The sequence below is a fragment of the Pseudarthrobacter kochi genome, assembly GCF_055412805.1.
In genome coordinates, this window is sequence record NZ_JBVAYV010000008.1 from 1 (window position 1) to 57671 (window position 57671).

Below are 57671 nucleotides of genomic sequence, written 5' to 3' on the forward strand. Positions count from 1 at the left end.
GCCCAACCAGCGACAACAGGCCCCGCCCGCACGCCCAAAACCAGCAAAATCAGCCGGAACGGGAATTAGCCCCTGACCGACCCCCAACCCGGCCATCATGAAAAATCCGGGCTAGTCGACCCGTTGCCCACCGTGCCCGCGTTGCCCGCGTTGCCCACCGTGCCCGCCTTGCCCGCTTTGCCCCGAAGGACCTGCCGCCCCGAAACCACGATGCCCCCGCCGCTGGGCATGTCCAGTGGCGGAGCGGCTGCGTTCGTCCTCGCTCCCCGGGGGATGGCGTTCCAGCCCAGTTACTCCGTTCCGGAACCCGTCTCGGCCCCCGGGAACTGCGGAATTCCGCAGAATTCCGCAGGATCCCGCGGGTGCCGGCCGGCGCGCGTGGAAGTAACTGGGCAGGAGCGTCGTGCCGGCACCCCGGGACGCCCCACAGCGGCCATCTTTGGCGAACCGCTGGGGTCCCCACCTAACGTGACGCCGGTGAAAGCAGGAAGATCCATGGTTGTGGAGGTATTCCGCGTGGAAGCGAACGGCGGGCATGTCCGGCCAGCGGATCCCCTGCGGCGGGTTAGCTGTGGAGTACCTCGCGGAATGCCTCCCGGCGTCGGGCCTGCTCATCCGGGTCGGGAACCGGCAGGGACGCAATGAGCTTCTTTGTGTAGGCGTGCTGCGGATTGCCCATCACCTGGCTACCCAGGCCCTGCTCCACCAGCTTGCCCCTGTAGAGCACCCCGACCCAGTGGGACAGGATATCCACGACGGCGAGGTCGTGGCTGATGAACAGGGCGGCAAAGCCGAATTCGGCCTGGATGTCCTTGAACAGTTCCAGCACCACGGCCTGGACCGACACGTCCAGGGCGGACGTCGGCTCGTCGGCGATGAGCAGCTTCGGGTTCAGGATGAGCGCCCGCGCGAGGGAGGCACGCTGCCGCTGTCCGCCGGAGAGCTCATGCGGGAACCGGTCGGCGTAGGCGGCCGGCAGCTGCACGGCTTCGAGCAGCTCCCGGGTCCGTTGCCGGGCCTGGGCCGGGGTCGGTTTGGTGTGGATGATCAGGGGCTCGGCAATGCAGTCCCCGATCGTCAGCTGGGGGTTGAAGGACGCCGCCGGGTCCTGGAACACAAACCCGATCTCCTTGCGCAGCGGCTTGAACGTGCGCTCCTTCAGGTTGAGCATTTCGTAGCCCAGCACCTTCAGGCTGCCGCCGGTGGTCCGGTTCAGGCCGGCGATGGCCCGCCCGATCGTCGTTTTGCCGGAGCCGGACTCCCCCACGAGGCCGAAGACCTCGCCCTCGGACAGGGTGAAGTTGACCCCGTCCACGGCTTTGAAAGCGGGGGTTCCCAGCCGTCCGGGGTACTCGATGGTCAGGTTCTTGGCCTCGACGAGCACCTTGCCGCCCTGGTGCGCCCGTTGGGTCATGCCTTCTGAGGCGGAGTTCCTGCCCAGGTGCGGGACGGCGGCCAGGAGCTTTTTGGTGTAGTCCTGCTTCGGCTCGGCGAAGAGCACCCGCGAGGGCGCCTCCTCGACGACGTCGCCCTGGTACATCACGACGACGCGGTCGGCGAGGTCGGCCACCACACCCATGTTGTGCGTGATCAGCACGATCGAGGTTCCGTACTGGTCCCGAAGGTCCCGCAGGAGTTCGAGGATTTCCGCCTGCACAGTAACGTCCAGCGCGGTGGTCGGCTCGTCCGCCACGATGAGACCCGGGTTCAGGGCCAGGGCTGCGGCGATGACCACACGCTGCTTTTGGCCGCCGGAGAACTGGTGCGGGTAGTAGTTGACCCGTGTTTCCGGGTCCGGGATGCCCACCTTGCGGAGCGCCTCAATGGCGCGGGTCTTGGCTTCCTTGGCACTGACCCGTCCTGCGCCCCCGTGGCGGGCGTGCGAGCGGATGCCTTCGGCAATCTGCCAGCCCACCGTGAAGACAGGGTTAAGGGCGGTGGACGGTTCCTGGAAGACCATGGCGACGTCCCGGCCGCGGATCTCCCGCAGCTTCGCCGGGCTGACGCTGATCACGTTGTTGCCGTTGATCAGCACCGCACCTGAGCTGATGGCGGTCTCGGGCAGCAGGCCCAGGATGGTCTTGGCAGTGACGGTCTTGCCGGAGCCCGACTCGCCCACGATCGCCACGACCTCACCGGGGTTTACCTCGAGGCTGACGTCCTTGACGGCGTACACGTCTCCGGCATCGGTGGCGAACGTAACCTTGAGGTGGTCGATGTCGAGGACCGGGCCGGCGCCCGTGCCGTGTTTGTCGATGTTGGTGGTCATGAACTTCTCACTTCTGCGTCGAGTGCAGCCTTGGCACCGGTGGTGGAATCCGGGCCGCCCTTGCCGGAGGCAGCCTTCCTGCGGCCCCGCAGGCGGGGGTCGTTGAGGTCGTTGATGCTCTCGCCGACCAGCGTCAGTCCAAGGACGGTGAGCACTATCGCGAGGCCGGGGTAAACGCCCGTCCACCAGATCCCGGAGGTGGTATCCGCCAGGGCCTTGTTGAGGTCGAAGCCCCACTCGGCAGCAGAGGTCGGCTCAATGCCGAAGCCCAGGAAGCCCAGACCGGCCAGGGTCAGGATGGCCTCGGAGGCATTGAGGGTGAAGATCAGCGGCAGCGTGCGGGTGGCGTTCTTGAAGACGTGCAGGCGCATGATGCGGATGTTGGAGGCGCCCACCACCTTGGCTGATTCCACGAACGGTTCCGCCTTGAGCCGGATGGTCTCGGCCCGGATGACGCGGAAGTACTGCGGGATGAAGACGACGGTGATGGAGATCGCCGCCGCGAGGATGCCGCCCCAGAGGCTGGACCTGCCGCCGCTGATGGCGATCGCCATCACGATGGCCACGAGCAGCGGGGGGAAGGCGTAGATGGCGTCGGCGATCACCACGAGGGTCCGGTCCAGCCAGCCGCCGATGTAGCCGCTGACCAGGCCCAGGATCACTCCGATGAAGATCGACATGATCACAGCCACGATGATGACCAGGACGGCGGTCTGCGCCCCCCAGACAACGCGGGAGAAGACGTCGTAGCCGCCCACGGTGGTTCCCATGAGGTGCTTGCCGCCGGGCGCTTCCTGCGCCGGGAAGCCGCCGTCGGCGTCGGAAATCTGGGAGAAGCCGAAGGGCGCGATCAGGGGCGCAAAAATCGCGGTCAGCAGGAAGACCGCTGTGAGGACAAGACCCGCTACGAGCATTCCGCGCTGCAGGCCGACGCTCTTGTTGAAGTGCGAGATGACCGGCAGGCGCCGGAACCACGGTCCACGGGGATCCTTGACGGGTTCAGTAACGGCAGTGGTGCTCATATCAGTACCTCACGCGGGGGTCGATCAGCGCGGCGACTATGTCCACGAAGAAGTTGGTCACAGCCACGATCACTGCGAGGAGGACCACGATGCCCTGGACGGCCACAAAGTCACGGGCCGTCAGGTAGGTCGCGAGCTGGAAGCCCAGGCCCTTCCATTCGAACGTGGTCTCGGTCAGGACGGCGCCGCCCAGCAGCACGGCGATCTGCAGCCCCATCACGGTGATGATGGGGATGAGGGCCGGCTTGTAGGCGTGCTTGGTGACCAGACGGTATTCGCTCACACCGCGGGAGCGGCCGGCCTCGACGTAGTCCTTGCCGAGGGTTCCGATCACGTTGGTCCGGACCAGGCGCAGGAAGATGCCGGCGGTCAGAAGGCCGAGGGCGAGTGCGGGCAGGACGGCGTGCGCCATAACGTCAGCCAGCGCGGCCGTATTGCCGCTGCGGACGGCGTCGAGCCAGTAGATACCCGTCGGGGACGCGAGCGAGGTCAGGGCGAGCTCGTTGGCAGGCGTCGCGCGTCCGGCGACCGGGAGCCAGCCCAGCCAGACGGAGAAGGTCAGCTTGAAGAGAAGCCCGGAGAAGAAGACCGGCGTGGCGTAGCAGAGGATCGCAAAAACACGCAGCGCGGCGTCGGGGCCTTTGTCCCGCCGGTGCGCGGCGACCAGCCCCAGCGGGATCCCCACGGCAAGGGCGACCAGAAGGGCGTTGATGGTCAGTTCCAGGGTGGCCGCGCCATAGGTGGCGAGCATCTCCGAGACCGGGCGGTTGTCCGACAGCGTGGTGCCGAAGTTGCCGGTGATGAGCTGGGCCAGGTACTCGAAGTACTGCACGAAGATGGGCCGGTCGTATCCGGCGGCAGTGATGCGTTCCTGGAGCTGTTCCGGTGGAAGCCGGCCGCCCAGGGCAGCGGTAATGGGGTCCCCCGTGGTGCGCATCAGGAAGAACACCATGGTGACCAGGATGAGGATAGTCGGGAAGATCAGGAAGAACCTGATCAGGATGTAACGGCCCAGTCCCCCGCCGGACGTCTTCTTCTTTATCGGCAGAAGGCCTTCGCCGTCGGTCGGCGGCGCCTCGATAAGTGTTGTCATTGGTACCTAAATGTGTGTTCCGGCAGCCTCGTGAGCTCCGGAATCGGTTGTCCTGTATCAGCACCAAGGCGGGACGCCGTGTGGGGCGCCCCGCCTCGTTGGCTGGTCAGAACCGGATGGGGGTTGGACCTACTTGGACATGACACCAAGGCGGGTCTTGAAGGAAGCATCCAGGGTCTTGTCGACACCCTTGACGTCCTTGCCGGCGACCATAAGCTGGGCGCCCTGCAACAGCGGCAGTGTGGACAGGTCCTTGGCGACGGCCGTCTGGGCCTCACCGAGCACCTTTGCGCGCTCTGCCTTGTCGACGGTGGTCAGCTGCTTGCTGATCAGGTCCGTGACGGCGGGGTTCTCGTAGTGGTTCTTCAGGAAGTTGCCGGGGACGAAGAACGGCGTGAGGTAGTTGTCGGCGTCGGAGTAGTCCGGGAACCAGCCGAGCTGGTAGACCGGGTAGGCGTCGGCCGTGCGGTCCTTGGAGTAGGTGACCCACTCGGTGGACTGCAGTTCAACCTTGAACAGGCCCGACTTCTCCAGCTGCTCCTTGATCATGGCGTACTCGTCGCCTGAGGACTTGCCGTAGTGGTCCGGGTTGTACTGGAGCTTGATGGTGACCGGGGCGGTGACGCCGGCGTCGGCGAAGGCCTTCTTGGCCTTGTCGAGGCTGGGCTTGCCGCTGCCGTCGCCGTACATTTCCTTGAGCGGCTGGATGGCGCCGACGAAGCCGTCCGGAACGACGGAGTAGGCCGGCAGGTAGGTGCCCTTGTAGACCTGGCTGGCGATCGCGTCGCGGTCGACGACGTTTGCCATCGCCTGCCTCACGGCAAGTGCCTTCGCGGGATCGGCGTCGGCGGCCTTGGCACCGAACGGCATGGTGTCAAAGTTGAACACGATGTAGCGAAGCTCGCCACCCGGGCCCTTGTAGACCTTGACCTTGGAATCCTTTGCGAGGTCCGCGGCGTCGGTGGCCGTCAGGCTGCGCCCGGCGACGTCGATGTTGCCCTGCTGGACGTCCAGCTTGAGGTTGTTGGAATCGGCGTAGTACTTGATCGTGGCGCCGCCGTTGGCCGGCTTGCCGAGGAGACCCTGGTAGTCCGGGTTGACCTTGAGGCCAACGAGCTCGTTCTTCTTGTAGCTCTCGATCGTGTAGGGACCGGCAAACGGCTTGCCCTTGACGATTTCGTCGTCGGTCATCAGCTTGTCCGCCGGGAAGACCTCTTCGTCGATGATCGGGCCCGCGTTGGCGGCGAGGACGCCCGGGAAGACCTGGTCGTTGCTGGCCTTGAGCGTGAAGACCACGGTGGAGTCGTCCTTGACGGCGACCGACGCGAGGTTGCCGAGCAGCGAGGCGGGACCGTTGTCGTCGGCGATCTTGACAACGCGGTCGATCGAGAACTTCACGTCGGAGGACGTCAGGGCGTGGCCGTTGGCGAACTTCAGGCCGGGCTTGAGCTTGACGGTGTACTCCGTGGGGCTCGTGAAGGAAGCAGACTCGGCAATGTCGGGAGTGGAGTCCGCAGTGCCCGGCTTCGAGTTGAGCAGGAACGGGTAGATCTGGTTCATCACCATGAAGGAACCGGCGTCGTAGGAGCCGGCCGGGTCGAGGGTGACGACCTTGTCGGTAGTGCCGTACGTAATGGTGCCTCCGCCGGCCGCGCTGCCGGACGCCGTTCCGCCGCCGGAGGGGCCGGTGCAGGCGGTCAGTGCGAAGGCGGATACCCCGGCGAGCGCGATGGCGCTCTGCAGGGCCTTTTTGTTCATTGCCATCTGTGAACTTTCTGTTCGATGAGTACTGGTGCGCTGCCCGGAGACGGTTCTGCTCATGACTCGGCGGGCTGCGCGCTGTCCTGATTCCTTGATTCAACCAGACACCACGCGGCGAATCGCCACATCCTGTGAGATGAGACACAAAATTTACACGAACCGGCAGAACCCATCATTATCTTCAGGGATCCCGCCCGGATTCCGGCAGTTGGCAGCCGCCCGGATTGCGGGAACGCGCGTTAAGACGGCTGGAGCACCGCACATCGAATATGTGCGGTGCTCCTGCGAACAGTGCCTGCTTATTAGTGTCCTGCTCGTTGGTGCCTGCCTGTTAGTGACTGGTTTGTTAGAGGGCCGCCCGCTGCAGCGAACGGGCCGCGTCGATGGTGGCCTGACCCAGTACGCGGCTGCCCTGGTAGAGCACCACGGTCTGGCCGGGGGCCACACCGCGCAGCGGCTCCGTCAAGGTCACCACGAGGTTCCCGCGGCCGACGGCGGCGCCGTCCCCTTCGCCGGCGCCCGCTGCGCGTTCCATGCGTGCCGTGGCGGGCACAGGGTCGCCGTGGGCGCGGACCTGGGCGTAGCAGTCGAAGTCCTCGCCGGTGGCCACTTCGGCGATCGGCAGCCCGGCCCAGGAGACCTTGATGCCGCGGATCTCATCGATGGCCAGGAGTGCCTCGGGCCCCACGACCACCTTGTTCTCCTTGGGCCGGATTTCCAGCACGAAGCGCGGCTTGCCGTCGGCGGCGGGGGTGCCCAGCTTCAGCCCGCGGCGCTGGCCGACCGTGAACGCGTTGGCGCCGGGGTGCTCGCCGACCTTCGCGCCGGACTCGTCCACGATGTCGCCGGTGGACATCTCGATCTTCTCGGCCAGCCAGCCGGCGGTGTCGCCGTCCGGGATGAAGCAGATGTCGTGGCTGTCGGGCTTGTTGGCCACGGAGAGTCCGCGGCGTTCGGCTTCGGCGCGGACCTCGGCCTTCGACGGGGTGTCGGCCAGCGGGAACATGGAGTGCTTGAGCTGCTCGTGCGTGAGCACACCGAGAACGTAGCTCTGGTCCTTGGCCCAGTCCGCGGCCCGGTGGAGCTCGGGGTTGCCCCCGGCGTCGGTGATCACCTTGGCGTAGTGGCCGGTGCAGACGGCGTCGAATCCCAGCGCGATCGCCTTCTCCAGCAGCGCGGCGAACTTGATCCGTTCGTTGCAGCGCATGCAGGGGTTCGGAGTGCGGCCCGCGGCGTATTCGTCGATGAAGTCCTGGACCACGTCCTCCTTGAAGCGCTCCGAGAAGTCCCAGACGTAGTACGGGATTCCGAGCACGTCGCAGGCACGCCAGGCGTCGCGGGAGTCCTCGATGGTGCAGCAGCCGCGGCTGCCGGTGCGCAGGGTTCCCGGCATCCGGGACAGCGCAAGGTGGACGCCGACGACGTCGTGCCCCGCCTCGACGGCGCGGGCTGCGGCAACGGCGGAATCGACGCCGCCGCTCATGGCTGCAAGAACTCGCATACTGGCTTTCGTTGGGGTTGGGGGTTTGTTGCCGGCACTGGCTGGACGCGGAGATATCACCATGCCTGCCGCACCAGTCTATCGCCACGGGCGAATCCCCGCCCAAAAAGGCCTTGACCGCCAGGCCCCGCACTTCTAAAGTCAGAACTGATGGTTTTAGATTTGTCCCCTGACCTTCGCCTCCGGTCATCCCGGCGGCCGCAGGAATCGAGCGCAACATGGCCCCCGGAAACATCGTGATCGTGGGCGGCGGCCTCGCCGGAGCCACCGCAGCCAGGACCCTCCGCGCGGAAGGGTATGGCGGGCCGGTGATCCTGCTGGCCGGGGAGCGGCACCATCCCTACGTACGCCCGCCCCTGTCCAAGGAATACCTGCTTGCAAGAGCCGGCGACGACGCCCTGCCCGTCGTCCCGGCTGACTGGTACGCGGACAACGCGGTCGACCTCCGGCTGGGCACTCCCGTGACGGGGATTGATCCGGCCGCCCGGACGGTGGCTTTCGGGGACGGGCGGACGCTGGACTATGCCGCGCTGCTGCTGGCCACGGGCGCGCGTCCCCGGCGCCTGCCTCTGCCCGGCAGCGACCTGGCGGGAGTCAGCACATTCCGCACGGTGGACGACTGCCGCCGCCTGCGTGCCGGCCTGGCCGGGGGCGGCCGGAACGTCGTGATGATCGGCTCGGGCTGGATCGGGATGGAGCTGGCCGCCGCGGCGGCCGCCTACGGAAACTCCGTCACCCTGCTCGGGCTGGAGCAGGTGCCGCTGGGAGCGGCGATCGGGCGCGAGCTGGGCGGCTTCTTCCGTTCGCTGCACGAGGCGAACGGCGTCGGGTTCCGGCTCCCGGCCTCGGCTGCGGGGATCAACGGGCAGTCGGGCCGGGTCACCGGTGTGGTCACGGACGCCGGCGAGGTCCTGCCCGCGGACCTTGTGATCATCGCCGTGGGGGTGGTCCCCGAGGTGTCGCTGGCCGGGGCTGCGGGCATCGCACTGCACAACGGAATCCTCACGGACGCCGCGCTGCGCACCTCCGCACCCGGAATCTTCGCGGCCGGGGACGCCGCCAATGCCCTGCATCCCTTCACCGGCGAGCACCACCGCAGCGAGCACTGGGCCAACGCCCTCAACGGCGGCAAGGTCGCGGCCAAGTCGATGCTCGGCCAGGATGCCGTGATGGACGCAGTCCCCTACTTCTACACCGACCAGTTCGACGTCAGCATGGAGTACTCAGGCTTCCCGGCGCTGGCCGCGGGGGCGCCCACCATCCGCGGCTCGCTCGAGGGCAAGGAGTTCCTGGCTTTCTGGCAGCGCGACGGCCGGGTGGTCGCCGGCATGAGCGTGAACTGGCCGCGCTCGGGCCGGCCACAAAAGTTCATCAAGCAGCTCATCTCGGAGCGAACCGCAGTGAGCTCGCAGGAACTCGCCGATCCGGACATCCCGCTGGACCGGCTTCTGCCAGCCGCGTAGCCCGGCCGGCGCCCCTGCCGGCCCTGGCAAGGGCCTAGTAGGTGCCGCCGCCGGAGTGGCGGGCGAGCGTCCCGGCGGTCTGGATGCTGGACTCGTGCCCGGCCATGCCGGCCTGGCGCGCGCGGGCGTAGGCGCCGGGCAGGGCAGCCAGCAGCGCATCGACGTCGGCTTCTGTGGAAGTGTGCCCCAGGCTGAACCGCTGGGCGCCCCGGGCCGTATCCTCGTCCAGTCCCATCGCCAGCAGCACATGGGACGGCCGGGGCACGCCCGCGGTGCAGGCCGAACCGGTGGAGGATTCCACCCCGGCCAGATCCAGCAGGAAAAGCAGCGAATCGCCTTCGCAGCCGGGGAAGGTGAAGTGCGCATTCCCCGGGAGCCGTCCGGCACCGGGAGCCCCGCGGAGCACGGCGTCGGGCACTGCTGCCAGGACGCCGTCGACCAGCCGGTCCCGGAGCGCCGCGAGGCGCGCCGCTTCGCCCGGGAGATTGGCGGCGACGGATTCGGCTGCCGCTGCGAAGGCAGCAATGGAGGCGGTGTCGAGCGTTCCTGAGCGGACGTCCCGCTCCTGTCCCCCGCCGTGCTGGACCGGGGTCAGCTTCACGGCGCGGCCCAGCATCAGCGCCCCGATGCCGACCGGGCCGCCGATCTTGTGCCCGGAGATCGACATGGCGTCGAGTCCGCTGGCCCGGAAATCCACCGGCACGGAGCCGAACGCCTGGACGGCATCGGAGTGGACCGGAACGCCGGCCCGGTGCGCCAGTTCGACGATTTCCGCAATGGGCTGGATGCTGCCGACTTCGTTGTTCGCCCACATGACCGCGACCAGGGCGATTGACGCCGGGTCCCGGTCGAGCTCTGCCTCCAGAACGGCCAGGTCGACCACGCCGGCCGCATCCACAGGCAGCCAGGTCACCCCTGCGCCCTCGTGCCGTTCGAGCCATTCGACGGTGTCCAGCACGGCGTGGTGTTCGACGGCGGAGCACAGGATCCGGGTGCGCGCCGGGTCTTCGGCGTGCCGGGCCCAGTAGAGGCCCTTGACGGCGAGGTTGTCGGCTTCGGTGCCGCCCGAGGTGAAGATGACTTCCGAGGGGTGCGCGCCGGCCGCGGCCGCCAGCGCCTCGCGGGCGTCTTCGACGGCGCGCCGGGCGCGGCGGCCCGATCCGTGCAGCGAGGACGGGTTGCCGGTCCGGGCCAGTTCGCGGGTCAGCGCAGCCAGGGCCTCCGGGGCAAGGGTGGTGGTGGCGGCATGATCAAGGTAAACGGGCACAGGGCAATTCTACCTGCGGGCCCGCGGCGGCACTGGTGTACATTCGAGCGGTGAAAGCGCCCCTGTACCTGGTCCTGGCCACCCTCTTCTGGTCCGGGAATTTCGTTGTCGGCAAGGCCGCCGTCGCCTCAATGGCCCCGATGGACCTGACATTCTGGCGCTGGACGCTGGCCGCGGTGCCGCTGCTGCTCCTGGCCCACTTCGTCGAAAAGCCGGACTGGCGCGCGGTCCTGCGCCGCTGGCCGGTGCTCCTGCTGTTGAGCGTGCTTGGCATGAGCGGCTACACGCTCCTGCTGTACGGCGCGCTCGGCCACACTTCAGCCGTGAACGCTGCCCTGATCACGGCGGCCAACCCGGCCCTGATCGTGGTCCTGGCGATCCTCCTGCTCGGCGAGCGGACCACACGCCTGGGCTGGCTCGGCATCTTCCTCGGCCTGCTCGGCGTGTTGCTGGTGCTGACCCGGGGCGAGCTGCAGCGCGTGTTCAGCCTGTCGATTAACACCGGCGAACTCATGATGATCGGCGCGATTGTGGTCTGGGGGCTCTACACGATCATCGCCCGCAGGCTGGCTGTCCCCGCCATCGCGGCCACCGCGGTTCAGGTGGCGATTGCGGCCGTGACGCTCGCACCCTTCGCCGCCGCTATGAACGTGCGGCTTCCGGAATCGGAGTCCGAAGCCTGGTCGCTGGCGTACATCGTGGTCTTCCCGTCCCTGGGCGCCTACCTGTTCTGGAACATTGCCCTGAAAACGACCCCGCCGGGAACCGCCGGGAACTACCTCAACCTGATTGTGGTCTTCACGGCCCTCATCACGGTGGTAATGGGGACTCCGCTCACCCTCGTCCAGATCGTGGGCGGACTGCTGGTGATCGTCGGTGTGCTGTTGACGGGGAGGTCCGGGCAGGCCAAGCGCCCGGCGCCAGCCACGTCAGGCCGGACCGGCTAGGAGCCAGGTTCCTGGGGTTTGATCCGGGCGCAGCACTGCGCCGGCTGCGCGGCTCCCTGCGCGCGGAGGTCGTCGATGGCGAGAGCCTGGACCCGGCCTGGATCGATGCCGATGCCTTTCGCGGCTCCGGACAGGAAGGCCCCGTTCATGGCGCAGACGACGCCGGCGTGGCCTTCGGCGATCCGGTGGAACGGACAGTTGAGCAGCACCATTCCGCCCTCGCCGTCGGCTTCGGGACGGTAGCCCTCCGCGGCGAGGAACCCGGCGAAAGCGGCTTCCCCGGCAGTTGTCCCGGCATTCGCCTGCCCCGCCGTCCCGCCATGGGCCCCGGCGGCGGACTGCCCCCGTGCGTAGGCGGCGCGCAAAAGGGCTTCGCGCGCGGTTCCGCCGTCGGACGTTGAATCCTCGATGGCCGAGACCAGCAGCTCGGCGGCCAGATCGTAGTTCCGGTCCGGCACTGAGGCGGCGACCTCCCGGACAGCTGCCAGATACAGCTTGGCCGGGCGGCCGGAGCCGGGCCCTTCCCTGCCGCCAAGCTTCCGGAACTCCACGGCCAGCAGCCCGTCCTGCACCAGCCGGTCCAGCTGAAAGGACGCCGTGCTCCTGGGCAGGCCGAGGGCACCGGCGGCGTCGTCGCGGCTGACGGCGCACCCGGCCGAGGCGACGAAGTCGAACAGCCTGCGGCGGTTCGCATCCCCCAGGGAGGCGACGGCCGCAATCCTGCGGTTCCAGGGCGTTCGGATCATGGATTCAGCCTAACTCTAAAAACAAGATTCATTGCTTAACTACCTGTCACCATTCTAAAATCAAGCTATCTACTTTTAGAAGGAGTCATCATGAAATCTTCACCAGCCATCAGCACGCCGGCCGGACAGCTGGCCCCGGCTGCCGCGCGGCAGGCATTCCTGCACCTGCGGACGGTTTTCACCCTCGCGCCGGTAATCTTCGGCCTGGACAAGTTCACCAACCTGCTCACCGACTGGACCATGTACCTGGCGCCCGTGGTCACGACTGTCGTCCCGCTGCCGGCGCAGACCATCATGTATGTGGTCGGCGTCGTGGAGATCGTCGCGGGCCTGACGGTGGCGCTGAAGCCCCGGTTCGGCTCGCTGCTCGTGGCGGCCTGGCTCCTCGGTATCATCGTCAACCTCCTCGTCCTGGGCAGCTTCTTCGACGTGGCCCTGCGGGATTTTGGCCTGCTGGTCGGGGCACTGGCCCTGAACCGGCTCTCGCCAACCAGGCAGGCCTGAGCGGTCCCCCAGTGACGTGACCCGGCCGATCCGGGCCGGACGGACGTCCTAGCCGGACGGACGTCTCAGCCGGACGGAGGTCTCAGCCGGACGGACGTCCCGGCCGATCCGGGCCGGACGGACGTCTCAGCCGGACGGAGGAACGACGGCGATCCATGCTTCGGCCTCGATCCGCGCGGCGGCCAGCGTCGCGGCATCGGGGCACGAGGCGGACAGGTACACGGAGGAGCCCGGCTCGCTGAAAAGGCGGGCGTAGATTGCCGTGGCCCGGGTACCGGCCCGGTCACCGCCCGTATACACAAGGACGTCGACGCGCGGAGCGGGCTTGCCGGGTTCTCCACCCCAGCGCAGGGTCTCCGGTTTCAGGTAGCCCGGAAGAATACTGGCGTCCAGGTACTGGAAGAGCGCTTCCGTGGACGCCTTGTCGTCCCCGGATACGGCCAGGGCCGACTGGTTGGTCCGCACCTTGGCCGAGACCACACAGCCGTCCTCCTTGACGAACTCACTGGCACCGGCCACGTTTTCCTTGCCAGGCTTCCATCGCGGCACGTCCCGCAGCCCGTCGGAGAGCTGGACGGGCACGCCGGCCGCCAGGGTGTCGCCGGCGGCGAAGGGCATGTCCTTCCCCGCAACGGCAGCGGCGTCGTGGCCGGGGGTGATGGTGGGGGTGGCAAGGGTCGCAGTCGCAGGTGCCGCCCTGGGCGCGGAGGGGTCCGGAACGCCAACGCTGCAGCCGGCCAGCACGGCCGTGACTGCGAGCGCCAGGAACGCGCGGCTCCCCCGGCGGCCCCGGAGGACGCAACGGGTACCGATGCTCCTGCCCGCCGGTGCCGCGGTCCCCGTGTCGCGCTTGATTCCCATGCCCCGCCCCACTGTCGCTGTGCCCGTTCCGCTTCCTGCCCGGGCCCCCGCATGAGTCTAGACTCTCGGATCAAAACTCCCGCGGCGAAGGCTTCGATGCCCCTGCGGGCCAGGCCAGGACCCGCACCGCCCCGGGAACCACCTCGATGGTGAGCGGCAACGCACCGATCCGTTCCCCGTCCGCGTACGCCACGACCTGGTCCGCCGACAGCTCGACTGTGCGCACCCGCCGGATGTGCACGGCCGGATGTCCCAGGTGGCCGCCGGAAAAGACCTTCGGAAAGACCTTCAGCAGGCCGGTCCGGGACAGCGGGCTGACGATAAAGAGGTCCAGGTAGCCGTCGTCGGGCACGGCGTCAGGCGTGATCTTCATGCCGCCGCCGATCGACTGGCCGTTGGCAACGGACATCAGCATCGCTCCCTGCTGCCAGCGCTCGCCGTCGGCCGTCACGGTGTACTTGATCGGCCGGAACGAGGCGAGTTCGCTGAGCATCGCGAGGTGGTACCGGGCCTTTCCGCGGGGCCACCGCCAGGCGTTGGCCCGCTCGTTGACGGCCGCGTCGAACCCGGCCGACAACACCCCGGCAAACCAGCGGGACGAGCCCCCGGACGATGCCCGCCCGGCGTCGATCAGCCGCCCGCCGGACGCCAGGGCCGCCAGAGCCGCAGCACAGGCCCCGGGGATGTTGTGCGCCGGTATACCGAGCGTCCGCGCCATGTCGTTTCCGGTGCCGGTCGGGACGATCCCCAGCGGGACCGCACCCAAGGGCATGCCCGATCCGGCGAGCGCATTGACGCCGAGGTGGACCATTCCGTCGCCTCCCACGACGACGAGGGCATCCACCCCTGAGGCCAGCGCCTTGTCCACGGCCCGTGCAAGCGCGTCATAACTGTCCTCGCACAGGACCAGGACTTCGGCCCCGGCCGCCCGGAAGCATTCGGCCGCCTCGTTGCCGGCACGCCGCCCGCGGCCAAAGGATGCCCGCGGGTTGACGGCGACGGCGATGATCATGCGCTGAATTATGCCAGCCGCCGGGAACCTTCCGTGCCCTTGCGCTCGTTCTTCCCCTTGCCGGTTAAACTGGCCAGGCCGGACGTCCAGGATGGGCTGGCACCATCGACGCAAAGGAATCTTGCTTGACGCAGGGCAACAGCTCGCATTACCAGGTGCTCCGGATCCCCGTGACAGCGACGGATAAGGAAATCAAGGTGGCCTACCGCCGGGCCGCCCGCACCGCGCACCCGGACCACGGCGGCGACCCCGCCGCATTCCGGCGCGTCACACTCGCCTACGAAACACTGATCGACGCCAAGAGCCGGGCCGAGTACGACCGCTCCTACGGCAGCGGCCGTGGCGCCTTCGCGGAACCTTTCCCTGACGAGGGGGCACACTTTGATGCCCCGGCGGCCGGGAGCCGGGCCCCGGCCAACGTCCGGCGCCCCAACACGCCCCGGAACACGGCATCCGATGCCCCGGTCTTCGTCCCGCCCTTCGAACAGTATGCCGGGACCGGCGAGGTACCGCTGATCCCCGAGAGCCTGGCCCGCCAGCAGGTCCACGGGCTGCCCCGCAAACGGGGCATCTTCGGGGCGGAGGCCCGGATCCAGCGGGAAATGCGGACCGTACAGCTCATCAGCAGGCAGATCCTCCCCGCCATCCCGGCCGCACGGCTGATCAACGGGCTGCAGTCTCCGGCGGACAACAGCCACATCGACCACGTGGTGCTATCCGGCTACCGCATGGCGATCATCGGCTCAATGCTGCTGCCGCCCGGCGCCTATGCCTGGAACGGCAGCGCCCTCACCCACGGCGGCCGGTCAATCGCTCCGCCCCAGCTGGCCCACGTGGTGCGCCGCATGCAGGACATCTTCCCGGAACTGAACGTCACCGGCTGGACCGTGGTCCACAGCACCGACGGCAACCTGCACGAACCCGTGATCGACCGGCACCGCCGTTCCGGGGCTCACGAGACAGTCCAGGTGGTCAATGCCGCCGGCCTGGCACGCGGACTCAAGCAGTTCCTGGGTTCCGGCCCGGCCCCCAACACCGTCATCGTCCCGGTGCTGGCCCGGCTGCTGCGCGGGATGCACTAACAGGCTCGCTAGGATGGGACCGTGTTCCGCATCCTCTTCCACGCCCCTGAAATCCCCGGCAATACGGGCAATGCCATCCGGCTGGCTGCCATCACGGGAGCCGAGCTGCACCTGGTGGAGCCGCTGGGCTTCGATTTCTCCGACGCGAAGCTGCGCCGGGCCGGCCTCGACTACCACGACCTCGCCGTCGTGACCGTCCACCAGGACATCGACGCCGCCTGGGCCGCGCTCGCGCCGGAGCGCGTCTTCGCCTTCACCTCCGACGGCGAGGTGTCCTATACGGAAATCAGCTACCGGCCCGGGGACGTGCTGCTCTTCGGCCGCGAATCCGTGGGCCTGCCCGAGGATCTCAAGCACGACCCCCATGTCACCTCACGCGTCAGGCTGCCGATGCTGCCTGCGCTACGCTCGCTGAACCTTGCGAACGCAGCCTCAATCGCGGTCTATGAGGCCTGGCGCCAGAACGGATTCGCCGGCGCCAGGCTGTAGCCGGCCGCAACTTATCCGGCGCGCCGCCCATCCGGCTGGCCGGCAGTCCCGAATCACTTCTGAAGCCCGTTCAACCAACGGGCCCACGGAGCGGGAAAGGAGCGAGGAGCGGCAGGTGAGAACTACTGTGCAGGTGGACAGGCATCCCGCCCGGCGTGTTGCCGGTAGCCACGTCCCGGCCGGAACCCATCCTGACCCGCGATCGGCGGCGGGCACCTTATGCTTGAAGGTGATGGAAACTCCCAACGCCCCGAACCCCGGGGCTGCCGCTCCCCCTGGCACTCCAGCCGACGTCAACCGCCGGCTCGCCGCACTGCTGGAGCAGGTTGCCCGCGGTGACCAGGCAGCCTTCGCCGAATTCTACGAACTAACCTCCCGGCGCGTGTTCGGCATGGCCCGGCGGGTACTGATCGACGTCGAACTCAGCGAGGACACCACCCAGGAGGTCTTCCTCCAGGTCTGGCAGAATGCCTCCAAGTTCAACCCAGAGGCTGGCAGCCCGCTCGCCTGGCTCATGACCATCTCGCACCGCCGGGCCGTGGACAAGGTCAGGTCGTCCCAGTCCTCCACCGACCGGGAAGCGAAATACGGCGCCAGCAGCCAGGACATCGATCACGATTCCGTCTCGGACGAGGTTGGAAGCCGGCTTGAGGCCGAGGCCGTGGTCCGTTGCCTGGAGACGCTGACCGATACACAACAGGAGTCCGTGCGGCTGGCCTACTACGGCGGCCTCACCTACCGGGAGGTCGCAGAGAAGCTCAATGCTGCGGTGCCCACCATCAAGTCCCGCATCCGCGACGGACTAATCCGACTGAAGACCTGTCTGGGGGTGAGTTGAGATGACCGACATTAGTGCACGGAACAACGGCGGCGTACCCGGCGGCTTTGCAGCCGACGTCGCCACCGACCTTGCCTCGGGGCGTGCGGCTGACCTCGCCGAGGTGTACGCACTGAACGCTGTGGACGACGCCGAGCGCGCCGCCATCGAGGTTTACCTCGCCTCGGCTCCGCCCTCCGAACGCACCACCTTTGACGAACGCGTCCGCCAGGCCCGGGAAACACTCGCCACCAGCTTTGCTGCGGAGGAAGAACCGCCGGCCGGGCTGCTGGACCGGATCATGGCGTCGTTGCCCGCCCAGGGCACCGCCGCGGCGCCGGACGGGCAGCTGCACCGCGGGCCGACGGCGGTCCCGCCGGTCGTTGCCCGGCCTGTCCGGGAGCCCTCCGAGCTCGCGGTCACCGATGAACTCGGTGCCGCCCGCAGGCGCCGTGACGAGCGGCGCCGGCCGCAGGGAATGCGCAACTGGCTCGTCGGTGTCGCTGCCGCAGCCGTGATCGCCTTGGGCGGCGTCGGCGTCGGCGCCTATGTGGGGAACCAGAACGATCCGCTGAACCAGGTGCTGCAGGCCGGCGATGTGCGCCAGGCGACTGTTGACGTCATTGGCGGCGGAACGGCCACCGTGTCGGTCTCCAGTTCGAAGGACGCGATCGTCGTCAAGATGAACGACGTTCCGGCGCCGCCGGCAGGCAAGGTCTACCAGATGTGGCTGATCCCCAAGGACGGCTCGGCCCCGGTGTCCCAGGGCCTGATGGACGCGGAAGCGCTGTCCAAACCGGCCGTCGTCAAGGGCATCAGCACCGCCGCAACACTCGGCATCACGGTGGAACCGGCCGGCGGCTCGGCGTCGCCGACCATGCCGACCGTGGCCGCCGCCCCGCTGGGCGCCTAGCCTCGGGCACACCAACAAAAGCCGCGCAGGCCTTGACTCCTCCTGAAGGGTCAGTGCCTGCGCGGCTTGTGGTTTAAGGGACCGAAGTGGCGTCCTCGGCCGGCCCGGCTAGATGATGAGCGACAGCAGCATGATGAAGCCGAAGCTGACCACGGAGATCAGCGTCTCCATCACGGACCAGGTCTTGAAGGTCTGGCCGACGGTAAGCCCGAACAGCTCCTTGACCAGCCAGAATCCGGCGTCGTTCACGTGCGAGAGGAACAGCGAGCCGGCGCCGATTGCGAGGGCCAGCAGCGCAGCGTGCGTCGGCGTGAGCGAGCTCGCCAGCGGCGCGACGATTCCGGCGGCCGTTACCGTCGCCACGGTGGCCGAGCCGGTAGCCAGGCGCAGCGCGACGGCCACGATGAAGCCCAGCACCAGGACGGACATGTTGGTGCCCTCGGCCCATTTCTTGACCGAATCGCCGACGCCGGCGCCGATCAGGGTCTGCTTGAAGCCGCCGCCGGCGCCCACGATCAGCATGATTCCGGCGATCGGGCCCAGGCTTGCGCCGATCTTGGCGGTGATCTTGTTGCCCGTGAACCCCACGGCAAAGCCGAAAGTGAAGATCGCGAGCAGCACGGCGAGGGTCATGGCGACCAGGGGCTGGCCGACGAAATCGAAGAAGGAACGGATCCACGGGGCGGTCGCGGCGTCGGACCAGATGATGTCCACGATGGCTTTGAGGAGCATCAGCACCACCGGGAAGATGATGGTCAGCAGGGTCACGAGGAAGCCCGGCTGGCGTTTGACACCTTCCATGTCCGCACCGTGCTGCGTGTCGATGCCGCCCGCGACGGCGGGGGCCCCGACGGGCACCCATGTGGCGGCCAGCCGGGAGAACAGCGGGCCGCAGATGATGACCGTGGGGACGGCGACCAGGAGACCCAGCGCCAGGGTGGTGCCGAGTTCGGCCTTGACGGCGCTGATCGCGATCAGCGGGCCCGGGTGCGGAGGCACGAGGCCGTGCAGCACGGAGAGGCCGGCCAGCGCCGGGATCGCGATGCGCATCAGCGGCATTTTGGAGCGCTGGGTGACCAGGACGATGACCGGCAGCAGCAGGACGAGGCCGATTTCGAAGAACATCGGGAGGCCGATGATGACCGCGACGAGCGTGATCGACCACACCAGTTTGTTCCCCGTGGCCTTCGCCAGCAGGGTGTCCACCACCCGGTTCGCTCCGCCGGAGTCCGCCAGCAGCTTGCCGAGCATGGCTCCAAGAGCGATCAGCAGGCCGACTTCCTTCAGGACGCCGCCTACTCCGTCCTCGAAGTTCTTGATGACCAGGGCCGGGTCCACGCCGGCGGCAAGGCCCACGAAGGCAGAGCCGAGAATGAGCGCGAGGAAGGGGTGGAGCTTGAACTTGGTGATCAGCACCACGATGAGTGCGATGCCGATGGCGGTGACCGCCAGAAGGCGGGTGTCGAGCCCGGTCCAGGCTTCGACGGCAGCCGGAAGCTGCGTGGTTATGAGGGAGTTCACAAGGTGTTCCTCGCTGGTATGGCGGGGGAAGAACGGGGCCGGCTACGGCCGGCTGGCGCTGCTCGAGCCGAGATGGAGCCGGTCGATGATCTCCTGTGCCTCCTCCAGAGGCGCCCGGCTGACGCTCAGGGTGATGAAATTTTCGTCCTCGGTGGGGGCTTCGAGCGCCTCGAACTGGGACTCCAGCAGTGCCGGGGGCATGAAGTGCCCGTGCCGGGACGCCAGCCGGTCGGAGATCCGGTCCTTGCTGCCGTCGAGGAAGACGAACACGACGCCCTCCCCCCGCAGGACATCCCGGTATCGCTTCTTGAGCGCCGAGCAGGTGACGACGCCGGGCGTCCCGGACCCGGTGTGCCGCCGGATCCACCCCGCGATACTTTCCAGCCACGGCCAGCGGTCCTCGTCGGTCAGCGGCTGGCCGGCATGCATCTTCGCCACATTGGACGCCGGGTGCAGATCATCGCCTTCGGCGAAATCCCAACCCAGCCGGCCGGCCAGCAGGCCTGCGACGGTTGACTTTCCTGATCCCGAGACGCCCATGATGACCAGTACGGGGTGCTGCGCAGTCTTCGCCATTAAAGCCTGCCTTCCTCAATTAAATATGATTTAAACAGAGGCCAGCATATGGGAGAGGACCGCAGGGGGCAACACTAAAACCCGGCGATGGTCCCGGGTCCGTTGACTGTGACGATGTGGAATGCCTCGGCGCTGCGGCCTGCCCGGAGACCGCCGCGCTCCGCTGTCCGGAGCATGAGCCCCCGGACAGTGCGGTCCATGGCCTCGATGTCCGGGTGCTGGCTGACATGGACATGGATCGCGGCGAGTTTGCCCTCGATGTGGTCCGTGACGTCGACGACGTGGTTCTCGCGTTCCTCCGGTCCGGCGAAGAGCCACAGCCACGGCAGCTTGTAGGCCTCCAGCCCCGCCTCGGCCAGCTCCGGATACGCGAACGGGTTCTCCAGCGCCGGATAGACCGCCCGGGTCACGGCCTCCCCCACCGCCAGATGGTCCGGATGGCTCTTCTGGATCCGGTTCCAGTTCCGTTCCGGGTGCATGGAAAGCACGACGTCGGGCCGGAGCTGCCGGATCAGCCGCACCACCTCGCGGATGACCCCGTGCGAGGGTTCCAGGTAGCCGTCCCGCTCGTGGAGATAGTGGATGTCGGTGACGCCGACGAGCGCGGCGGCCCGGCCTTGTTCCTCGTTACGCAGCCGGACGATCTCGTCCCTTTGGCCGGGATCGAAGCCGCCCGCGTCGCCGTCGGTCATGATGCAGTAGCTGACCTGCACCCCCGCGGCGGTCCAGGCGGCGATCGTGCCGGCGGCGCCGAAGTCGATGTCGTCCGGGTGCGCAGCGAAACACAGCACCCGTTCGATCCGGTGCTGGTCCGGGTCAAACGGGCTGTGCGCCTGCACGGCGGGGGTGCTCACGACGTCAGCCCCGCCGCTTCTTGATTTCCTCGGTGGCCTGCGGGAGGACCTGGAACAGGTCCCCCACGATGCCGAAGTCGGCGATCTCGAAGATGGGCGATTCCGCGTCCTTGTTCACAGCCACGATCACTGTGGCGGTCTGCATGCCGGCCTTCTGCTGGATGGCCCCGGAGATCCCGGCGGAGATGTACAGCTGGGGTGAAACGGTTTTGCCGGTCTGGCCGATCTGCGCGTCATGGCCGATCCAGCCCGCATCCGTTGCGGCACGGGAAGCGCCGATGGCCGCACCGAGGGCATCGGCCAGGTCTTCGACCGGGCCGAAGTTGCCGTCGACACCGCGGCCGCCGGCCACAACGATCCGCGCCTCGGCGAGGTCCGGACGGCCGCTGGCGGCTTTCGCGTTGCGGGCCGTGATCCTGGCCGACGCCGCGGTGGCGGTTTCCGGCACCTCGACGGTGACGGTGGCCGGCGCCGTGCCGGTGACGGCGGGCTCGGGCGTGATGCTGTTGGCCTTGACGGTCAGGACAGCGACCGGCGTCGTGGCCTTCGCCGTGGTGATGTAGGAACCGGCCAGCACGGACTTGTGCGCGGTTCCGTCCGGGTCCACGGCGACGACGTCGGTGATGACGCCGGCACCGAGCTTGATGCCGAGCCTCGCAGCGATTTCCTTGGCTTCCGCCGAGTTCTCGGTCAGGACGACGGTGGCATTGGCGGTCTGCACCGCGGCGGCCAGGTAGGAGGCCTTGGGGCCTACGAGGTAGTCGTCGAGGTCCGCCGCGGACGGACGGTACAGCGTTTGGGCGCCATAGGCACTTAGGGTTGCTGCGACGTCGTCGTGGAGATCGCCGTTGAGGGCGACCGCCGGCTCCCCCAGGGACCGGGCAATGGTGAGCAGCTCCAGGCTGGCCTTCTTCAGGGCCTGGCCGGGGTTGTCAATGAATACGAGTACTTTTGCCATGTCTGGGAATCCCCTTAGAGCAGCTTCTGGGCGGCCAGGAACTCAACCAGCTTGATGCCGGCGTCGCCCTCGTCGGTGATGATGGTGCCGGCGGTGCGCGCCGGGCGTGCCTCGGCGGATTCGACGGCGGTCCAGGAGCCGGACCGTCCGACGTGCGCCGGGTCGACGCCGATGTCGGCAAGGCTCAGCGTCGTGATGGTCTTCTTTTTGGCAGCCATGATGCCCTTGAAATTCGGGTACCGGGGGTCATTGATCTGGTCCGTGACCGAGACGAGGGCAGGCAGTGTTGCCTCGACGGTGTCGGCGTGGGCATCGCCGTCGCGGCGGGCGGTGAGCGTGGCGCCGTCGAGTTCCAGGGAGGACGCGAAGGTGACCTGCGGCAGGTCCAGGCGTTCCGCGAGCTGGGCCGGGACCAGGGAGGTCTCGCCGTCGGTGGAGGCCATGCCGGTGAGGATGAGGTCCGCCGGGGTGTCCGCGCCGAGGTGGCGGATGGCGGCGGCCAGTGCCAGCGAGGTGGCTGCGGCGTCGGAACCGGCCAGGGCGTCGTCGCTGAGGTGGACGCCTTCGCTGGCACCAATCTGCAGGGACTTCTTCACCGCGTTGAGGGCGCCGGCAGGACCCATGCTCAGGGCGATGACCTTGTTGCCCGCCGCTTCCCCACCGCGGGCCTCGATCAGCCGGAGTGCGGCCTCGAGGGCGTACTCATCCAGTTCGGACAGGATGCTCTCGGAGCGGTCTGTTGTGTTGCCCGCGCCTGTGAGGTGCCGGTCGAACTGTGCGTCAGGGACGTGCTTGACCAGCACGATGATCTTCAATGTCTCTTCCACTGTGTTTACAGCAGCCTTCCATGCAGGTGGACAGCCAGCCGGGCGGGGTCGTGGCCACGGAACGCCCGGGGTGCCGGGTTGCTCCTAGCTAACCATATCGGCGGTCGCGGGCGCGGCCGGGTTAAGGCCTGTGTCAGGGCCCCGGAGTGCATGTCAGCCTTCCCCGTGCACGGCGAAGGCCGGGCGGCACCTGGGCGGTGCTGCCCGGCCTTCGCCGGTGGAACCCTATGTGCTGCTCTTACTGCCTGCTGCTCCTACTGCTCGGCGGCCGCCCCAAGGGTCACGTCGAGCTGCTGGTCCTTGCCGCCGCGGAGGACGGTGACCTTGACCGAGGCCCCGGCGGGCTGCTCGCGCACGGCGGCAGTCAGCTGGTTCGGATCGCTGATGATGAGATCCTGGAACCTGGTGACGACGTCACCGACCTTGATGCCGGCCTTGTCTGCAGCGGAACCGGCCTCAACCGTGGCGACCTCTGCCCCGACGGAGAAACCGGATGCCGAGGAACTCGCGGTCTTCTGCTTAACGCTCACGCCGAACTGGCCGTGCGTGGCCTTGCCACTGCTGATGATCTCCTGCGCGACTCGCTTGGCGTGGTTGATCGGGATGCTGAAGCCAACGCCGATGTTGCCGCTGCTCGAGGATTCGCCGCCGGCCGAGGCGATGGCAACATTCACGCCGATGATCTCACCCTTGGTGTTGACCAGGGCGCCCCCGGAGTTGCCGGGGTTAATGGCGGCATCTGTCTGGATCACGTTGATCGCGATGCTTCCCTGGTTGGTGGTGCTCTGTCCCTGCCCGCCGTCCGGCGGGGCAAACTGGAAGCCCTGGCCGCCGCCCTGGGAGTTGTCCGCGCCTTCCTTCGGCGCCGCCGAGGAGGCAACGCTGATGGTGCGGTTCAGCGTCGACACGATGCCGTCAGTCACGGTGCCCGTGAGGCCGAGGGGCGAGCCGATCGCGACGGCGGTATCGCCGACGTTCAGCTTTCCGGAGTCGCCCAGGACTGCCGGAACCAGCCCGGAGGCGTTCTGGATCTGCACGACGGCGAGGTCGGACAGCGGGTCCGTGCCGACGATCTTGGCACTGTAGACCTTGCCGTCACTCAGACGGACTTCGATCGCGGCGTTGGCCGCCGTGCCGTCGAGGGTGACAACATGCGTGTTCGTGAGGACATGGCCTTCAGCGTCCAGAATGATGCCGGAGCCGGTGCCGCCCTCACTGCCGCTCGTTGCCTTGATGGTCACGACGCTTGGCGTGGCCTTCACTGCGGCCGCGGTGATGGCGTTCACGTCTTCCCTGTTGTTCACGATGACAGGGCCGGCCTGGCTGCTGCTGCTGGATCCCCCGGACGCGAGGTCCCGGCCTCCCAGCAGCTGCGTTGTTCCTGCGACCACACCGCCGCCGACGAGGCCGGCGGCCAGGATACTGGCCACGAGGGTGGGGACTCCGAACGCCGCCTTGCGTTTCGGGGCGTGGGCCGGGTTGGACGCATAGGGCGAACCAGGCTGGTTGCCGCCATAGCCGCCATGTTGCGGCTGGCCGTAGGGAGCCTGGTTGTGCGCTTGCTGGGGCTGGCGGTAGGCGGAGTTGCCGGTTGCCTGGCCGAATCCGGGGTTGTGCTGCGGGTTGGGCTGGCCCGGCGTGTGGCCCTGCTGACCATGCGCCTGGGGTGCGCCGAACTGCTGCGTCTCCGGCGCCGGGGGGCGGCCGTAGGACGGCTGGTGCTGCGGGTAGACCGGCTGCGGGGAGTTGTCCGCGGCCCGGTCCAGCCTCGGGGTCGGGAACTCGTTCGCTGAGTCCGGCGCGGGGGCAGCCTGCGGGTGCCCTGAAGTGCCCTCGTTCGGCGTGGCCGGCTCCCGGTTCTCTGGTGACGCGCCCTGCGCTGGGTTCTCAGTCATAAGACTTCCTTTCATCCTCGTCTGCAATTAACTATGGACGATCTCACTGATACTAGAGCGCACGTTTGCTGGGAGGTTGCTGAACGCCGGGAACGGGCAGCCTGCCGGGCCTTGCAGAGCCTGCTCTCAACGCTTCAGCGCTTTTCGCTGGTGGCATATTCCCCTCGGTGGACGGCCTTATTGGTGCACCATAGAATCAAATGGAATTGCCACAGCGACCTGCGGCTTTACATCTGCGTGGGGGCGCTGCTGCATTCTGTGACGACCGGTTCGGCCCGAACTGGTCGCAGAAGTGCTGAAGGGTTGCACATGCGGTCTACCTATAAACGTCTCCTCGCCGTTCTTGGCGTCGCCGGACTGCTGGCGTTTCCTGCCGCTCCGGCCCTCGCCGAAGATCCGGTGACGCTCGACCCCGTGACGAAGGTTGTTGACTCTGCCGGCGTCCTGGGCGACAGGAGGGGCGAAGTCGAACAGGCCATCAAGAAGCTCGGCACTGACCACGCGATGACGTACCACGTCGTCTACGTGAAGAAGTTCGAGAACCCCACCGACCGTGTTGCCTGGGCAACGGCAGTGGCGGAAAAAGCAAACCTTGGCGCCAATGCCATGATGCTGACCGTTGCCACGGACACCCGCCAGTACCAGTTGAGCAAGCCCCCCAACAGCAAGATCACGAACGCCCAGCGCGACACCATCGTGTCAAGCGCGGTTGACCCGAACCTGCGCAACGGGGATTACGCACAGGCCGCGATCGATAGCGCCGCGGCCATCGGCGATGCCGCCGGCGGAGGCAAAGGTAACGTTCCGTCCGAGGGCGGCGCCGGAAACGCCGTGCTGGTTGGCGTCGGTGTTGTCGCGGCCGGCGGCGCGGGCGCGTACCTGTACCTCCGCAACCGCCGGAAGAAGGCTGCCGCGGGAGCCACCGCAAGCAATGGCCCGCAGGGCGAACTGGATCCGCTGGCTGGGCTCACCGTCGAGGAATTGCGCCGCAAGAGCGGCTCGCTCCTGATCGAGGCCGACGACGCCATCAAGTCCAGCGAACAGGAGCTTGGCTTCGCCCAGGCCCAGTATGGCGACGCCGCCGTCGGGAATTTCACGAAGGCTTTGCAGGACGCCAAGGGCCACATGTCCGAGTCCTTCAAGCTGCAGCAGCAGCTCGATGACCACATTCCCGATACCGAAGAGCAGCAGCGGACCTGGCTCGGTGAGATCATCCGCCGCTCCGAGGCAGCCCTTGCCTCCCTCCAGGAACAAAAAGCCGACTTCGATTCGCTGCGCGAGCTGGAGAAAAATGCCCCGCAAGCGCTGGCAGCGGTCAGCGCCGGGGCGAGCGAGGCGGAAGCCAAGATCGCCAGCGCCGAGCAGTCGCTCGCTGAACTGCGCGCCAAATACGCCGAAAGTGCCCTTGTGCAGGTCGGCGACAACATCAACCAGGCCAAGGAACGGCTTGCCTTCGTGCAGAACGCCTCCGTCACGGCCCGGGAAAAGCTGAACGCCGATGAGGGGAGCCTGGCCGCCGTCGCCGTGCGGGCCGCGGAAGAAAGCCTGCACCAGACCAACGTGCTCATTGGCGCCATCACGAAGGTTGCCGGAAACCTCGATGAGGCACGCAGCGGCCTGGAGTCCGCCGTCGTTGACACCTCCCAGGACCTGGCGCAGGCCAGGGCAATGATCCAGTCCGGGGCCCACCCCGAACTTGCCGGACCGGTGGCCGCGGTGGAAGCCGCGCTGGCGCAGGTCAAGGCCGAAATCCAGGGCGGCAAAATCGATCCGATCGCCACCCTGGAGCGGGTCGAGACGGCGCACCAGTCGCTGGATGCGTCGCTTTCCGGCATCCGTGACCAGCAGGAGCAGGCCCGCCGCGCGGAGGCCTCGCTGCAGCAAAGCATCATGTCCGCGCAGGCGCAGATCAGCGCAACCTCGGACTACATCACCGCCCGCCGCGGCGGCGTGGGTACCGAGGCCCGGACGCGCCTGGCTGAGGCGCAGCGGAACCTGGACTACGCGCTGTCGATTTCCCGCACCGACCCCGTCACCGCCCTGCAGTACGCCCAGCAGGCGCACGCACTGGCGGCGCAGGCCGCGCAACTGGCCCAGTCCGACGTCGACCACTTCGGCGGGTACGCCAACCAGGGCTACGGCCGGGGCGGAATGTTCGGCGGCGGAGGCGGTGGCGGCCTGGGCGGTGCCATCCTGGGCGGCATCCTGATCAACTCCATCCTGCACGGCGGCGGTGGAGGCGGCGGCTGGGGCGGCGGCGGCGATTCCGGCGGAGGCTGGGGCGGCGGCGGCGATGCGGGCGGCGGCTGGGGCGGCGATTCCGGCGGCGGCGGCGACTTCTAGCCGGCCACGGGCCCGGCGGTAGCGCAGCCAACACAGACTAGGCGCCGGCGGGAATACTCCCGGCCGGCGGATAGAAGCGGTACATTTCACAGTTCACCGAAATTCAGTGGGAACCACTGAGCAGGACGAAAGGTAACACCATGAAGCAGTCCATTTTCGGCCGCATGGCGCAGCTGGCGAAGGCCAACATCAATTCCCTGCTGGACCAGGCCGAGGACCCGCAGAAGATGCTGGACCAGATGGTCCGGGACTACACCAACAACATCGCCGAGGCCGAGTCCGCCGTCGCCCAGACCATCGGCAACCTGCGGATGCTCCAGGACGACTACAACGAGGACATCAAGAACGCCCAGGACTGGGGCAAGAAGGCGCTGGCCGCGTCCCGCAAGGCTGATGAGTACCGTGCCAAGGGCGACACCATCGACGCCGAGAAGTTCGACAACCTCGCCAAGGTGGCGCTGCAGCGCCAGATGTCCGCGGAAAACGAGGCAAAGTCCGCCGAGCCGAGCATCGCATCCCAGACCGAGGTTGTCGACAAGCTCAAGCATGGCCTGGACCAGATGAAGGGCAAGCTCAACGAGCTCACCAGCAAGCGCAACGAACTGGTGGCACGCTCCAAGACCGCCGCAGCACAGACCCAGGTGCACGACGCCCTGAAGAGCATCGACTTCATGGATCCCACGTCCGAGGTGGGCCGCTTCGAAGAGAAGATCCGTCGTGAAGAAGCCAAGGTCCGCGGCCAGCAGGAACTCGCCGCGTCGAGCCTCGACGCCCAGTTCAACTCGCTGGAGGACCTGGGCGAGCAGACCGAGATCGAGGCCCGGCTCGCCGCGCTGAAGTCCGGCGGCTCCCCCGCCGCGATCGGCGCTGGCGAAGGCCGCCCCGCGGGTTCCACCGTCGACGAAGCTGACTTCGACAAGCTGTAAGCACCCCGCCGGTTTCCGCCGGCAGCCTTGACACCCGTTCGGCAGAGGCCGGGCCCGGACCGTCTGCGGACGGTCGGCGGGCCCGGCCTCTGCAGTGCTCGGCCCTTGCTGTGCGGGACTGTGCGCGGCTGGGAGCTGCGCGACCGCTGTGAGGATGCGGCGCAGCTCGCGTGTACCGTTGATCCATGTCTTCGGGAACCCCTTCTTCGACCCTTGTCTGGCTCCGCGATGACCTCCGGCTGGACGACAACCCGGCCCTGAGCGAAGCCGCCTCGCTGGGACAGCCGCTGACCGTGGTGTATGTCCTCGATGAGTCCTCCGCCGGTGTGCGTCCCCTCGGCGGCGCTACTAAATGGTGGCTGCACCATTCCCTGGCAGATCTTGCCGCCGGTCTTGAGGCCACAGGCTCCCGGCTCCTGCTGCGCCGCGGACCCGCCGCGGACACCATCCGGGACCTGGCCCGGGAAACCGGCGCCTCAACGCTGCTCTGGAACCGCCGCTACGGCGGCCCGGAACGCGAGGTGGACGCCGGGGTCAAGGCATGGGCCGCGGAGCAGGGCCTCAAGGCTGCCAGCTTCCAGGCGAACCTGATGTTTGAACCGTGGACCGTGCGGACCGGGGCGGGCGGGCCCTACAAGGTCTTCACGCCCTTCTGGCGCGCCTGCCTGGACGCTCCCGAGCCCCGGCTGCCCCTGGACGCTCCGGAGCGCCTCCCTGCCCCGGCAGCGGGCGCGGACGGAAAGCTTCCGGACAGCGACCCGCTCGACAGCTGGGGGCTGCTCCCCCGCAGGCCGGACTGGAGCGCCGGGCTCGCCGGCACCTGGCAGCCCGGGGAAGCCGGGGCCCAGGAACGGCTGGAGGACTTTCTCGACGGTCCGGTGGAGGAATACGGCACCGGCCGGAACGTCCCCGGCGTCGAGGGCACCAGCCGGCTCTCCGCGCATCTGCGGTTCGGCGAAATCAGCCCTTTCCGGGTCTGGCACGGACTGCGGGAACGCTTTGGCCCTGCAGCGCCGGCCGACGTCGGGATCTTCCGTTCCGAACTCGGCTGGCGGGAATTCTGCTGGCAGCTGCTCTACGAGAACCCGGAACTGGCCACCCGGAACTTCCGGCCCGAGTTTGACCGTTTCGACTGGCAGACGCCCTCCGACGCCGAGCTCGCGGCCTGGCAGCAGGGCAACACCGGCTATCCCCTCGTCGACGCCGGGATGCGCCAGCTCTGGCAGACCGGCTGGATGCACAACCGCGTCCGGATGGCGGCCGCAAGTTTCCTGGTCAAGAACCTGCTGGCCGACTGGAGGCTCGGCGAGGCCTGGTTCTGGGACACCCTGGTGGACGCCGATGCCGCCAGCAATCCGGCGAACTGGCAGTGGGTGGCCGGATCCGGGGCCGACGCCTCGCCATACTTCCGGATCTTCAACCCCGTCACCCAGAGCAAGAAGTTCGACGCCGGCGCGCGCTACCTGCGCGAATATCTCCCGGAACTGTCCGGACTGGCCGACAAATCGATCCACGAGCCGTGGAAGGCCGGTGGTTCGGCCACGGGTTACCCGGAACCGGTCGTCGGGCTGCCGGAGTCCCGTGCCCGGGCGCTGGAGACCTACCAGCGGCTCAAGGACGCCTGAGGCCGGCGCTGCCCTGAGGTGGGGGCCTCGGGGCAAGAAGAAAGGCCCGGATCAACAGATCCGGGCCTTCTTTTTGTTCTTCAGTTGCGGGGACAGGATTTGAACCTGTGACCTCTGGGTTATGAGCCCAGCGAGCTACCGAACTGCTCCACCCCGCGTCGCTTGATCAACACTACCCTACTTTTGGGGCCGCCCGAGCCACCTTCCGGCGGGGCGGCCCGCGGCCGCGGGCTGTGGGTCGAATCCTGAGTATGGATGGTGCTTGCTTCCCAGTGGCGGCGGGGCAACCCAGAGGTCACTGGGCTTTGAAAAGCTTTGGGGGCCGGGTCCGTGGTTTGTCTCTGGAATGTCTGGTTTGCGGCCGGACGCTGGACCGGAACGGGCAGCTGTACCTGCACAGCGGGAGTCCCGGGCATTCCTTCCGGTTCCTCCGATCTGAACTCCGGACGGTGCCGTTTGCCGTCCGGGGCGCCTTTGAACACGTTTTCCCGCCCTGAGGCCCAGTGTTTGCGGCGTGTCCGTGTCAAAGTGCCCCCGGACCGCCTACGACGGGCGAAACCAGGGACGCGCCCGGGTCCGCTTGCTTGGGGTCCAGGCAGGACGCGCCGGCACGCCGGGGTTGCACGCATTTTGGCCGCTGATCCCACATATTCGCCGCTGACGAGTTTTGTCCTGCAGCCCGTCGTAGCTGGCTCAGAGCAGCCGGCTTAAAGCAGAAGGTCCGGGACACTGTTCCCAGTGTCCCGGACCTTCTCTTCAGTTGCGGGGACAGGATTTGAACCTGTGACCTCTGGGTTATGAGCCCAGCGAGCTACCGAACTGCTCCACCCCGCGTCGCAAGATCAACTCTACCTGCCGGTGAACTTGAGGCCAAATCGAGGTGGCGTGATGTGCGTCTCCGGGCGCCGCGGCACGTCGCGCCCCGTGTGCTGGAGGGTACGGAAAAGGCCGGGTTCCCGCTCCAGAGGAGCGCGAACCCGGCCTTCAGGCCGTGCCTCCGTCAGCCGTGCATCAGGTGGCCGTAGGTCAGCTGCTCGGCGTCGGCGCAGGGGTGGCCGCCGGAGTGGTGGCCCCCGGCGTCGGAGTCGCCGTCGGTGCGGGAACCGGCGTCGCCGCGATCTTGGCCTCGGCGTCGATGGCTCGCTGCAGTGCCGCAGAGAGCTTCTTCTGCTGCTCGCCGTAGGCGGCAAAGTCACCCTTGGCGAGGGCGTCCTGGCCGGCCCTGATGGCGGCGTTCGCCTCGTCCAGGGCCGCTTTCAGCCCTGCCTTGGCGTCCGTGCTGCCCGGCGCGGGCGTGGTGCCGCCCGGCGTCGGCGTCGCGGGTGTCTGGCCGTTGTTGGCTGAGTCGCCGGCACTGGCTCCCGATTCACCGCCGAACAACTGGTTCAGCGCCTCATCCAGGGTCGGCGCGAAACCGATCTTGTCACCAAACGCCACCAGAACGCGCTGCAGTGTGGGGTACGAGGTTTCACCCGTGGAGCGCAGGTAGACGGGCTGCACGTACGCCATGCCGCCACCCACCGGCAGTGTCAGCAGGTTGCCGTTCAGGACCGCCGACGCACCCTGGCGCAGCAGGTTCAGCGCCTGCGACACCGTGGGGTCCGAGTTGAACTTGTTCTGCGCCTGGCCGGGGCCCGGAACGTTGGTTTCCGGCGGAATCTGCAGGAGCCTGAGCTGGCCGTAGCTCTCGGCCTTCACACCCTTCTCCTTGCCGGCGTCGGAGTCCGCGGCCAGGAAGCCGTAGAGCACGTTGCGGGCGTTTCCGTTGACTACCTGCGGGATGAAGGACGATGTCAGCTGGAAGGCTGGCTTGTCCTGGTCAGGCATTTTCAGGGACATGTAGTACGGCGGCTGCTTGACGTCGTCCTGGACGGTCGGATCGTTCGGGACGCTCCAGGCGTCGTTGTTGGTGTAGAAGTTGTCCGCCTGGGTGACGTGATACCGGCCCAGAAGTTCCCGCTGGACCTTGAACAGGTCCTCCGGGTAGCGGACGTGACTCATGAGCGCACCGGACATTTCCGAGAACGGCTTCAGCGATGACGGGAAGATGTTCTGCCACGCTTTCAGGACCGGGTCCTGGTCATCCCAGGCATAGAGCGTCACTTTTCCGTCGTAGGCATCCACGGTGGCCTTAACCGAGTTGCGGATGTAGTTGACCGAGGTGTTCGGCAGGGAGGCTGTCCGCCCGGACGTGGTCTGGGAGTCCGCGGTGGCCGCGGAGAGCTGTTCCTGCTGGGAGTAGGGGTAGTACTGGCTGGTGGTGTAGCCGTCCACGATCCACTTCACCCGGCCGTCCACGACCGCGGGGTAGGCGTTGCCGTCCACGGTCAGGTACGGGGCAACCTTTTCGACGCGTTCCCGGGGATTGCGGTCGTACAGGATCTGGGACTCGGGGTTGACGCCATCTGAAAGCAGCAGGTCCGAGGACTGGAACTTGATCGCGTAGAGGACCTTGTTGAAGAAACTGCCCACGTTCGGGCCGCCGTCACCAGTGAAGGTGTACTGCGTTTCGCCGTCGCCTTCCTTGGCGGCGGGCCGGTCCTGCTCGCGGTGCTGCGAGCCCTCGGGGGCGCCGACCACTGAGTAGTCGGGCGAGTTCTCGCCGAAGTAGACCCGCGGCTGGTAGGTCGAGTCATCGCCGAGCACGCCGGTGGACGGGATGCCGGACTGCAGGAAATCGGGCTTGCCGTCGACGGTAAACTTGTTGCCCTTCGCGGCGACGACGCCGTAGCCGTGGGTGTAGACGACGTGGCGGTTCAGCCACGACTGCTGGTTGGCGCTCAGCCCGTCCGGGTTGAGTTCGCGGACCGCAATGACGGTGTCCTGGATCTTCCCGTCGATCTCATAGCGGTCCACGTTCAGGGCGCTCGGGAACTGGTAGTACGGGCGGTACTGCTCAAGCTGCGAGAACGCATCCGAGATCAGGTTGGGGTCCAGCAGCCTGATGTTGGCTGTGGTCTGCGCGTCGGGGGCCAGGGCGCCAGTGGTGGCATTGGTGGTGGCGTTGTACCGGGTCTCCTGGATCTTGTCCAGGCCGTACGCCGAGCGGGTCATGTTGATGTTGCGCTCGATGAACTTCTTTTCGAGCGTCTGCTCCGAGGGCCGGACCTGGAACTGCTGGATCACCCAGGGGTAGACGCCGCCGGCCAGGATCGAGGTGATAACGAGCATGGTAGTACCAATCACGGGCAGCCGCCACTTGCCGATCACGGCAGCGACGATGAACAGCACTGCGACGAGGGCAGCGGCCACGGCCAGGATGGATTTGGTGGGGATGACGGCGTTGACGTCCGTGTACAGCGCACCGGCCCAGCGGCCGCCACTGTTCTGTACGGAGCTGTAGCGGTCCAGCCAGAAGTTGACGCCCAGCAGCAGCAGGAAAGCTGCACCGGAGACGGCGAGATGGATCTGCGCCGCACGGCTCGTGAAGATGCCGCGCTCCATGATCCGGATACTGCCGTAGAGGTAGTGCGTCAGGATGCCGGCAACGCCGGCGACGATGGTGACGCTGATCAGGAAGCCGGTGACGAAGCCCAGGAACGGCAGGGTCATCAGGTAGAAGCTGATGTCGAGCCCGAACTGCGGATCGTTCTGGCCGAAGGGTTCCTGGTTCAGGAACAGGAGCACCTTCTGCCACTGGCTGGCCGCGGCGCTTCCGGCAAACAGCCCGAAGAGGATGGGCAGGCCGATCATAACGACGCGGCGGATCGGTTCAAGCTGGACCTGGTAGCGGTTCAGGTTATCCCGAATTTCCGAGTCCGGCGCGTACACGGGGCGTGCGTGGTAAGCGATCCGGATGGCGAAGAAGACGGCGGAGAACATCAGCGCGAAGCCGGCCAGGAAGATCGCGATACGCGCCAGGTTCTCGGTCAGGAAGACTTCGAAGAAGCCCAACTGCTGATACCAGAGGACGTCCGTCCAGACATTGGCGAAGAAGATGAAGCCCACGACGATCAAGGCCACAACAATCAACGTCGGCGTCAGTGCGCCTCGTCGTTGCGGGGGTCGTCCGGGCGGGACAGTGCTGGCGGGACGGGACAAACTCGGTACCTCATAGCTGGTCGTCAGTTACTGGTTTTTAGTTATCAGTGCGGCGCTTCGATCCAGGAACGTGAAGTTGCTGAATTGTAGCCACCGCCGGCACCGCCCCAACAGGGCGGCGACGCCGTCATCAAGTGCCACGAGTGGCGGCTAATCTTAGTTCCGCGGCCAGTCTAGTTGCTGGAACAAACCGGAAGCCCCGATGTGTCGGCCCCTGACGCGGCAAGTTCGACCGCTTTACGTGCATCGGCCAGATTCTCAACCCGAACCACCTGCAATCCGTCCGGGATATGCCCGACGACGTCGTCGCAATTGGCGGCCGGGGCAAGGAACAGCGTGGCGCCGCCGGACCGTGCGCCGTGCATCTTCTGGCTGATCCCGCCAATCGGGCCGACCGCGCCGTCGGGGGTAATGGTTCCGGTACCTGCGACGTGCTTCCCGCCGGTCAGGTCGCCGGGGGTGACGGTGTCCACGATACCGAGGGCAAACATCATCCCGGCGCTGGGACCGCCGACCTTGTCCAGCGAGATCTTGACGTCGAAGGGGAACTTGAACTTGTACTGCAGCATGACCCCGAGGATGAACCGGCCAGCGGAGGTCCTGGACGGAGTGATGCTGGCCGTCACGTTGCTGCCGTCACGGTCGACGACGACATCCACCGGCGCGCCGTTGCCGGCCGCCAGCTCGGCCTGAACGACGCTCAGCGCCGTCGCCGGCTTGCCGTTGACGGACACGATCACGTCGTTTTCCTGGAGCTTGCCCGCGGACGCGGAGCCCTCCGGGATTGCCGCGACCTGCATCTTCTGTTCGAACGCGATGCCCAGTTCCTTCAGGGCTGCGGCGACGGCGTTCTCCTGCGAGGTGGTCATCGCGACGGCGCTTTCCTGCTGGGACTGTTCCTTCGTCACACCGGTGGGGAAGATGAGTTCCTCCGGGTAGACGGCTTTGGCGCCGTTGAGCCAGGCAGAAAACGCCTCGACGACGGTCACCGGCCCGTTGGGGCCGCCGTCGACGTAGACAGTGGTCAAGTCCAGGTTGCCCTTCGCGGGAAACGTCTCATGGCCGGTCACGCTGATGACAGGTGTGCCGTTGTCCTTGCCCAGGGTGTTGAACGTCGGACCGGGTGATTCGACGACGTACGGGACTGGCAGGCTCACGGCGGTGACCCCGAGCGCCAGTGCCAGCAGACCTGAGACGAGCATGGCTGAGGACCGTTTGTCCCGCTTCCGGCCCGAACCGGATCCGGGGAGGAGGGAACGTCGGCCCCGGGACTGCCCGGCCGCCTGCCCGCTGGCGGGCTGGTCACCCTGCGTAATCGTCAATGAAGGACCTCTCCGTGCCGGCGCCCGGGGGACCCTGCGGACCCCTGATCAGCGCACCGCGTCCGCGGCCTGCGCCGCGGCTTCCGCCTGCCAATATTCCAGTTTCCAACACTACGCGCTCGGCTGCCGGCTGGGCTCTTTGCCGACAGCGAACGTGGCCGGGTTTCAGCAGACAGCCCGCTGGCTGCGGGGTACCGTGAACGTGAGAAGCAGCCACACCGACGAACGGCGGGATCATGACCTCCAACCCACTCAATCCGTCCAATGGCGATGAGGAACCCAAGGATCCGCTGGCAGAAATGCTCAAGAACCTGATGGGCGGCCAAGGCATGGGGAACATCGACCCCGCGGAACTGGCGAAGGCCGCGGGCCTTCCGGATGACCCCAACCTCCTCGCCCAGATGTTCTCCCAGGTCCAGGCCATGATGAGCGCCTCCTCGGAGGGCCCCGTCAACTGGCAGCTGGCCCATGAAAACGCCCGGCGCGTGGCCTCAAGCGGCTCCGACCCGTCCGTCACGGCGCAGCAGTCCCGCGAGGTCGATGAGGCGCTGCGGCTCGCCGAGCTGTGGCTTGACCAGGTCACCGGGCTGCCGGCCACCGGCCTGATCGGCCGGGCCTGGTCCCGGGCGGAGTGGGTCGAGGAAACGCTCGGCACCTGGAAACGGCTGACCGAGCCGGTCGCCAACAGCATCGCCAACGCACTGTCCACCGCCATGACGGAGCAGATGCCGGAGGAAATGAAGTCCATGATGGGCGGCGAGTCCTCCATGCTGCAGAACATGGGCGGGGCGATCTTCGGCATGCAGCTGGGCCAGGCCATCGGGGCGCTCTCGGCCGAGGTCGTCAGCTCCACCGACATCGGCGTGCCGCTGGCCGACCTCGAAATGGCGCTGCTGCCCTCGAACGTGGCCAAATTCGGCGAAGGCCTCAGCTTGCCGGAGAACGACATCCGGCTGTTCCTGGCCGTCCGCGAAGCCGCCCACGCCCGGCTGTTCGTCCAGGTCCCCTGGTTGCGTGGGCACCTCCTCGGTGCGATCGAAGCGTATGCCCGCGGCATCCACATCGACACCTCGAAGATCGAGGAACTCGCCCGCGAGCTGGATCCGGGCAACCCGGAGGGCATCCAGGAGGCCCTGTCCCAGGGCGTCTTCATGCCGCAGCGCACCCCCGCCCAGGACCAGGCCCTTGAAAAGCTTGAGACCGCCCTCGCCCTCGTGGAGGGCTGGGTGGATGAACTGAGCTGGGCCGCCACCGAGAAGCTGCTGCCCTCGGCCGCGGCGCTGCGCGAGACGGTGCGCCGCCGCCGCGCCACCGGAGGACCGGCTGAACACGCGTTTTCCTCCCTCGTGGGACTGGAGCTGCGGCCGCGCCGGCTCCGGGAGGCTGCCGCGTTGTGGGCCTCGCTCAAGGATGAACGCGGAATCGACGGCCGCGACGCGATCTGGCAGCATCCGGACCTGTTGCCCACCGCCGAGGACCTGGAAGATCCGAAAGGCTTCAGCGAACGCCGGAAGCTGGCTGAAGCCAGCGACTCCGAAGTGGACGATGCCCTGCAGAAGCTGCTGAGCGGCGGATTCGACGAACCGGAGGATGCCGGGGCAGCCAGCGACGGCTCCGCCGGGACCGGTGGGGCCGAACAGCCCGGCGAGCCCGGAACTGACGACGCACCTGGAGAAGGCGACAACCCCAAGTCCTAGATAAACAGTGGCTGCCGCGCTAGTCGGAGAAGGCGGCAGAACCGGTTTCATCGATGTCATCGATGTCATCACCGTCGCCGGCGGGCATGAGTCCGCGGGAGGTGGCGAAGGAGACGCCTTCGAGGAAGGCCTTGGCCCGGCCGGTTTCCGGGTAGGCCTCGAGCAGCCGCCAGAAGGCGGCGTTGTGGCCGGCGACGAGCAGGTGCGCCAGCTCATGCAGCAGCACATAGTCGATGACCCATTGCGGCATGGGTTGAAGCTTGTCCGACAGCCGGATGGTCCCGTCCGACGGCGTCGCTGATCCCCAGCGGGAGTTCTGGTTGCCCACCCAGCGGACCGAGGACGGTACAGCCCGGCCGCCAAAGTACTTGGCGGAGAGCTCGGCGGCGTGCGCCGCCAGGGCGGCATCGCTGCGCGGACGGCGCCGTCCGGCGCCGCGGGTCCCGCGCTCCCCCTGGAGCCGCAGCTTTTCGAGCATCCGGTGCACCCACTCGCGTTCCTGGGCGCGGCTGAAGGAGGCCGGGATGGCGACCACGGCGGTGCCGTTTTCCCAGAAGGCGGCCACGGTGCGGCGGCGCCGGGCGGACCGGCGCACTTCCACCGGGGCGCCGTCGGCCGTGGTCAACGGTGTGCCGGCGGGTGCTGCCGGGCTGCCTGCCCGCGTGCTGGCGCCGGCCATCAGAGCGTGGTGCTTTCGACCAGCACGGCCAGCACTGCTTCGCCGTACTTCTCCAGTTTGGACGGGCCCACCCCGGGGAGGGTGGCGAGCTGTTCGAGGGAGTCGGGACGGGCTTCGGCAATGGCGGTGAGTGTGGCGTCGGTGAACACCACAAAGGCGAGGACGTCGGCTTCGAGCGCTATCTCCTTGCGCCACTGCCGGAGCGCGTCGAAAGTCTGCTCCTCGTAGCTGGGCGGGCACTGGTTGCAGCGGCCCACCTTGCGTTCGGCGCCGGACGAGAGCATGGTCCCGCAGACCCGGCACGTGGCCGGCACGGCAGCCTTGCGGCGCGGCGCCGCTCCCTTGCCGCGCACCGATGAGCTGGCCACCGAGTCGGGTCGCAGGCCGTCCAGGAAGCGTGAGGGCTTCCGGTTGGCGCGCCCTCCGGGGGTCCGTGCGGTGGACCAGGACAGGAACAGGTGTTCCCTGGCCCGGGTGATCCCCACGTACAGCAGGCGGCGTTCCTCGTCCACGGATTCCGGGCTGTCGGCGAAGGAGATCGGCATGAGCCCCTCGCTGAGCCCGACCAGGAATACTGCGTCCCATTCGAGGCCCTTGGCGGCGTGCAGCGAGGCGAGGGTGACGCCCTGGACGGTCGGAGCGTGCTGGGCGAGGGAGCGTTCCTGGAGTTCGTTCACGAAGTCCGAGAGGGTGAACTGTACGCCGCGGCTGATCACAAGTTCGTCGGCCAGTGCGACGAGCGCAGCGAGCGATTCCCAGCGCTCCCGGAGCGCGCCGCCGCTGTGCGGGGCTGCGTCCGTGTAGCCCAGCGAGGCGACAATGTCGCGGACCAGCTGGCCGAGCGGCTCAGGGCTGGCGGTTTCGGCGACGGCCCGCGTGGCCGCCCGCAGCTGCAGGATGGCATCGCGGACTTCCTTGCGGGCAAAAAACCGTTCCCCGCCGCGCAGCTGGTAGCCGATCCCCGCGGAGGCCAGGGCCTGCTCGTAGGCCTCGGACTGACCGTTGGTGCGGAACAGCACCGCGACCTGGCTGGCCGGCGTGCCGGCGTCGAGGAGTTCGCGCACCTTGACCGCCACGGTTGCGGCCTCTGCCTCGTCGTCGGAGCATTCGGTGAATTGCGGCACCGGCCCGGCCGGGCGCTGCGCCACGAGCTGCAGCGGCGTGGCCCAGGCGGCGTCGGCGACGGGACCCCCGCTGCGCCGGCCGGCCAGCAGTTCATTGGCCAGCCTCACCACCTGCGGGGTGGAGCGGTAGTCGCGGATCAGCTTGACCACGGTGGCCTCGGGGTACTGGGCCTTGAAGCCGAGCAGGTGCTTGGGCGAGGCGCCCGTGAAGGAGTAGATGGTCTGGCTGGCGTCGCCGACGACGCAGAGCTCGTCGCGGCCGCCGAGCCAGAGTTCCAGCAACCGCTGCTGGAGCGGCGAAACGTCCTGGTACTCGTCGACGACAAAGTGGCGGTACTGCTCGCGGACGGTGGCGGCGACCTTCGGGTCCTCCTGCAGGATGCCCACTGTGATCAGCAGGACATCCTCGAAGTCGATCACGTTCCGGTCCGTCTTGACGTCCTCGTAGGACTGGAAGACACGGGCGACGGCGGTCAGGTCAAAGCCGCCCGGGGTGCCGCGGCCCTGGGCTTTTTCCAGGTAGTTGGCGGGGGTCAGCATGGACACCTTGGCCCACTCGATTTCGGAAGCCAGATCGCGGATCGAGGCGCGGTCGGTGCTGAGGCGCAGCCGCCGGGCCGCTTCGGCAATCATCTGGGCCTTGTGGTCCAGCAGGTTGGGCAGGACGCCGCCAACGGCCTGGGGCCAGAAGAACTGGAGCTGGCGCAGCGCGGCCGCGTGGAAGGTGCGGGCCTGGACGTTGCCGACGCCGAGGTCGCGGAGGCGGCTGCGCATTTCAGCCGCTGCCCGCGAGGTAAACGTGACGGCCAGGAGCCGCTGCGGGCTGTAGACGCCCGAGTGCACCCCGTAAGCGATGCGGTGCGTGATGGCGCGGGTCTTGCCGGTTCCGGCGCCGGCGAGGACGCACATGGGACCCTGCAGGGTGCTGGCAACCTCGCGCTGTTCGGCGTCGAGGCCGCCGAGGATGCGCTCCTCGAGGGAACGGTTGTCCGGCGCCGGAGGTTCAGTGTCCGGCACCCCGTCGCCGGGCTGGCCGGCCGGGGAGCCGCTGGACTGGAAGAGATCTGTGTTCACTGTTGCTGCTCAGTCGTTCGAGGGTGTCCGGTGGAGGTGCGGCGGGGTGGGATCCGCGGCGCGGGGGTGCTGCCGCGTGGTGTCACGGGCGCCTCATGCGCTGTCCGGACGGTCCTGGATGACCCCGCCGTACCAGTGCTCGATGAGGGCGCGGGCGATGGACAGCCTGCTGGAGATGACGATCTCGCCGCTGAGTACCGCCTCCTGCAGCTCGCTCCGGCTGAACCAGCGCGCCCGGGTGACCTCGACGCCGTCGGGTGTTGCTTCGGTGTCGGCGGTTGTGGCCGTGAAACCAAGCATCAGCGAGGCCGGGAAGGGCCAGGGCTGGGACCCCAGGTACTGGCAGGCGTTCACCCGCACGCCGACTTCCTCGCCGATCTCGCGGACCACTGCTTGTTCCAGCGATTCCCCCGGTTCGACGAAGCCGGCCAGGGTGGAATAGTTCCGGGCGTCAAGGGGGCCGCCGCCGCCGAGCAGCAGCCGGCCGTCGGGACCTACGACGGTAACGATGATGGCGGGGTCGGTGCGCGGGTAGTGTTCCGAGCCGTCCGCAGGGCAACGACGGACCCAGCCTCCCGCCTCCGGCGCGGTGGCGGCGCCGCAGCGCGGGCAGTGGGTGTGGGTGGCGTGCCAGTTGGCGATGGCGCTGGCCTCGATGAAGATGGCGGTGTCCGTGGGGTCCAGGGTCGCGGCGACGTCACGGAAACCCGCCCACTGCGCACCCTCGGGGATGCCGGCAATGTGGGCTTCGAATTCCTCGGCCTGGACCTCAAATTGCTGTGGCAGGACAAAAAGGACCAGATGGGTGCCCGCCTCGAGGTCCGAACCGGGCAGGGCTGAGCCCAGGTAGATCAGCTGTTCCGGGGCATAGGGGGTGTCCTGCAGGTGCCGGGCAAGTTCGGCCGCATCCAGCAGCACCAGGCTGTTGCCGTTGACGAGGGCCTGCCGGCCGGAGAGGACCATGGCCCGTGCGCCCCCGGCGGTCAGGAGCTCCTCAAGCATTCCGGGCTTGAGCCGCGCGGCGGAGCCACGGTCAACCAGCGCCGGGCGCACCGGGAGGACAGTGTCCTTGAGCAGGTTCGCAGCCGGGCCTGGGTGCGGGGAGACTGACGTGCCCTCGCGCGGCTGGCTCTCCTGTGCTTGATTCCTGGGTGCTTGATTCCTGGGTGCTTGATTCCTGGGTGCTTGATTCTTGGGTGTTGGGTTTTTGGGTGCCGGTGACTCCGCAAGACTCATGTTCCTACCGTACTGACTCCCGCTGACAATTCACATTTTTCCCCGGCGTATGTGGGCATCCACGCCCGCCCCCGCGGCCGGCGTTACGGCACAGCCCGGCAGGGCATCGCATTGCCGCAAATTATTCCCGATCTTTCAGACTCGCCGCGGTGCATCGCCGTCTTGGGCGCCGCTCAATCTACCGTGGAACAGTGAGAAGAAAACCAATCGAACTGGCAGCTGTGGCAACCGCGGCGGTCCCCGGGCTGACCCCAACCGCCGTCAGCTCTGCGCCCGACGATCCGGCTGACTTCGATTCGGCTCTCCTGCTGGACTCCGAAGGCAAGCGCTGGCGCGTCCGCTCGCCGCGCCACGCCGAGGCCAGCGCCCGGCTGGAAACGGAATTCCTGGTGTTGCGCGCCTTCGTCCCCGGCATCCGCGCCGAGCTTCCCTTCCTGATGCCCACCGTGGCCGGGACCGTACGGCAGGGTCCGCTGAGTACGTTCGTCTACTCCCACCTGGCCGGCTCGACCCGGTCGGTCGAGGATCTCGGCGCCGCAGCACCTGCCGTGGCCCGCGAAATCGGCGCGGCCCTCGCCGCCATCCACGACTTGCCCCACTCGCTGGTCAGCAACGCCGACCTGCCGAGCTACACCCCCAATGAGTTCCGCCAGCGCCGCCTCAACGAACTGGACCAGGCCGCGACCACCGGCAAGATTCCGCCGCTGCTGCTCCGCCGCTGGGAACACGCCCTTGAGGACGTCTCCCTGTGGCGCTTCAATCCGTGCGTGGTCCACGGGGACCTCCACGAGGACAACCTGCTGGTCGACGGCGACCGTGTGACCGCCGTGACCGGCTGGACTGATCTGCGGATCGGCGACCCGGCTGACGACATGGCCTGGCTGGTCGCGTCCAACGACCAGGACTTCGTGGACGCCGTGCTGGCGCACTACACCTCGTCCCGGCGCGACGTGCCCGACGCGCACCTCCTGCGGCGTGCGGCGCTCTCCGCCGAATTCGCCCTGGCGCAGTACCTCGTCAAGGGCATCGCCGCCGGGAACACGGACATGATCGGCGAGGCCGAGTCCATGCTCACCGCACTCGCCGAAGACGTCGCGGAACACGGCGGCCAGCCGATCAGCGTTGAGCCGCTCCCCCAGCCGGCTCCGGACGCTCCAACTGGCCAGGCTCCGGAGGCCACGGGTCCGGAGGATGTGCCTCTGCCGGCCGTGAGCAAGGTGACCCTGTTGGCCACCGACGCGGCCTCCGGGCCTGCAGCGGTTCCCTCCAGCACCGCGATGCCCGCCGTCCACGTGTCGCCGATCCCCCTGGGAACCGTTGACGGTTCAGAGGGCGGGGACAGTGCCGCCGCGGGCGGTGGGCCTGCGAACAGCAGAGTCTCCAGCGTCTCCGTGACTGCGATCCCCGACGGCGAACGGGCCGCCGAGCCAGCCGACGAACCGGCCGCCGGGGAAGGCGCGGCGGCCGAGACCTCAACCCAGTCGATCGCCGTCGTCCAGGCGGCCGGGACCGGCCCGGCAGAGGACACCTCGACCACCGCGCTCACAGTGGTCGAGGCGAAGTCCCCCTAGCCGGTCCCCAGGGCCGCGGCGACGATTTGTTCGAGCCGTTCCGCTGAGCCCAGATCGTGCGGCCGCACCACCTGGTTGTCAGCCACGTAGTAAAACGCCGCCCGGACCTTCTCCAGCGGGACGCCCTTGAGCCGGGCCCAGGCCAGCCGGTACACAGCCAGCTGGACGGCTTTGGTCTTCAGCTGGGCAGCGGACGGCCGGCGGCCGGTCTTCCAGTCCACCAGGTCCCAGCCGCCGTCGGCATCACGGAAGACGGCGTCGATCCGGCCGCGGACCACGACGTCACCGATCCGCGTCTCCACCGGAACTTCAACGTGGGCCGGGGCGCGGTTGGCCCACTCGGACTGGCGGAACGTTTCCACCATGCTGTCCAGACCGTAGGCCGCGTCGATGTGGTCGTCCGAGCCTGCCGCCTCCCCCAGGTCCAGCATGCCGGCGGCACCGAAGTACTCCTCCACCCAGGCATGGAAGGCGGTGCCCTTGCGGGCGGACATCCCCGGTTCCCGCGGGACCGGACGCCGCAGCCGGGCGACGACGGAGCCGGCGTCATCCTCCAGATCCACCAGCGTGGACGCGGAAATATGGCCCGGCAGGTGCACATCCTGCACCGTGGTCCGGCGCGAGCGGCGTTCCAGCAGGGTTGCTGCCTCGTTTGCCCAACCGCCGGCCGGGCCGCGCAAAGGCCTGCGCTTTGCCGGCCCGGCCGCTCCGGCACCAGTTGCGGCATCGGCGGCGGCCGGCCCTGCGGCCTCCAGCAGCACGTCCGTGTCCAGGGACTGCAACACCCGTTCCGCGGCAGACTGCATGGCCGCCCGCCGGCCCGGCACCAGCCGCAGCCGCGCTCCCGTGCGGGGATCGACCGGCCCTTCCAGGGGATCATACGGCCACCCCGCGACCTCCAATTCCGAGGTCAGCGGGCTCTCCTCCGGCAGTGATTCCTCGCTGACGGACAGCGGGTGGATCCCGGCAGCGTCGTCGGCAACAAGCACCTCGAGTTCGGCCAGGAAGGGCGACATGTCCGCGAGCCCGGCGCGCGAGCCCACCCAGGCGGCGCTGGAAACCCAGAGCACGTGTTTGGCCCGGGTGTAGGCCACATACGCGAGCCTCCGCTCCTCCGCCTCGCCGTGGACCTGCACGGCGGACTTGAACTCCTTCTCGGCGTCGAGCCAGCCTTTTTGGTCCGGGTGTTCGAGGTCCCATTGCGGCAGGTCCGCGCGGTCCCCGCGCAGCGGCCAGGGCAGTGCGGCGCTGCCGCTGCTCCAGCGCGAATCCCGGCTGCTGGGGAAAGCCCCGGCGTTGAGCCCGGGCACGAACACCACATCCCATTCCAGGCCCTTGGAGGCATGCACGGTCAGGAGCTGGACTGCTTCATGGTTCACTTCCGGCGCAGCGGCATCCAGGCCGTTCTCCTCGGCGGCCGCGGCCTCCAGCCAGGCCAGGAAAGCGAGCACGTCGACCCGCTGGGAGGTGTGCAGGAACCCGGCAGCAGCGTCCTGGAAGGCGTCCAGGTTGCGGCGGGCCTGATGAATGCTGATCCCGGGCCGGGCCGCGACTTCGATATCCAGGAGCATGGCCCGCTCCACCTCGCCGAGCAGGGTGGTGAGGTCATCGCCCATGTAGCCGCGCAGCTGCCGGAGTTCCGCCGAGAGCCGGTGGAGCCGCTCCAGGGCTTCAGCGCTGAGCTGGCGGCCGTGCGCGGAAGTCCAGCCCTCGCGCGGCAGCCAGTCGAGGGCTTCGACGAGGCTGGCGGCGTCCGTGAGGTCGCCCTCGATCACCGCCGCGGGCACGTCGTCATCTCCGGCGTCAGCGGCGTCGTCGTCTGTGCTGCCGGGGCGGCCGCGGCGCCGGGCGAGGAAGCTGGACCAGTCCCGCAGCGCCATCAGGTCCGCGGGCCCGATCCGCCAGCGCGCCCCGGCCAGCAGGCGCATCAGCGAATCGGACCGGCCCGGATCGGCCAGCACCCGGAGGGTCGCAACCAGGTCGACGATCTCGGGGGTGTCCAGCAGACCGCCGAGGCCGACGATCTCATACGGGATTCCGCGCACCTCGAATTCGCGGCGGATACATTCCATCTGGGCACGCCGTCGGCACAGCACCGCCATAGCAGGCGGCTCAGGCTCCGCTGGCGACCCGGAAAAGTCGGTCACCCGGAACTTCAACACGTCGCCTGCGATCGCCGCGGCCTCGTCCTCATCGGTGCCAAAGCGGCCCAGCACCACGCGGCCCTGGACCGCGGCCGGGCTGGGCTGCAGCGGCGGAACCTCGACGCCGCCAGCTGTGTCCCGCTCACCGGCCGGGCCGGTGTGCGCCGCGGCCTTGCTCAGCGGCGCCGAAATGACGTTGGCGGCAGAGAGGATGTTCCGGCCGTTGCGCCACGCTGTGGTGAGGTACGACGTCGGCGCGACGACGAAGCGCGCAGTGCTCTCGGCGTCCGCGTCGGCGTCGGGAGCGACGTCGCCGGTCCCGAGCCGCACCGGAAATTCGCGGACGAAGTGGAAGAGCTGGCCGGCGGAGGCGCCGCGGAAGCCATAGATGGACTGGTTGGGATCCCCTACCGCCGTGACCGCGTGGCCGTCGCCGAACAGCCGGGAGAAGAGGACCAGCTGGGCATGTGACGTGTCCTGGAATTCATCGAGCAGCACCACTTTGTAGCGCTGGCGTTCCGTTTCCGCGGCGACCGGGATCTCGTTGGCGACGCGGGCGGCGAGGGCCACGAGGTCGCCGAAGTCGAGGGCACCGCGGGCGCGCTTGGCGTCCGTATAGCGTCCCACCATCCCGGCGACGCTGGCCCGTGTGCGCAGCAGGCCGCTGAGTTCGCCCGCGGCCTGGCTGGGATTCTTTTTAGCGGTGGCCAGGTAGGGCAGCGCCTCGAACTCGGCCACCCGGTCCAGCAGCCAGCGGCGGACCCCGGCCGGGTCCTGGAGATGCTCGGCGCACTCGCCGGCGAGCTGGATTACGGCCTTGACCAGGGTGGATTTGGCGGACCGGAAGTGTTCGTAGTCGCCGTCGAAGGCTTCCACGACCTCGCTGGCGAGCTGGAAGGACTGGGCGCCGCCGAGCAGCACGACGTCGCGTTCGACGCCGAGCCGGAGACCGTAGTCGGACACGATGCCGCTGGCGTAGGAGTGGTAGGTGGAGACCTTGGGTTCGAGCGCGTCGGTGCTGAGCAGCCCGGCGGGGAACACCTGGTCCCGGGTGTCGGCCGCGGCGATGCGCTGCAGCGCGGACAGCTTGGCGCGGATGCGGGTGGCCAGCTCCCCGGCGGCCTTGCGGGTGAAGGTCACCCCGAGGACTTCCTCCGGCCGGACCCAGCCGTTGGCGACCAGCCAGACCACGCGGTCGGCCATGGTGGCGGTCTTGCCCGAGCCGGCACCGGCAATGACGAGCCGGGGTGACAGGGGCGAGGAAATGATGTGCGACTGTTCGGCGGTGGGGCTGTTCTTCTCCCCGAGCATGGCGGAGAGCTCCTCGGGGGTAAACCGCGCAGTGGGAAGGGCGACGGGATGGGTTGTTTCGGCGCTCATTCGGTAACCTGCTTTCCCCGCAGGCACAGCGGGCAGACTTCGGGAAGGCGGCAGCCGTGGCCGCCGTGGCCGCCCTTTGAAGGATCGTGCCGGGCCTCAAAGGTGTTTCCGGACATGACCAGGGCGGCATCGCCGACCATGTCCAGTGCCCAGTTCCCGGCGGGATCCAGCGGCGGCTGGGCCTGGATGCCCGGACTCTTGGTGGTGGTGCCGAGCTGGGCCAGGACGGCCCCGCCCGGCAGCGGCGGCGGGCCGTCGTCGGGACCGACGAAGCCTCCGGCCAGGACTGCCGCCTGGTAGGCGCCCAGTTGCGGATGCCGCTCGAGGTCGGCTTTGCCGGGCTGCCGCTTGCCGGTCTTGAGGTCCACAACGACCAGCCTGCCCTCGGCGTCGATCTCGAGCCGGTCGACCTGGCCGCGCAGCACGGCCGGCCGGGCCGGCCAGGGTTCGCCGCCGGTGCCGGCCTCAGCGCCGGCGCTTCCGGCGGGTGCCACAACGTCCGGGAGTTTGACTTCGAAGTCCACCTCCACGCCGGCCAGGGACCGGCCTTCGCTGCGCATCACCAGCACGTACTGGGCGAGCTTCCGGACCATGGTTTCGGCGCGCTGGAAGTCGAGCTTGCCCTCCCAGTTGTCCTTCATTCCGAGCGCGGGCCAGCGCCGGACAAGCTCCGCCACGTATTCGCTGCCGGAGGCATCGGGCAGGTCCTGCGCGATGGCATGGACGAGGGTGCCCAGGCTGCGCGCAAAGTCGGTGGCGGCCTCCCCGCCGGCGGCCTGGACGAACCAGTCCAGCGGCGATTTCTGCACGGTCTCCACCTTCGACGGCGAGACATAAACGGTGCCGCCCGGCGGAACGACGGGTTCGTCCGTGGACAGCGGAGCAAGGCCCCACCAGCTCGCGGGGTGCGCGCCGGGCACGCGGGGCTCCGCCGCGGCCAGTGCGCCAAGGACGGCGCTGGCTTCCATCGCTTCGGGGATTCCGGCGTCGAGCTGGGCGTACTGGCGCAGTTCGGCGACGAGCGCGCGCAGGGTGAGCGGGCGCTCCACCGGGGTGAAGCCGCGCCGGTCCTGGTCCGGGCCCAGCGGCGCCACGTAATCCAGGAACGACGACGGCTGTTCGTCCTCGGAGGACACGGCGGTGCAGATCAGCATCTCTTTCGCCCGGGACACCGCGGTGGAGAAGCTGCGGAGCTCGTCATAGCGGATCTCGCGCAGCCTGCTCAGGGGATCCAGCTGCAGGGCATATTCCACGCCGTGTTCGACGGCGTCCGCGAACAGCGTGCTGCCGAGCAGTTCGCCGCGGAGCCTCGTGTTGGGCCACACGCCTTCCTGCAGGCCGGGGACGATGACCACGGGCCATTCGCGGCCGGCTGCGCTGGCCGGCGTCATGAGTTCGACGGCGTCCTCCAGCTGGGCCCGTGCGGCGAGGGTGTCCATCGGGAGTTCCTGGCTGAGCAGGTACTCGAGGAACTGCTCGGGCCCCGAACCGGGCAGCTGGTCCACGAAGCGCTCGGCGGTGTGGAAGAGGGCCATCATGGCATCGAGGTCCCGGTCCGCCCGGGCCCCGGCCGATCCCCCGGCCAGCGCCGCGTCGGTCCAGCGCGAGGCCAGGCCGGTGGAGTTCCAGAGCGCCCACAGCACCGTTTCGGCGTTGCCGCCGGGCGCCTGGGCTGCGTCCCGGCCGGCCCGGATCATCCGGGCAATCCGGCGTGCGGACTGTCCTTCGATGCCGAGGGTCGCCAGCGCGCCCGGTTCCAGCAGGGCCTCCACGAGGAGCACGTCGCTGGTGCGGCCCCCGCCGCCCAGGAGCTCCTCCCGGCGCAGGGACTGGCGCAGGCGCCGCAGCTCGATCGCGGTGGATCCGCCGATCCGCGAGGTCAGCAGTGCCACCGCTGCCTCGGGGCCCAGCACAGCCGGATCCAGGGCCACCGCATAGGCATCCAGCAGGGGCCGGACGGCGACCTCGTCACGGACGGCGGATTCAGCCACCGGGATCCGGACCGGAATGCCCTGGCCGGCGAGGTAGCGCTGCAGCTGGCTCAGCTGGCCGCCGTTGCGCACGATCACGGCGATGTCACCGAGTTCGCGGCCGTCATTGAGCTGGGCTTCGAGGATCCGCTGCGCCACGTAGCGCAGTTCGTGCACCGGCGAGGGCAGAAGGTGGGCTTCGACGGCTCCGTCGGACGATTCGTGGGCAGGAGTCCGGGCCGGATCCTGAGCGTGGGGCTGGGGCTGGGGCTGGGGCTGTTCGAGGCGGCGCGCGGCCTGCCCGCCGGCGCGGCTGGAGATCCGTCCGGCGACGGAGAGCCAGGCGTCCGCGAGAGCCGGGGCATGGCGGTGCGCGGTCCGGAGCGGCCGCTCCAGGACGGTGCCTCCGGCGGGGGCCAGCAACCAGGGAAGCTCGGCCACGAGGTCCGGGCGGGCGCCACGGAAGCCCTGCACCACGGTGTCCGGCGATGAGGTGATAAAGGCCTCCTTGCCCGCCGCGATGTCCGCGAGCAGTTCGAATACAGCCGGATTGGCTTCCTGCATGTCGTCCACCAGGATCAGCTGGAGCCTGTCGCGTTCGGCGGCGAGGAAATCCGGCTCGTCCTGGAAAATCTGCCGGGCTGCGGTGATGATGCCGGCCGGGTCGAAGGATTCCGGCATGCGCAGGTCCAGCACGTCGCGGTACTCCGCATACAGTGCGGCCGCAGCAACCCAGTCCGGGCGGTGGCAGCGCCGGGCCAGGACGACAAGGTCCTCGGCGGTCCGCCCGGATTCGATGATCCGGTCAAAGAGCTGGCGGACTTCCTGCCGGAAGCCGCGGGTCTGCAGGGCAGCGCCCAGGTCCTCCGGCCAGGGCAGCTCGAGTCCGGGCTGCGCGTGGCCTTCGAGCAGTTCCTTGATGATGAGGTCCTGCTCCGGGCCGGACAGCAGTTTCGGCGGGCGCGGCAGCGGCAGGATCCCTTCCGCCTTGGCACGCCGGATCAGGTCGAAGGCGTACGACGCCCAGGTGCGGGCCGGCGTCGTACTCAAGCTGCGGTCCAGGCGCGCGGTGAAGCGGTCCCGGAGCGAATCGGCGGCGAGCCGTCCGGGGGCGAGGATGAGCATGCGTTCCGGATCGAGTCCGTCCCGCTGCGCGCGCCGGACGGCGGCCTCGACGAGCACGGTCGATTTGCCGGTCCCCGGCGCCCCGGGGACAAGGACCGGGCCGGAGCCGTGCGGGACGTCGACGGCGGCGAGCTGGTCCGCCGTCAGCACGGGGACCGCGTTGTGCAGCGTCCGGGGCGGGAGCAGGCGAAGTGTTGATGTGGGCAGGCGGGACTCGGGGTTCTTGCTGGGGAGGCTCACACAGTCATTTCATCATCAGGGACCGACAGTTTGCGCAAGGTGCGTTCCAGCCGCTCGGCCACCGCGTCGATCCGGTCGAACTCACCGTCGCTCGGTGCCCAGCGGGCCGCCGTCAGGTCCACGCGCCAGCGCCCCTCGCCGCTGTGAAGGTACCCGGTGTAATTTCCCAGCAACGGAGTGCCTTCCAGGAGGTACCGGGTGAGGGCCTCACGTTCATGTCCCGGAGGTGCGTCACCGCTGGCCTTCAGGACCCGCCACCAGGGCACCGCGCTGCCGTGGTGGCTCATGACGGAACCGATCTGCCGGGCGCCGCCGGAACCGAGGAGCTCGGCGACGTCGCCGTAGGCCACTGCGGAGCCGGCCGGGATCAGTGCCACCACGTCCAGCACCGCCTCCACGTACTCCATCCTCATGACACAAGCCTAGCGGCCGGGGGTGGCGCAGTTCTGTCGGTGGCAGCAGGTAGCGTTGAAGCATGAGCACCTGGAACACCCTCCCCCGCGCAGCCTTCGACCTTGAAACCACCGGGCGGAACTCACGCGCCGCGCGGATTGTCACGGCGTCCATCACCGTGGTGGACTCGGACGGCGGAGTTATCAAGGAGCACGAATGGCTCGCCGATCCGGGGGTCGAGATCCCCACCGAGGCCAGCGACATCCATGGCGTCACCACTGCGCGGGCCCGCAGCGAGGGCCGCCCTGCCGCGGAAGTGACGCGGGAGGTCGCCGCAGTGCTCCAGGAGCTCTTCGACACCGGGGTCCCGGTCATCGCTTTCAACGCCAGCTACGACTTCACAGTGCTCGCCGCCGAATCGGCCCGCTACGGCGTACCGCAACTGAGCCGTTTCCCCGTGCTGGATCCGTACATCATGAACAAGCAGGTGGACCGGTACCGCAAGGGCAAGCGCACCCTCACCGCCCTTTGCGAGGAATACGGGGTCAACCTGGACAACGCCCACACCTCGGCAGCCGATGCCCTCGCCACCCTGCGCATGCTCGACGCCATGGCAGGGAAGTTCCCCAAGCTTCGGATGCCGGCGAGCCACCTGCACCAACTCCAGGTCGAGTGGGCCTCCGCCCAGGCCTCGGATTTCCAGACCTACCTGCGCAAGACCAAGCCCGCCGCCGTGATTGAAGGTGACTGGCCGGTGCTGCCGCCCGAGGACGCCAGCCGCGGCGACTTCTAGGCCGCCAGGACTTCTTAAAACGAAACTTTGGGCAGCGCGACGCCGGTAACTAGACCTCCGGGACCCGCAATTCCAGCGATTGCGACGGAACTCACACCGCAAGGGCCGCCCAGCGGCCGCACCTGCCCCAGCCATTCGTTCCGTTGCACCCGGCCTGCGGTGCTTAGATATCGGGGCTCTGCGCTGCGCGCGTGAAACAAATTCGGCGCCAGCAATTCGGACCGTGCACTAATTCGATTTGAATCGGCCGCCGGGTCAAGTGACACAATTATATTTTGCGGCTTGCCTGCCCCTTGGGGCGCCCAAGCCCTGAGCCGGGGCACGATATTACTCCCCCGCGACCCACTAACTTCAGACGAAAGTGATTGCGTGATGAAATCCAAAGCCATGAAGTGGCTGACTACTGTTCCTGTGGCGATCGCCGTAGCCGTCTCCCTGGCGGCCTGCGGCGGCGGATCAGCGCAATCGTCCGCGTCCCCGACCGATGCCTTGGCCGGCAGCGACCAGACCTCGCTGGACAAGTACACGACCAAGGACGTCACCCCCCTGGACAAGATCGACAAGTCCAAGCTCGGCCTCCTGAGTGAGGGAACCCTCACGGTCGGCACCCTCTCGGACGCCCCGCCGAACATCTTCATCGACCCGTCGGGCAAGTTCACCGGCTACGACAACGAGCTGCTGCGCGCCATCGCGGAAAAGCTTGGCCTCAAGGTCGAGTTCAAGGCGACCGGCTTCGCTTCCCTGCTCTCCCAGGTCCAGAACAAGCAGTTCGACCTGGGTTCGTCCTCGATCTCCACCACGGACGCCCGCCGCAAGACCGTGGGATTCACCAACGGCTACGACTTCGGCTACATGGCGGTTGTCGCCAAGAAGGATGACAAGGTCAAGGGCTTCAAGGACCTGACCAAGGACACCCGCATCGCGGTCGTCCAGGGCACCGTGCAGGACGACTACGTCACCAACACGCTGCAGATCGAGCCTGTCCGCTTTGAGGACTACAACACGGCCTATGCGAACCTGAAGAATGGGCAGGTCGACGCCTGGGTCGCTCCGTCCCAGCAGGCCACCGGCCAGGTCAAGGAAGGCGACGGCACGGTCATCGCCGAGTCGGTCGTCAACACCCAGAACTTCACCGCCTACGCCGTGAACTCCGGCAACCAGCCGCTCACCGATGCCCTGAACTCCGGCCTCGACGCCGTGATTGCCGACGGCACCTGGTCCAAGCTGACCAAGGAGTGGTACCCGGACCGCGAAACCCCGGCCACGTGGTCCCCGGGTTCCAAGGCTGTCACCGTCCCGAAGTCCTGATCCATGGATGCACTCGATCAACTCGTCAAGACCTTCTTTGACTGGGAGGCGATGGCAGCTGTCCTACCCAAAATGGTTACGGTCGGCCTGCCCAACACCCTCATCCTGGCGGTTTCCTCGGGCGTGCTCGGGTGCGTCCTGGGCATGATCCTGGCCGTTATGGGCACGTCCCGCATCACTGCGCTGCGGTGGCTCTCCCGGATCTACACGGACGTCTTCCGTGGCGTCCCCGCGATTGTGATCATCCTCCTCATCGGCCTCGGGCTCGGACCGCTGGTCCGGTTGACGACCGGATCCACTAACCCGTTCCCGCTTGCCATCTTCGCCTTGACGCTGATGGCAGCGGCCTATATCGGCGAGATCTTCCGGTCAGGCATTCAGAGCGTGGAAAAAGGACAGATGGAAGCGTCCCGGGCGCTGGGATTCAGCTATGGATCCTCCATGCGTCTTGTGGTGATTCCGCAGGGGATCCGCCGCGTGCTCCCGGCCCTGGTCAACCAGTTCATCGCGTTGATCAAAGACTCGTCCCTGGTCTACCTGCTCGGCCTGCTGGCCAGCGAGCGCGAGATCTTCCGCATTGGCAATGACGCCGCCGCCAACACGGGGAATCTCTCGCCGCTGATTGCTGCGGCCTTCATGTACCTGATTCTGACCGTTCCGCTCACCCACCTGGTCAACTACATCGACAACCGCCTGCGCACCGGCCGGCCGGAGAAAAAGCAGCCGGACGACGCCGCAGCCCTGATCGGGAAGGGAGCACAGCCATGAGCGACTTCGCGTCCGGCTCGCTGACCGGCAAGAACCTGCACCTGTCCTTCGGATCCAACCATGTCCTGCGCGGTATCGACCTGCACGTCGATAAGGGCACCACGGCGTCCGTGATCGGCCCCTCCGGTTCCGGCAAGTCCACGCTCCTGCGGGTGATGAACCGCCTGATCGAACCGGACCAAGGCGACATCCTGCTCGATGGGCGGTCCGTGCTCAAGGACAACCCGGATGAACTGCGCCAGCGCATCGGCATGGTATTCCAGCAGTTCAACCTGTTCCCGCACAAGACCGTGGTGGAGAACGTCTCTCTCGCGTTGCGCAAGCTGCGCAAACTCCCGGCCGAGCAGGCCCGGGCCGAAGCCCTGGAGCAGCTGGACCTGGTCGGGCTCAAGCACAAGGCGGACGCCCCTCCGGCCAACCTGTCCGGCGGGCAGCAGCAGCGCGTGGCGATCGCACGGGCGCTGGCCATGAAGCCGGAAGTCATGTTCTTTGACGAGGCCACTTCAGCCCTCGACCCGGAGCTGGTCAAGGGCGTTCTGGCGCTGATGGCCGACCTCGCCAAGGGCGGCATGACCATGGTTGTGGTGACGCACGAGATGGGCTTCTCCCGCAACGTTTCGGACACTGTGACCTTTATGGACGCCGGCGTCGTTGTGGAGTCCGGCCCGCCGGAACAGCTCTTCACGGATCCGCGCACGGAACGCCTGCAGGGCTTCCTCTCGGACGTCCTCTAGTTAGCAGGTCAGCAGCTTAACCACTTTGGGCACCCGCCGCGGCGGGTGCCCAAAGTGCTTTAACCGACGACGCCGGAACGGGCCGCCGTACTATTGCTGCGTCTTATTGGGGCGTCCGGCGCTACGCCTTCGCGGAAGCCGCCGCCTTCGCGGCGGCGGGCAGGGCGTCGAAGATCCGGTTCATTGCGGCGTCGTCGTGCGCGGCGGACAGGAACCATGCTTCGAAGACCGACGGCGGCAGGTAGACCCCGGAGTCCAGCATGGAGTGGAAGAACGGCGCGTAGCGGAACACTTCCTGGCCCTGGGCGTCGTCGTAGTTGTGCACGCCGCGGGCGGAGGTGCCGAACGCCACCGAGAACAGGTTCCCGGCCCGCTGGATCGAGTGGTCCACGCCTGCGGACTCCAATGCCGCGGACAGGGCCGCGGAGAGCTCCAGTGAGCGGGCGTCCACGAAGGAGTAGACCTCTTCGGTGGCGTGGGTAAGGGTCGCGACGCCGGCGGCCATCGCCACCGGGTTGCCGGACAGCGTGCCGGCCTGGTAGACGGGTCCCAGGGGCGCGAGGTAGTCCATGACGTCCGCGCGGCCGGCGAGGGCCGCCGCCGGCATTCCGCCGCCGATGACCTTGCCGAACGTCAGCAGGTCCGGGGTCCAGGGCTGGGCGGCGCCGGCCGCGCCGCCGGTGAGTCCCCAGTAGCCCGAGTAGCCGGTCCGGAAGCCCGTGAGGACCTCGTCGAGGATCAGCAAGGCGCCGTGCTCCCGGGTGATGCGGGACAGGCCGGCGTTGAAGCCCTCGCCCGGGGTGACGACACCCATGTTGGCCGGGGCCGCCTCGGTGATGACGGCGGCGATGTTCCCGCCGTGCTTGGCGAAGGCGGCCTCGACGGCGGCGAGGTCGTTGTAGGGCAGCACGAGGGTCTCGGCGGCGGTGGCGGCCGTGACGCCGGCGGAGCCCGGCAGCGCCAGGGTGGCCAGTCCGGAGCCGGCGGCGGCGAGCAGCCCGTCGAGGTGGCCGTGGTAGCAGCCGGCAAACTTGATGATGAGGTTCCGGCCGGTGAAGCCGCGGGCCAGCCGGACGGCGGTCATGGTCGCCTCGGTGCCGGTGGAGACCATCCGGACCCGTTCGGCGGCGGGGACGCGCTCCTGGACGATTGCCGCGAGGTTGGCCTCATCCGGCGTCGAGGCGCCGAAGGACAGCCCGCGGTCGACGGCGGCGTGGACGGCGGCGAGGACGGCCGGGTGGGCATGTCCCAGCAGCGCCGGGCCCCAGGAGCAGACCAGGTCCACGTACTCCGCGCCGTCGGCATCGGTCAGGTACGGGCCCTTGGCGGAGACCATAAAACGCGGGGTCCCGCCGACGGAGCCGAACGCGCGGACCGGGGAGTTGACCCCGCCCGGCATCAGCTGGCGGGCACGGTCGAAGAGTTCCTCGTTGCGAGGATGGCTGGAAGTCATGGTTCCTATTCTTTCAGGTCAGTTCTGCGGTGAAGCCCCGGCCAGCAAAGCAGCCAACCGTGGGGCCACCTCGGTGCCGAACAGCTCGATCGAGCGCATCATCGCCTTGTGCGGCAGGGTCCCGTTGCTGTACTTGAGGTCGAAGCGGTCCACGCCGAGGTTCTTTTTCAGCAGGGCGATCTTCGTGGCGACGGTGTCCGGGGAGCCCACGTAGAGGGCGCCCTCGGGGGTGCACATGGCGTCAAACTCGGCGCGGTTGCCCGGACCCCAGCCACGCTCGGAGCCGATCAGGTTGCGCTGGGCGAGCCAGTGCGGGAAGAACTCCTCCCGCGCGTCCTCGTCGGTGGCGGCAATGTGGCCGGGTGAATGCGTGCCCATCTGCTGCATCGGGTGGCCGTATTTGGCCATCGCCTCGCGGTAGAGGTTGGCCAGCGGGGCGAAGGACCGGGGCTGTCCGCCGATGATGGCGAAGATGATCGGGTAGCCGTATTCGGCGCAGCGCAGCACCGATTCGGGGGTTCCGCCGACTCCGATCCAGGCGGGCAGCAGGTGGTGTTCCAGCGGCGGGTACGCGCTGAGCCCGTTGATGGCCGGCCGGGTGCGGCCCTCCCAGTGGATGGGCTTCTGGTCGCGGGCCTTGCCGAAGAGCTCCAGCTTCTCCTCGAACAGGACCTCGTAGTCGGCCAGGTCGAGGCCGAAGAGCGGGAAGGACTCCACAAAGGAGCCGCGTCCCAGCATGACCTCGGCCCGGCCGTTCGAGATGGCGTCCACGGTGGAGAAGCGCTGGAAGACGCGGATGGGGTCATCGGAGCTCAGCACGGTGACAGCGGAGCCGAGCCGGATGTGCTTGGTCCGGGCGGCCGCCGCGGCGAGGAAGACCTCGGGGGCGGAGACGGCGAAGTCGCGGCGGTGGTGCTCCCCCACGCCGAAGGCGTGGAGCCCCACCTCGTCCGCGAGTTCGGCCTGTTCCAGCAGCTGCCGCAGCACTTGGGCGTGCGGGACGGGGTGCCCGTCGGGGAAGACCCCGACGTCGCCGAAGGTGTTCAGCCCCAGCAGGATGCGCCCCGGGCCCACGGGGGCCGTGGGGTTCGACGCGGAGGCGGGGTCCGTCGCTGTCACGGTGTTCATCAGGACTCCTTCAGCCAGCCGGCGAGTTCGCTGGCCCAGTAGGTCAGGACCATGTTGGCCCCGGCCCGTTTGATACCCAGCACGGATTCGGTGATGGCCGCGCGGCGGTCGATCCAGCCGTTGGCGGCGGCGGCCTCGATCATGGAGTACTCGCCGGAAATCTGGTAGGCGGCGACCGGCACCGGGCTCATTGCGGCGACGTCGGCGAGGATGTCGAGGTAGCTCATGGCCGGCTTGACCATCACCATGTCGGCGCCTTCTTCGAGGTCCAGTTCCACTTCGAGGATCGCTTCGCGGCGGTTGGCGGCGTCCATCTGGTAGGTGCGGCGGTCGCCGGTGAGCTGGGAATCGACGGCTTCGCGGAACGGCCCGTAGAACGCTGAGGCGTATTTCGCGGCGTAGGCGACGACGGCGGTGTTGGTGTGGCCGGCGTCCTCGAGGGCCTGCCGGATCACGGCGATCTGTCCGTCCATCATCCCGGACGGGCCAAGGACGTGTGCGCCGGCCTCGGCCTGGGCCACGGCCATCCGGCCGTAGATCTCCAGCGTGGCGTCGTTGTCCACGTAGCCGTTGGCGTCGAGGACGCCGCAGTGGCCGTGGTCGGTGAATTCGTCCAGGCAGACGTCGCTCATGATGACCAGCTCGTCGCCGACCTCGGCCCGGACGTCCCGGATGGCCTTGTTCAGCACGCCCTCGGGGTCCAGCGAGGCGGTGCCGGTGGCGTCGCGGACGGCGGGGATTCCAAAGAGCATAATGCCGCCGACGCCGAGCCCCACTGCCTCGCTGGCGGCACGCTTCAGGGTGTCGGTGGTGTGCTGCTGCACACCGGGCATCGAGGCAATGGGGTTCGGCCCGGCCAGGCCTTCACGGATGAAGGCGGGCAGGATCAGCTCCGAGGCCGAGAGCCGGTGCTCGGCCGTCAGCCGGCGCATGGCCGGGGTGGTGCGCAGGCGGCGGGGACGGTGGGTCGGGAAGCTCATATGGTGTCCTTTGCTGTGGGCTCTGCGACTGGCTGGTGGGGTGGGGACGGCTGGCTTGCCAGGGACCGGACGACGGCGGCAACCAGGCCGGAGGCGGTGGGTTCCCCGGCAACGGCGGCGACGGTGAGGCCGAGCGACTCGGCCTCGGCGGCAGTCGACCGTCCGATGGCGACGAAGCGGCAGGAGCCCAGCGGGGCGAGGTCCTCGTGGATGCGCCGGGCAGCGCTGGGGGAAGCGGCGACAACGGCGTCGAGCCGGCCGGCACCGATTTCGGCTTTCGCCTGGTCCGGGGTCAGGACGGCGGCTCCGTTGTCCCGGTCTGCCCCGGGGACAGGCTGCGCTGCCGGCTGGCAAACGGCAAGGCTCCGGCCCGGGTCGGCCGGGTAGTCCACGGTGCGGTACGCGGTCACGGCCTGGACGAAGGCGCCCCGTGCCTGAAGTCCGCGGCATAGCCGGGGGTCGGCGATGTCTGCCTGCGGCAGGAGCACGCTGCCCTGGTGCTCGGGCCAGATGTCGAGGAGTCCCGCGCCGGACTGCTGCCCCGTGGGCGCCAGATCGACGGCGACATCCCGGGATTCGAGGAAGCGGCGTGTGGCGGGCCCGACCGTGGCCACCAGCAGGCTGCCCGGGAGCCAGCGGCTGAGGGTGGTACCCCGTTCGGCGGCTTTGGCCTCGAGCGCCTGGACCGTGGTCACACTGCTGATCACGAGCCAGTTGTAGGCACCGGCGCCCAGGGCATCAAACGCGACATCCAGGGAGTGCTGGTCGCTGGCGACCTCAAAGTCAATCAGCGGCAGCAGCAGGGGCTCTGCGCCGACGGCGCGCAGGGCGCTGACAAGGTCCGCCGCGCGGTCAGGACTGCGGGCGACAAGGATCCGGGCGCCGTCGGGCGCCCTCATGCCGCCCTGCCCGCCCTGGCCGTCCTGTTCGCCGGTGACCCGGACGTCGCGGGCACCGGGGGTGCGGGCGTCGAGGTTTCTGGCACGGTGCCGTCCCATGAACTGGAGAATTCTGCGGATCAGGATGCGGCCAGGTCCGCGATGTCAGCGGCCCCGCGGGCCAGCAGGACTTCGGCGAGCTCGATCCCCAGCAGGGTTGCGCCGACCTCGGTGAGTCCGTCGGTGGCCTTCCTGTCCCGGACAGTGGCTGTTCCGTCGACGGCGCAGACCACGGCTTCAAGGTGCAGCAGGCTGCCTTTGCGGTAGGCGTAGGCGCCCACCGGCGCGGCGCAGCCGGCTT

The 57671-nt window shown here is 68.2% G+C and carries 44 protein-coding genes and 2 tRNA genes (1 of these 46 running past the window's edge); 16 read left to right on the forward strand and 30 right to left on the reverse strand.

The annotated features are described in order from the left end of the window. Positions 1-565: 565 nt before the first annotated feature. From ACZY0Y_RS06190 to mnmA, 5 genes are all read right to left on the reverse strand, one after another. Positions 566-2269, reverse strand: a complete 1704-nt coding sequence (locus ACZY0Y_RS06190) for an ABC transporter ATP-binding protein (protein ID WP_463957115.1) — start codon at positions 2267-2269, stop codon at positions 566-568. Beyond that, positions 2266-3291: an ABC transporter permease gene (locus ACZY0Y_RS06195; protein WP_463957116.1), complete on the reverse strand. Its 1026-nt coding sequence runs from the start codon at positions 3289-3291 to the stop codon at positions 2266-2268. Before ACZY0Y_RS06195 ends, ACZY0Y_RS06190 begins: the two co-directional genes overlap by 4 nt. A 1-nt stretch (position 3292) precedes the next feature. Further along, on the reverse strand, positions 3293-4384 hold the full coding sequence (locus tag ACZY0Y_RS06200) for an ABC transporter permease (RefSeq protein ID WP_463884328.1): 1092 nt from the start codon (positions 4382-4384) through the stop codon (positions 3293-3295). Between the two features lie 129 nt (positions 4385-4513). Continuing rightward, a complete protein-coding gene (locus ACZY0Y_RS06205) occupies positions 4514-6148 on the reverse strand; it encodes an ABC transporter substrate-binding protein (protein ID WP_463957117.1) in 1635 nt (544 codons plus the stop codon). Positions 6149-6491: 343 nt separating this feature from the next. Next, the gene (gene mnmA / locus ACZY0Y_RS06210; RefSeq protein WP_463957177.1) at positions 6492-7628 is read right to left on the reverse strand and encodes a tRNA 2-thiouridine(34) synthase MnmA; all 1137 of its coding nucleotides are present in this window, start codon (positions 7626-7628) and stop codon (positions 6492-6494) included. A gap of 236 nt (positions 7629-7864) precedes the next feature. Between mnmA and ACZY0Y_RS06215 the strand changes: the two genes are divergently transcribed. Continuing rightward, positions 7865-9109, forward strand: coding sequence for an NAD(P)/FAD-dependent oxidoreductase (locus ACZY0Y_RS06215; RefSeq protein WP_463957118.1), 1245 nt, complete (start codon positions 7865-7867; stop codon positions 9107-9109). A 34-nt stretch (positions 9110-9143) separates the two neighbouring features. Here the strand turns inward: ACZY0Y_RS06215 and ACZY0Y_RS06220 are convergent, their stop codons facing one another. After that, complete coding sequence (locus tag ACZY0Y_RS06220) at positions 9144-10376, reverse strand: cysteine desulfurase family protein (protein ID WP_463957119.1); 1233 nt, start codon at positions 10374-10376, stop codon at positions 9144-9146. Positions 10377-10426: 50 nt separating this feature from the next. Between ACZY0Y_RS06220 and ACZY0Y_RS06225 the strand changes: the two genes are divergently transcribed. Continuing rightward, positions 10427-11323, forward strand: coding sequence for a DMT family transporter (locus tag ACZY0Y_RS06225; protein ID WP_463957120.1), 897 nt, complete (start codon positions 10427-10429; stop codon positions 11321-11323). On the opposite strand, the gene ACZY0Y_RS06230 is transcribed toward ACZY0Y_RS06225, so the two are convergent. Next, positions 11320-12069, reverse strand: coding sequence for a helix-turn-helix transcriptional regulator (locus tag ACZY0Y_RS06230; RefSeq protein ID WP_463881663.1), 750 nt, complete (start codon positions 12067-12069; stop codon positions 11320-11322). The genes ACZY0Y_RS06225 and ACZY0Y_RS06230 overlap by 4 nt on opposite strands. Before the next feature lie 90 nt (positions 12070-12159). On the opposite strand from ACZY0Y_RS06230, the gene ACZY0Y_RS06235 reads away from it, so the two are divergent. After that, complete coding sequence (locus ACZY0Y_RS06235) at positions 12160-12573, forward strand: hypothetical protein (RefSeq protein WP_463957121.1); 414 nt, start codon at positions 12160-12162, stop codon at positions 12571-12573. A 126-nt stretch (positions 12574-12699) separates the two neighbouring features. Here the strand turns inward: ACZY0Y_RS06235 and ACZY0Y_RS06240 are convergent, their stop codons facing one another. Both ACZY0Y_RS06240 and ACZY0Y_RS06245 read right to left on the reverse strand, forming a co-directional pair. Next, positions 12700-13434: a hypothetical protein gene (locus tag ACZY0Y_RS06240; RefSeq protein ID WP_463881668.1), complete on the reverse strand. Its 735-nt coding sequence runs from the start codon at positions 13432-13434 to the stop codon at positions 12700-12702. Between the two features lie 70 nt (positions 13435-13504). After that, positions 13505-14446 carry a diacylglycerol/lipid kinase family protein gene (locus ACZY0Y_RS06245; protein ID WP_463881671.1) on the reverse strand — a complete coding sequence of 314 codons (942 nt, stop codon included), beginning with the start codon at positions 14444-14446 and terminating at the stop codon, positions 13505-13507. A 125-nt stretch (positions 14447-14571) separates the two neighbouring features. Between ACZY0Y_RS06245 and ACZY0Y_RS06250 the strand changes: the two genes are divergently transcribed. From ACZY0Y_RS06250 to ACZY0Y_RS06265, 4 genes are all read left to right on the forward strand, one after another. After that, positions 14572-15528: a J domain-containing protein gene (locus ACZY0Y_RS06250; RefSeq protein ID WP_463881674.1), complete on the forward strand. Its 957-nt coding sequence runs from the start codon at positions 14572-14574 to the stop codon at positions 15526-15528. A 21-nt stretch (positions 15529-15549) separates the two neighbouring features. Next, positions 15550-16017 (forward strand): tRNA (cytidine(34)-2'-O)-methyltransferase, encoded by a 468-nt coding sequence (locus ACZY0Y_RS06255; protein ID WP_463881676.1) that lies wholly within the window; start codon positions 15550-15552, stop codon positions 16015-16017. 232 nt (positions 16018-16249) lie between these two features. Then, positions 16250-16855, forward strand: a complete 606-nt coding sequence (gene sigK / locus ACZY0Y_RS06260; RefSeq protein WP_463881679.1) for an ECF RNA polymerase sigma factor SigK — start codon at positions 16250-16252, stop codon at positions 16853-16855. 1 nt (position 16856) lies between these two features. Further along, positions 16857-17747: an anti-sigma factor gene (locus ACZY0Y_RS06265; RefSeq protein WP_463881681.1), complete on the forward strand. Its 891-nt coding sequence runs from the start codon at positions 16857-16859 to the stop codon at positions 17745-17747. Between the two features lie 108 nt (positions 17748-17855). Here ACZY0Y_RS06265 and ACZY0Y_RS06270 read toward each other — a convergent pair whose 3' ends face one another. The 6 genes from ACZY0Y_RS06270 to ACZY0Y_RS06295 form a co-directional block, all read right to left on the reverse strand. After that, entirely contained in the window at positions 17856-19268 is a 1413-nt protein-coding gene (locus ACZY0Y_RS06270; RefSeq protein WP_463957122.1) for a GntT/GntP/DsdX family permease, read from the reverse strand. Between the two features lie 42 nt (positions 19269-19310). Next, on the reverse strand, positions 19311-19844 hold the full coding sequence (locus tag ACZY0Y_RS06275; RefSeq protein WP_463881686.1) for a gluconokinase: 534 nt from the start codon (positions 19842-19844) through the stop codon (positions 19311-19313). A gap of 74 nt (positions 19845-19918) precedes the next feature. Continuing rightward, on the reverse strand, positions 19919-20698 hold the full coding sequence (locus ACZY0Y_RS06280; protein WP_463957123.1) for a PIG-L deacetylase family protein: 780 nt from the start codon (positions 20696-20698) through the stop codon (positions 19919-19921). 4 nt (positions 20699-20702) lie between these two features. Next, positions 20703-21656 (reverse strand): electron transfer flavoprotein subunit alpha/FixB family protein, encoded by a 954-nt coding sequence (locus ACZY0Y_RS06285; protein ID WP_463881692.1) that lies wholly within the window; start codon positions 21654-21656, stop codon positions 20703-20705. A gap of 14 nt (positions 21657-21670) precedes the next feature. After that, positions 21671-22483 (reverse strand): electron transfer flavoprotein subunit beta/FixA family protein, encoded by an 813-nt coding sequence (locus ACZY0Y_RS06290; RefSeq protein ID WP_463881695.1) that lies wholly within the window; start codon positions 22481-22483, stop codon positions 21671-21673. Between the two features lie 254 nt (positions 22484-22737). Next, positions 22738-24378, reverse strand: a complete 1641-nt coding sequence (locus ACZY0Y_RS06295; protein ID WP_463881699.1) for a S1C family serine protease — start codon at positions 24376-24378, stop codon at positions 22738-22740. Positions 24379-24687: 309 nt separating this feature from the next. Between ACZY0Y_RS06295 and ACZY0Y_RS06300 the strand changes: the two genes are divergently transcribed. The 3 genes from ACZY0Y_RS06300 to ACZY0Y_RS06310 all read left to right on the forward strand — a co-directional run bounded on the left by ACZY0Y_RS06300 (position 24688) and on the right by ACZY0Y_RS06310 (position 29272). Further along, positions 24688-26721, forward strand: a complete 2034-nt coding sequence (locus ACZY0Y_RS06300) for a TPM domain-containing protein (protein WP_463957124.1) — start codon at positions 24688-24690, stop codon at positions 26719-26721. 140 nt (positions 26722-26861) lie between these two features. Next, positions 26862-27647, forward strand: a complete 786-nt coding sequence (locus ACZY0Y_RS06305) for a PspA/IM30 family protein (protein ID WP_463881705.1) — start codon at positions 26862-26864, stop codon at positions 27645-27647. Between the two features lie 185 nt (positions 27648-27832). Continuing rightward, a complete protein-coding gene (locus ACZY0Y_RS06310; protein WP_463957125.1) occupies positions 27833-29272 on the forward strand; it encodes a cryptochrome/photolyase family protein in 1440 nt (479 codons plus the stop codon). Positions 29273-29356: 84 nt separating this feature from the next. Here ACZY0Y_RS06310 and ACZY0Y_RS06315 read toward each other — a convergent pair. The 4 genes from ACZY0Y_RS06315 to ACZY0Y_RS06330 all read right to left on the reverse strand — a co-directional run bounded on the left by ACZY0Y_RS06315 (position 29357) and on the right by ACZY0Y_RS06330 (position 34635). Further along, a tRNA-Met gene (locus ACZY0Y_RS06315) sits at positions 29357-29430 on the reverse strand. 602 nt (positions 29431-30032) lie between these two features. Beyond that, positions 30033-30106: transfer RNA gene (locus tag ACZY0Y_RS06320), tRNA-Met, on the reverse strand. A 192-nt stretch (positions 30107-30298) separates the two neighbouring features. Further along, positions 30299-33313, reverse strand: a complete 3015-nt coding sequence (locus ACZY0Y_RS06325; RefSeq protein WP_463957126.1) for a UPF0182 family membrane protein — start codon at positions 33311-33313, stop codon at positions 30299-30301. A 173-nt stretch (positions 33314-33486) separates the two neighbouring features. Then, the gene (locus ACZY0Y_RS06330; RefSeq protein WP_463957127.1) at positions 33487-34635 is read right to left on the reverse strand and encodes a YlbL family protein; all 1149 of its coding nucleotides are present in this window, start codon (positions 34633-34635) and stop codon (positions 33487-33489) included. 236 nt (positions 34636-34871) lie between these two features. On the opposite strand from ACZY0Y_RS06330, the gene ACZY0Y_RS06335 reads away from it, so the two are divergent. Then, positions 34872-36332, forward strand: coding sequence for a zinc-dependent metalloprotease (locus tag ACZY0Y_RS06335; protein ID WP_463957128.1), 1461 nt, complete (start codon positions 34872-34874; stop codon positions 36330-36332). A 19-nt stretch (positions 36333-36351) separates the two neighbouring features. Here ACZY0Y_RS06335 and ACZY0Y_RS06340 read toward each other — a convergent pair whose 3' ends face one another. From ACZY0Y_RS06340 to nudC, 3 genes are all read right to left on the reverse strand, one after another. Next, positions 36352-37011, reverse strand: a complete 660-nt coding sequence (locus tag ACZY0Y_RS06340; protein WP_463881720.1) for a M48 metallopeptidase family protein — start codon at positions 37009-37011, stop codon at positions 36352-36354. Then, a complete protein-coding gene (locus ACZY0Y_RS06345) occupies positions 37011-39152 on the reverse strand; it encodes an ATP-dependent DNA helicase UvrD2 (protein WP_463957178.1) in 2142 nt (713 codons plus the stop codon). The genes ACZY0Y_RS06340 and ACZY0Y_RS06345 overlap by 1 nt, the downstream gene beginning before the upstream one ends. Before the next feature lie 150 nt (positions 39153-39302). Next, on the reverse strand, positions 39303-40286 hold the full coding sequence (gene nudC, locus ACZY0Y_RS06350) for an NAD(+) diphosphatase (protein WP_463957179.1): 984 nt from the start codon (positions 40284-40286) through the stop codon (positions 39303-39305). 350 nt (positions 40287-40636) lie between these two features. Between nudC and ACZY0Y_RS06355 the strand changes: the two genes are divergently transcribed. Beyond that, the gene (locus ACZY0Y_RS06355) at positions 40637-42016 is read left to right on the forward strand and encodes a macrolide 2'-phosphotransferase (RefSeq protein WP_463881723.1); all 1380 of its coding nucleotides are present in this window, start codon (positions 40637-40639) and stop codon (positions 42014-42016) included. Here the strand turns inward: ACZY0Y_RS06355 and ACZY0Y_RS06360 are convergent. Genes ACZY0Y_RS06360 through ACZY0Y_RS06370 form a run of 3 tightly spaced genes read right to left on the reverse strand, consistent with a single transcriptional unit; the run spans position 42013 to position 49288 of the window. Then, entirely contained in the window at positions 42013-45540 is a 3528-nt protein-coding gene (locus ACZY0Y_RS06360) for an ATP-dependent helicase (RefSeq protein WP_463957129.1), read from the reverse strand. The genes ACZY0Y_RS06355 and ACZY0Y_RS06360 overlap by 4 nt on opposite strands. Continuing rightward, on the reverse strand, positions 45537-48875 hold the full coding sequence (locus ACZY0Y_RS06365; RefSeq protein ID WP_463957130.1) for an ATP-dependent helicase: 3339 nt from the start codon (positions 48873-48875) through the stop codon (positions 45537-45539). Before ACZY0Y_RS06365 ends, ACZY0Y_RS06360 begins: the two co-directional genes overlap by 4 nt. Beyond that, positions 48872-49288 (reverse strand): MGMT family protein, encoded by a 417-nt coding sequence (locus ACZY0Y_RS06370; protein ID WP_463957131.1) that lies wholly within the window; start codon positions 49286-49288, stop codon positions 48872-48874. Before ACZY0Y_RS06370 ends, ACZY0Y_RS06365 begins: the two co-directional genes overlap by 4 nt. A 62-nt stretch (positions 49289-49350) precedes the next feature. Between ACZY0Y_RS06370 and ACZY0Y_RS06375 the strand changes: the two genes are divergently transcribed. The 4 genes from ACZY0Y_RS06375 (at position 49351) to ACZY0Y_RS06390 (ending at position 52871) form a co-directional block, all read left to right on the forward strand. After that, on the forward strand, positions 49351-50061 hold the full coding sequence (locus ACZY0Y_RS06375) for a 3'-5' exonuclease (protein WP_463957132.1): 711 nt from the start codon (positions 49351-49353) through the stop codon (positions 50059-50061). Positions 50062-50433: 372 nt separating this feature from the next. Beyond that, on the forward strand, positions 50434-51369 hold the full coding sequence (locus tag ACZY0Y_RS06380; protein WP_463881935.1) for an ABC transporter substrate-binding protein: 936 nt from the start codon (positions 50434-50436) through the stop codon (positions 51367-51369). Positions 51370-51372: 3 nt separating this feature from the next. Beyond that, entirely contained in the window at positions 51373-52137 is a 765-nt protein-coding gene (locus tag ACZY0Y_RS06385; protein WP_463881737.1) for an amino acid ABC transporter permease, read from the forward strand. Further along, on the forward strand, positions 52134-52871 hold the full coding sequence (locus ACZY0Y_RS06390) for an amino acid ABC transporter ATP-binding protein (RefSeq protein ID WP_463957133.1): 738 nt from the start codon (positions 52134-52136) through the stop codon (positions 52869-52871). The genes ACZY0Y_RS06385 and ACZY0Y_RS06390 overlap by 4 nt, the downstream gene beginning before the upstream one ends. Positions 52872-52992: 121 nt before the next feature. Here ACZY0Y_RS06390 and hemL read toward each other — a convergent pair whose 3' ends face one another. The 5 genes in view from hemL to hemC are tightly spaced (at most 20 nt apart) and all read right to left on the reverse strand, a layout consistent with a single transcriptional unit that may run on beyond the window. After that, on the reverse strand, positions 52993-54324 hold the full coding sequence (gene hemL, locus ACZY0Y_RS06395; protein WP_463881742.1) for a glutamate-1-semialdehyde 2,1-aminomutase: 1332 nt from the start codon (positions 54322-54324) through the stop codon (positions 52993-52995). Between the two features lie 18 nt (positions 54325-54342). Continuing rightward, positions 54343-55452 (reverse strand): LLM class flavin-dependent oxidoreductase, encoded by a 1110-nt coding sequence (locus tag ACZY0Y_RS06400; RefSeq protein ID WP_463957134.1) that lies wholly within the window; start codon positions 55450-55452, stop codon positions 54343-54345. Next, on the reverse strand, positions 55452-56432 hold the full coding sequence (gene hemB / locus ACZY0Y_RS06405) for a porphobilinogen synthase (protein ID WP_463957135.1): 981 nt from the start codon (positions 56430-56432) through the stop codon (positions 55452-55454). Before hemB ends, ACZY0Y_RS06400 begins: the two co-directional genes overlap by 1 nt. Next, a complete protein-coding gene (locus ACZY0Y_RS06410) occupies positions 56429-57430 on the reverse strand; it encodes a uroporphyrinogen-III synthase (protein WP_463957136.1) in 1002 nt (333 codons plus the stop codon). The genes hemB and ACZY0Y_RS06410 overlap by 4 nt, the downstream gene beginning before the upstream one ends. Positions 57431-57450: 20 nt before the next feature. Beyond that, a protein-coding gene (gene hemC / locus ACZY0Y_RS06415) for a hydroxymethylbilane synthase (RefSeq protein WP_463957137.1) crosses the window boundary here: on the reverse strand, positions 57451-57671 show its 3' end. The gene runs 778 nt beyond the window's last position; the window shows 221 of its 999 coding nt (coding positions 779-999); its start codon lies off the right edge, out of view; it ends in the stop codon at positions 57451-57453.

What these genes read in the sequence shown, in the direction of transcription:
- ACZY0Y_RS06240 (WP_463881668.1), bottom strand. Translation starts at nt 13,434, where the DNA reads ATGGGAATCAAGCGCGACACGGGGACCGCGGCACCGGCGGGCAGGAGC.
- ACZY0Y_RS06275 (WP_463881686.1), bottom strand. Translation starts at nt 19,844, where the DNA reads ATGGCGAAGACTGCGCAGCACCCCGTACTGGTCATCATGGGCGTCTCG.
- ACZY0Y_RS06380 (WP_463881935.1), top strand. Translation starts at nt 50,434, where the DNA reads ATGAAATCCAAAGCCATGAAGTGGCTGACTACTGTTCCTGTGGCGATC.
- ACZY0Y_RS06200 (WP_463884328.1), bottom strand. Translation starts at nt 4,384, where the DNA reads ATGACAACACTTATCGAGGCGCCGCCGACCGACGGCGAAGGCCTTCTG.
- ACZY0Y_RS06235 (WP_463957121.1), top strand. Translation starts at nt 12,160, where the DNA reads ATGAAATCTTCACCAGCCATCAGCACGCCGGCCGGACAGCTGGCCCCG.
- ACZY0Y_RS06370 (WP_463957131.1), bottom strand. Translation starts at nt 49,288, where the DNA reads ATGAGGATGGAGTACGTGGAGGCGGTGCTGGACGTGGTGGCACTGATC.
- ACZY0Y_RS06410 (WP_463957136.1), bottom strand. Translation starts at nt 57,430, where the DNA reads ATGGGACGGCACCGTGCCAGAAACCTCGACGCCCGCACCCCCGGTGCC.
- ACZY0Y_RS06390 (WP_463957133.1), top strand. Translation starts at nt 52,134, where the DNA reads ATGAGCGACTTCGCGTCCGGCTCGCTGACCGGCAAGAACCTGCACCTG.
- ACZY0Y_RS06190 (WP_463957115.1), bottom strand. Translation starts at nt 2,269, where the DNA reads ATGACCACCAACATCGACAAACACGGCACGGGCGCCGGCCCGGTCCTC.
- hemL (WP_463881742.1), bottom strand. Translation starts at nt 54,324, where the DNA reads ATGACTTCCAGCCATCCTCGCAACGAGGAACTCTTCGACCGTGCCCGC.
- ACZY0Y_RS06340 (WP_463881720.1), bottom strand. Translation starts at nt 37,011, where the DNA reads ATGGCCGGCGCCAGCACGCGGGCAGGCAGCCCGGCAGCACCCGCCGGC.
- ACZY0Y_RS06375 (WP_463957132.1), top strand. Translation starts at nt 49,351, where the DNA reads ATGAGCACCTGGAACACCCTCCCCCGCGCAGCCTTCGACCTTGAAACC.
- ACZY0Y_RS06300 (WP_463957124.1), top strand. Translation starts at nt 24,688, where the DNA reads ATGCGGTCTACCTATAAACGTCTCCTCGCCGTTCTTGGCGTCGCCGGA.
- sigK (WP_463881679.1), top strand. Translation starts at nt 16,250, where the DNA reads ATGGAAACTCCCAACGCCCCGAACCCCGGGGCTGCCGCTCCCCCTGGC.
- ACZY0Y_RS06205 (WP_463957117.1), bottom strand. Translation starts at nt 6,148, where the DNA reads ATGGCAATGAACAAAAAGGCCCTGCAGAGCGCCATCGCGCTCGCCGGG.
- ACZY0Y_RS06285 (WP_463881692.1), bottom strand. Translation starts at nt 21,656, where the DNA reads ATGGCAAAAGTACTCGTATTCATTGACAACCCCGGCCAGGCCCTGAAG.
- ACZY0Y_RS06360 (WP_463957129.1), bottom strand. Translation starts at nt 45,540, where the DNA reads ATGAGCGCCGAAACAACCCATCCCGTCGCCCTTCCCACTGCGCGGTTT.
- ACZY0Y_RS06400 (WP_463957134.1), bottom strand. Translation starts at nt 55,452, where the DNA reads ATGAACACCGTGACAGCGACGGACCCCGCCTCCGCGTCGAACCCCACG.
- ACZY0Y_RS06305 (WP_463881705.1), top strand. Translation starts at nt 26,862, where the DNA reads ATGAAGCAGTCCATTTTCGGCCGCATGGCGCAGCTGGCGAAGGCCAAC.
- ACZY0Y_RS06195 (WP_463957116.1), bottom strand. Translation starts at nt 3,291, where the DNA reads ATGAGCACCACTGCCGTTACTGAACCCGTCAAGGATCCCCGTGGACCG.
- ACZY0Y_RS06310 (WP_463957125.1), top strand. Translation starts at nt 27,833, where the DNA reads ATGTCTTCGGGAACCCCTTCTTCGACCCTTGTCTGGCTCCGCGATGAC.
- ACZY0Y_RS06295 (WP_463881699.1), bottom strand. Translation starts at nt 24,378, where the DNA reads ATGACTGAGAACCCAGCGCAGGGCGCGTCACCAGAGAACCGGGAGCCG.
- ACZY0Y_RS06245 (WP_463881671.1), bottom strand. Translation starts at nt 14,446, where the DNA reads ATGATCATCGCCGTCGCCGTCAACCCGCGGGCATCCTTTGGCCGCGGG.
- ACZY0Y_RS06335 (WP_463957128.1), top strand. Translation starts at nt 34,872, where the DNA reads ATGACCTCCAACCCACTCAATCCGTCCAATGGCGATGAGGAACCCAAG.
- ACZY0Y_RS06265 (WP_463881681.1), top strand. Translation starts at nt 16,857, where the DNA reads ATGACCGACATTAGTGCACGGAACAACGGCGGCGTACCCGGCGGCTTT.
- mnmA (WP_463957177.1), bottom strand. Translation starts at nt 7,628, where the DNA reads ATGAGCGGCGGCGTCGATTCCGCCGTTGCCGCAGCCCGCGCCGTCGAG.
- ACZY0Y_RS06385 (WP_463881737.1), top strand. Translation starts at nt 51,373, where the DNA reads ATGGATGCACTCGATCAACTCGTCAAGACCTTCTTTGACTGGGAGGCG.
- ACZY0Y_RS06215 (WP_463957118.1), top strand. Translation starts at nt 7,865, where the DNA reads ATGGCCCCCGGAAACATCGTGATCGTGGGCGGCGGCCTCGCCGGAGCC.
- ACZY0Y_RS06230 (WP_463881663.1), bottom strand. Translation starts at nt 12,069, where the DNA reads ATGATCCGAACGCCCTGGAACCGCAGGATTGCGGCCGTCGCCTCCCTG.
- hemB (WP_463957135.1), bottom strand. Translation starts at nt 56,432, where the DNA reads ATGAGCTTCCCGACCCACCGTCCCCGCCGCCTGCGCACCACCCCGGCC.